General features: G+C 67.3%; 50 protein-coding genes and 1 riboswitch (1 of these 51 only partly in view). Of the genes, 25 read left to right on the forward strand and 25 right to left on the reverse strand.

What is annotated here, in order from left to right; translation table 11 throughout:
• Positions 1-61: 61 nt before the first annotated feature.
• Entirely contained in the window at positions 62-799 is a 738-nt protein-coding gene (locus VG566_RS16675; protein WP_032959098.1) for a 16S rRNA (uracil(1498)-N(3))-methyltransferase, read from the reverse strand.
• The gene (bioA, locus tag VG566_RS16680) at positions 790-2,181 is read right to left on the reverse strand and encodes an adenosylmethionine--8-amino-7-oxononanoate transaminase (protein WP_032959099.1); all 1,392 of its coding nucleotides are present in this window, start codon (positions 2,179-2,181) and stop codon (positions 790-792) included. The genes VG566_RS16675 and bioA overlap by 10 nt, the downstream gene beginning before the upstream one ends.
• A 77-nt stretch (positions 2,182-2,258) precedes the next feature.
• Here bioA and nudE point away from each other — a divergent pair, with 77 nt between their 5' ends.
• From nudE to VG566_RS16720, 8 genes are all read left to right on the forward strand, one after another.
• Complete coding sequence (gene nudE / locus VG566_RS16685; RefSeq protein WP_005418435.1) at positions 2,259-2,822, forward strand: ADP compounds hydrolase NudE; 564 nt, start codon at positions 2,259-2,261, stop codon at positions 2,820-2,822.
• Positions 2,819-3,622: a 3'(2'),5'-bisphosphate nucleotidase CysQ gene (gene cysQ, locus VG566_RS16690; protein ID WP_014038179.1), complete on the forward strand. Its 804-nt coding sequence runs from the start codon at positions 2,819-2,821 to the stop codon at positions 3,620-3,622. The genes nudE and cysQ overlap by 4 nt, the downstream gene beginning before the upstream one ends.
• A 13-nt stretch (positions 3,623-3,635) precedes the next feature.
• Positions 3,636-4,475, forward strand: coding sequence for a nucleoside triphosphate pyrophosphohydrolase (mazG, locus tag VG566_RS16695; RefSeq protein ID WP_014648086.1), 840 nt, complete (start codon positions 3,636-3,638; stop codon positions 4,473-4,475).
• A complete protein-coding gene (locus VG566_RS16700) occupies positions 4,472-4,801 on the forward strand; it encodes a YnfA family protein (RefSeq protein ID WP_014648085.1) in 330 nt (109 codons plus the stop codon). Before mazG ends, VG566_RS16700 begins: the two co-directional genes overlap by 4 nt.
• 218 nt (positions 4,802-5,019) lie before the next feature.
• Complete coding sequence (locus VG566_RS16705; RefSeq protein ID WP_014648084.1) at positions 5,020-5,322, forward strand: DUF962 domain-containing protein; 303 nt, start codon at positions 5,020-5,022, stop codon at positions 5,320-5,322.
• Between the two features lie 157 nt (positions 5,323-5,479).
• On the forward strand, positions 5,480-6,592 hold the full coding sequence (gcvT, locus tag VG566_RS16710) for a glycine cleavage system aminomethyltransferase GcvT (protein WP_032959101.1): 1,113 nt from the start codon (positions 5,480-5,482) through the stop codon (positions 6,590-6,592).
• A 93-nt stretch (positions 6,593-6,685) separates the two neighbouring features.
• Positions 6,686-7,081: a glycine cleavage system protein GcvH gene (gene gcvH / locus VG566_RS16715; protein ID WP_014648082.1), complete on the forward strand. Its 396-nt coding sequence runs from the start codon at positions 6,686-6,688 to the stop codon at positions 7,079-7,081.
• Between the two features lie 775 nt (positions 7,082-7,856).
• Positions 7,857-8,363: a hypothetical protein gene (locus tag VG566_RS16720; RefSeq protein WP_049405613.1), complete on the forward strand. Its 507-nt coding sequence runs from the start codon at positions 7,857-7,859 to the stop codon at positions 8,361-8,363.
• Between the two features lie 124 nt (positions 8,364-8,487).
• Here VG566_RS16720 and VG566_RS16725 read toward each other — a convergent pair whose 3' ends face one another.
• Positions 8,488-9,381: a LysR family transcriptional regulator gene (locus tag VG566_RS16725; RefSeq protein WP_069116273.1), complete on the reverse strand. Its 894-nt coding sequence runs from the start codon at positions 9,379-9,381 to the stop codon at positions 8,488-8,490.
• Positions 9,382-9,495: 114 nt separating this feature from the next.
• Between VG566_RS16725 and VG566_RS16730 the strand changes: the two genes are divergently transcribed.
• Positions 9,496-10,254: an SDR family oxidoreductase gene (locus VG566_RS16730; protein WP_241884288.1), complete on the forward strand. Its 759-nt coding sequence runs from the start codon at positions 9,496-9,498 to the stop codon at positions 10,252-10,254.
• 102 nt (positions 10,255-10,356) lie between these two features.
• On the opposite strand, the gene VG566_RS16735 is transcribed toward VG566_RS16730, so the two are convergent.
• Complete coding sequence (locus VG566_RS16735) at positions 10,357-11,757, reverse strand: serine hydrolase domain-containing protein (protein WP_032960851.1); 1,401 nt, start codon at positions 11,755-11,757, stop codon at positions 10,357-10,359.
• A 284-nt stretch (positions 11,758-12,041) separates the two neighbouring features.
• On the opposite strand from VG566_RS16735, the gene VG566_RS16740 reads away from it, so the two are divergent.
• From VG566_RS16740 to VG566_RS16750, 3 genes are all read left to right on the forward strand, one after another.
• Positions 12,042-13,370, forward strand: a complete 1,329-nt coding sequence (locus VG566_RS16740; protein WP_032960854.1) for an NTP/NDP exchange transporter — start codon at positions 12,042-12,044, stop codon at positions 13,368-13,370.
• A gap of 76 nt (positions 13,371-13,446) precedes the next feature.
• A complete protein-coding gene (locus tag VG566_RS16745; RefSeq protein WP_014648076.1) occupies positions 13,447-13,797 on the forward strand; it encodes a DUF1304 domain-containing protein in 351 nt (116 codons plus the stop codon).
• Between the two features lie 687 nt (positions 13,798-14,484).
• Complete coding sequence (locus VG566_RS16750) at positions 14,485-15,399, forward strand: IS110-like element ISStma6 family transposase (protein WP_005407612.1); 915 nt, start codon at positions 14,485-14,487, stop codon at positions 15,397-15,399.
• A gap of 11 nt (positions 15,400-15,410) precedes the next feature.
• Here VG566_RS16750 and VG566_RS16755 read toward each other — a convergent pair whose 3' ends face one another.
• The 3 genes from VG566_RS16755 to VG566_RS16765 form a co-directional block, all read right to left on the reverse strand.
• Entirely contained in the window at positions 15,411-15,878 is a 468-nt protein-coding gene (locus tag VG566_RS16755; protein ID WP_241884289.1) for a hotdog fold domain-containing protein, read from the reverse strand.
• Positions 15,879-15,953: 75 nt separating this feature from the next.
• Entirely contained in the window at positions 15,954-18,431 is a 2,478-nt protein-coding gene (locus tag VG566_RS16760; protein ID WP_049408155.1) for an acyl-CoA dehydrogenase, read from the reverse strand.
• Positions 18,428-19,345, reverse strand: coding sequence for an alpha/beta fold hydrolase (locus tag VG566_RS16765; protein WP_014648073.1), 918 nt, complete (start codon positions 19,343-19,345; stop codon positions 18,428-18,430). The genes VG566_RS16760 and VG566_RS16765 overlap by 4 nt, the downstream gene beginning before the upstream one ends.
• 153 nt (positions 19,346-19,498) lie before the next feature.
• Between VG566_RS16765 and VG566_RS16770 the strand changes: the two genes are divergently transcribed.
• Positions 19,499-20,101, forward strand: a complete 603-nt coding sequence (locus VG566_RS16770) for a TetR/AcrR family transcriptional regulator (RefSeq protein WP_005418411.1) — start codon at positions 19,499-19,501, stop codon at positions 20,099-20,101.
• Positions 20,102-20,241: 140 nt separating this feature from the next.
• Here VG566_RS16770 and VG566_RS16775 read toward each other — a convergent pair whose 3' ends face one another.
• From VG566_RS16775 to VG566_RS16785, 3 genes are all read right to left on the reverse strand, one after another.
• Positions 20,242-23,118 (reverse strand): TonB-dependent receptor plug domain-containing protein, encoded by a 2,877-nt coding sequence (locus tag VG566_RS16775; RefSeq protein ID WP_014648072.1) that lies wholly within the window; start codon positions 23,116-23,118, stop codon positions 20,242-20,244.
• Between the two features lie 383 nt (positions 23,119-23,501).
• The gene (locus VG566_RS16780; RefSeq protein ID WP_014648071.1) at positions 23,502-24,350 is read right to left on the reverse strand and encodes a hypothetical protein; all 849 of its coding nucleotides are present in this window, start codon (positions 24,348-24,350) and stop codon (positions 23,502-23,504) included.
• 116 nt (positions 24,351-24,466) lie between these two features.
• Positions 24,467-25,360 (reverse strand): Hsp33 family molecular chaperone HslO, encoded by an 894-nt coding sequence (locus VG566_RS16785; RefSeq protein ID WP_014648070.1) that lies wholly within the window; start codon positions 25,358-25,360, stop codon positions 24,467-24,469.
• Between the two features lie 77 nt (positions 25,361-25,437).
• On the opposite strand from VG566_RS16785, the gene mtgA reads away from it, so the two are divergent.
• The 3 genes from mtgA (at position 25,438) to VG566_RS16800 (ending at position 27,662) form a co-directional block, all read left to right on the forward strand.
• Positions 25,438-26,187, forward strand: a complete 750-nt coding sequence (gene mtgA / locus VG566_RS16790) for a monofunctional biosynthetic peptidoglycan transglycosylase (RefSeq protein WP_049441304.1) — start codon at positions 25,438-25,440, stop codon at positions 26,185-26,187.
• Between the two features lie 64 nt (positions 26,188-26,251).
• Positions 26,252-27,271: a glycosyltransferase family 2 protein gene (locus VG566_RS16795; RefSeq protein WP_014648068.1), complete on the forward strand. Its 1,020-nt coding sequence runs from the start codon at positions 26,252-26,254 to the stop codon at positions 27,269-27,271.
• Complete coding sequence (locus VG566_RS16800) at positions 27,231-27,662, forward strand: CBS domain-containing protein (RefSeq protein WP_012511858.1); 432 nt, start codon at positions 27,231-27,233, stop codon at positions 27,660-27,662. The genes VG566_RS16795 and VG566_RS16800 overlap by 41 nt, the downstream gene beginning before the upstream one ends.
• A 171-nt stretch (positions 27,663-27,833) precedes the next feature.
• Here the strand turns inward: VG566_RS16800 and VG566_RS16805 are convergent, their stop codons facing one another.
• The 4 genes from VG566_RS16805 to VG566_RS16820 form a co-directional block, all read right to left on the reverse strand.
• Positions 27,834-29,807, reverse strand: a complete 1,974-nt coding sequence (locus VG566_RS16805) for an AsmA family protein (protein ID WP_241884291.1) — start codon at positions 29,805-29,807, stop codon at positions 27,834-27,836.
• A gap of 83 nt (positions 29,808-29,890) precedes the next feature.
• Positions 29,891-30,529, reverse strand: coding sequence for a PAQR family membrane homeostasis protein TrhA (gene trhA / locus VG566_RS16810; protein ID WP_005410682.1), 639 nt, complete (start codon positions 30,527-30,529; stop codon positions 29,891-29,893).
• 160 nt (positions 30,530-30,689) lie between these two features.
• On the reverse strand, positions 30,690-32,294 hold the full coding sequence (locus VG566_RS16815; protein ID WP_014648065.1) for a peptide chain release factor 3: 1,605 nt from the start codon (positions 32,292-32,294) through the stop codon (positions 30,690-30,692).
• A gap of 66 nt (positions 32,295-32,360) precedes the next feature.
• On the reverse strand, positions 32,361-33,245 hold the full coding sequence (locus tag VG566_RS16820) for a M23 family metallopeptidase (protein ID WP_046432023.1): 885 nt from the start codon (positions 33,243-33,245) through the stop codon (positions 32,361-32,363).
• A 148-nt stretch (positions 33,246-33,393) separates the two neighbouring features.
• A riboswitch (SAM riboswitch) is annotated at positions 33,394-33,512 on the forward strand.
• Between the two features lie 77 nt (positions 33,513-33,589).
• On the opposite strand from VG566_RS16820, the gene metX reads away from it, so the two are divergent.
• Genes metX through VG566_RS16835 form a run of 3 tightly spaced genes read left to right on the forward strand, consistent with a single transcriptional unit; the run spans position 33,590 to position 36,917 of the window.
• A complete protein-coding gene (metX, locus tag VG566_RS16825) occupies positions 33,590-34,621 on the forward strand; it encodes a homoserine O-succinyltransferase MetX (protein ID WP_100450473.1) in 1,032 nt (343 codons plus the stop codon).
• A complete protein-coding gene (locus VG566_RS16830; RefSeq protein WP_046432019.1) occupies positions 34,618-35,853 on the forward strand; it encodes an O-succinylhomoserine (thiol)-lyase in 1,236 nt (411 codons plus the stop codon). Before metX ends, VG566_RS16830 begins: the two co-directional genes overlap by 4 nt.
• Positions 35,850-36,917, forward strand: coding sequence for a homoserine dehydrogenase (locus VG566_RS16835; protein WP_014648061.1), 1,068 nt, complete (start codon positions 35,850-35,852; stop codon positions 36,915-36,917). Before VG566_RS16830 ends, VG566_RS16835 begins: the two co-directional genes overlap by 4 nt.
• Before the next feature lie 110 nt (positions 36,918-37,027).
• Here VG566_RS16835 and VG566_RS16840 read toward each other — a convergent pair whose 3' ends face one another.
• The gene (locus tag VG566_RS16840) at positions 37,028-38,023 is read right to left on the reverse strand and encodes an alpha/beta fold hydrolase (protein WP_032957057.1); all 996 of its coding nucleotides are present in this window, start codon (positions 38,021-38,023) and stop codon (positions 37,028-37,030) included.
• A gap of 203 nt (positions 38,024-38,226) precedes the next feature.
• Positions 38,227-39,609: an L-serine ammonia-lyase gene (locus VG566_RS16845; protein WP_006464040.1), complete on the reverse strand. Its 1,383-nt coding sequence runs from the start codon at positions 39,607-39,609 to the stop codon at positions 38,227-38,229.
• A 99-nt stretch (positions 39,610-39,708) separates the two neighbouring features.
• Between VG566_RS16845 and VG566_RS16850 the strand changes: the two genes are divergently transcribed.
• On the forward strand, positions 39,709-39,939 hold the full coding sequence (locus VG566_RS16850; RefSeq protein ID WP_014648059.1) for a glutaredoxin family protein: 231 nt from the start codon (positions 39,709-39,711) through the stop codon (positions 39,937-39,939).
• 119 nt (positions 39,940-40,058) lie between these two features.
• Here VG566_RS16850 and VG566_RS16855 read toward each other — a convergent pair whose 3' ends face one another.
• From VG566_RS16855 to VG566_RS16865, 3 genes are read right to left on the reverse strand one after another with little or no spacing between them, the layout of a single operon-like run.
• Positions 40,059-40,631 carry a YceI family protein gene (locus tag VG566_RS16855; RefSeq protein WP_014648058.1) on the reverse strand — a complete coding sequence of 191 codons (573 nt, stop codon included), beginning with the start codon at positions 40,629-40,631 and terminating at the stop codon, positions 40,059-40,061.
• A 3-nt stretch (positions 40,632-40,634) separates the two neighbouring features.
• The gene (locus VG566_RS16860; protein WP_032957065.1) at positions 40,635-41,207 is read right to left on the reverse strand and encodes a cytochrome b; all 573 of its coding nucleotides are present in this window, start codon (positions 41,205-41,207) and stop codon (positions 40,635-40,637) included.
• Positions 41,204-41,848, reverse strand: coding sequence for a YceI family protein (locus VG566_RS16865; protein ID WP_197562085.1), 645 nt, complete (start codon positions 41,846-41,848; stop codon positions 41,204-41,206). The genes VG566_RS16860 and VG566_RS16865 overlap by 4 nt, the downstream gene beginning before the upstream one ends.
• Before the next feature lie 164 nt (positions 41,849-42,012).
• Between VG566_RS16865 and VG566_RS16870 the strand changes: the two genes are divergently transcribed.
• Both VG566_RS16870 and VG566_RS16875 read left to right on the forward strand, forming a co-directional pair.
• Entirely contained in the window at positions 42,013-45,555 is a 3,543-nt protein-coding gene (locus VG566_RS16870; RefSeq protein ID WP_241884292.1) for an ATP-binding protein, read from the forward strand.
• Between the two features lie 96 nt (positions 45,556-45,651).
• Positions 45,652-49,179, forward strand: a complete 3,528-nt coding sequence (locus VG566_RS16875; RefSeq protein WP_099475815.1) for a hybrid sensor histidine kinase/response regulator — start codon at positions 45,652-45,654, stop codon at positions 49,177-49,179.
• A gap of 508 nt (positions 49,180-49,687) precedes the next feature.
• On the opposite strand, the gene mdtD is transcribed toward VG566_RS16875, so the two are convergent.
• The 5 genes from mdtD to VG566_RS16900 form a co-directional block, all read right to left on the reverse strand.
• Positions 49,688-51,097, reverse strand: coding sequence for a multidrug transporter subunit MdtD (mdtD, locus tag VG566_RS16880; protein WP_014648053.1), 1,410 nt, complete (start codon positions 51,095-51,097; stop codon positions 49,688-49,690).
• Positions 51,098-51,189: 92 nt separating this feature from the next.
• Positions 51,190-52,272 (reverse strand): uroporphyrinogen decarboxylase, encoded by a 1,083-nt coding sequence (gene hemE / locus VG566_RS16885; RefSeq protein ID WP_032957071.1) that lies wholly within the window; start codon positions 52,270-52,272, stop codon positions 51,190-51,192.
• A gap of 25 nt (positions 52,273-52,297) precedes the next feature.
• Positions 52,298-52,537 carry a WGR domain-containing protein gene (locus VG566_RS16890; RefSeq protein ID WP_014648051.1) on the reverse strand — a complete coding sequence of 80 codons (240 nt, stop codon included), beginning with the start codon at positions 52,535-52,537 and terminating at the stop codon, positions 52,298-52,300.
• A gap of 156 nt (positions 52,538-52,693) precedes the next feature.
• Positions 52,694-53,806, reverse strand: coding sequence for a 3-dehydroquinate synthase (gene aroB, locus VG566_RS16895; RefSeq protein ID WP_032957074.1), 1,113 nt, complete (start codon positions 53,804-53,806; stop codon positions 52,694-52,696).
• Positions 53,803-54,345 (reverse strand): shikimate kinase, encoded by a 543-nt coding sequence (locus VG566_RS16900; protein WP_197562195.1) that lies wholly within the window; start codon positions 54,343-54,345, stop codon positions 53,803-53,805. Before VG566_RS16900 ends, aroB begins: the two co-directional genes overlap by 4 nt.
• Before the next feature lie 98 nt (positions 54,346-54,443).
• On the opposite strand from VG566_RS16900, the gene VG566_RS16905 reads away from it, so the two are divergent.
• On the forward strand, positions 54,444-54,647 hold the full coding sequence (locus tag VG566_RS16905; protein WP_005410663.1) for a dodecin family protein: 204 nt from the start codon (positions 54,444-54,446) through the stop codon (positions 54,645-54,647).
• 8 nt (positions 54,648-54,655) lie between these two features.
• Here VG566_RS16905 and VG566_RS16910 read toward each other — a convergent pair whose 3' ends face one another.
• On the reverse strand, positions 54,656-55,483 hold the full coding sequence (locus tag VG566_RS16910) for a kinase (protein WP_241884294.1): 828 nt from the start codon (positions 55,481-55,483) through the stop codon (positions 54,656-54,658).
• Positions 55,484-55,523: 40 nt separating this feature from the next.
• On the opposite strand from VG566_RS16910, the gene pdxH reads away from it, so the two are divergent.
• Together pdxH and VG566_RS16920 are read left to right on the forward strand one after the other, a co-directional pair.
• Entirely contained in the window at positions 55,524-56,123 is a 600-nt protein-coding gene (pdxH, locus tag VG566_RS16915; RefSeq protein ID WP_053495218.1) for a pyridoxamine 5'-phosphate oxidase, read from the forward strand.
• A 187-nt stretch (positions 56,124-56,310) separates the two neighbouring features.
• Positions 56,311-56,319 carry the 5' portion of a DoxX family protein gene (locus VG566_RS16920; RefSeq protein WP_197562062.1) on the forward strand. 444 nt of this gene lie beyond the right edge of the window, so 9 of the gene's 453 nt are visible here — the first part of the coding sequence; its start codon is at positions 56,311-56,313; the stop codon falls past the right edge of the window.

Below are 56,319 nucleotides of genomic sequence, written 5' to 3' on the forward strand. Positions count from 1 at the left end.
GGCCGGCAGCCCCATGATCCCGTGGATGCCGGCCAGCGGCCGGCACTACCACGAATCAGCCTTACCCCAGATCGCCCAAGCGCGCCTGCAACGCCGCGATCGCGGCCAGTCCGGCCGTTTCCGTGCGCAGGATCCGCGGCCCCAGTTGCAGCCCCTGGAATCCTGCTGCGGCCAGTTGATCGCGGTCGCGTGGCGACCAGCCGCCTTCCGGGCCGATTGCAATCACGATGCCGCCAGCGGGAGCGGCTTCCAGCGTCGACAGGCGATGTGCTCCCTGCGGATCCAGGGTCAGCCGCAGCGAATCGGCTGGCAGCGCCGCCGCAGCCTGCGCCAGCGACAGCGGCGAACCTACCGGCGGAATGCGCGCGCGCCCGGACTGGCCGCAGGCCGAGGTCACCACGTTGTTCCAGTGCGCCACGCGCTTCTCGGCCCGTGCCGCGTCCAGCTTCACCTCGGTGCGCTCGGCGTTGACCGGAATGATCGCGGCCACGCCCAGCTCGGTGGCCTTCTGCAGGATCAGGTCCATCTTCTCGCCACGGGCGATGCCCTGCAGCAGGGTGATCGCCAGCGGGGACTCATTGTCGATGGCCTGCACGGCGTCGATGCGGACCTGCACCTCGCGCTTGCCGGCCACGGTCAGCGTCGCGCTGTAGTCGTGGCCATCGCCGTTGAACAGCACGCAGGTATCGCCTTCGCGCAGGCGCATCACCCGCACCAGGTGGTTGGCGGTCTCTTCCGGCAGGGTCACGGTCTGGCCGCTGTGCAGCGCCAGGTCGATGGGGCAGCGGGTCACGCGCATGCAATCGCCTCGTCGATGGCCGCAAGCGTGGTGTGCGCCAGCAGCTCCAGTTGTTCGTCGTCCACGCAGTAGGGTGGCATCCAGTACAGCACGTCGCCCAGCGGGCGCAGCACCACGCCGCGCTTGAGGGCGGCCTTGTAGGCCTGCAGGCCCAGCCGCAGACCCGGGTCGAACGGCGTGCGCTTGTTGCCGTCGCGCGACAGCTCGAACGCCACCACCATGCCGGCCTGGCGCACGTCGGCCACGTGCGGGTGGTCGGCAAACGGTGCCGCCAGCGTGCCCATCACCGAGGCGATGCCCCGGTTGCGCGCGATCACATCGTCGTCGCGGAAGATGTCCAGCGTCGCCAGCGCCGCGGCGCAGGCCAGCGGGTTGCCGGTGTAACTGTGCGAATGCAGGAAGGCGCGCTCGCGCGAGTCGTCGAGGAAGGCGTCATACAGCGCCTGCGTCGCCAGTACGGCGGCCAGTGGCAGGAAGCCGCCGGTCAGGCCCTTGGACAGGCACATCAGGTCCGGCATCACCCCGGCCTGCTCGCAGGCGAACAGGGTGCCGGTGCGGCCGAAGCCGGTGGCGATCTCGTCGGCGATCATGAACGCGCCATGGGCATCGCACAGTTCGCGCACGCGCTGCAGGTAGACCGGGTCATGCATGCGCATGCCGCCGGCACACTGCAGGCGCGGTTCCAGGATCACCGCGCAGACCTCGCCCGGGTGCTGGTCGAACAGCGTGGCCAGGCCATCGGCCGCCTGCCGTGCGCGATCGGCCGCGCTCTGGCCCGGTTCGGCCAGGTAGGCATCGGGCGACGGCGCGAACAGGCCCTCGGCCAGCAGCGGCGCATAGACGCGGCGGTACAGCGGAATGTCACCCAGCGCCAGCGCGCCCAGGGTTTCGCCGTGGTAGCCGTTCTCGAGCGCGATGAAGCGCGTGCGCCGGGGCTCTCCGCGGTTCTGGAAGTACTGGAAGGCCATCTTCAGCGCCACTTCCACGCCGGCGGATCCGTTGTCGGCGTAGAACACCTTGGCCAGCGGTTCGCGGCCGGCCTGGCGTGGCGCCAGTGCCAGCAGGCGTTCGGCCAGGGTGATCGCCGGCTCGTGGCCGAAACCGGCGAGCATCACCTGTTCCAGCTGCCCGGCCTGGGCAGCGATGGCACCACCGATGCGCGGTTCGGCATGACCGAACAGATTGGTCCACCAGCTGCTGACCGCGTCCAGATAGCGGTTGCCGTCGTGGTCGATCAGCCATGCGCCTTCGCCACGGGCAATCGGTACCAGCGGCAGGGTGTCCGGATGCTCACGCATCTGCGTGCACGGGTGCCACAGCACCTGCAGGTCGCGCTGCCGCCAGTGGCGGGCCAGCGGGGAGGGGGTTGGGTCTGCTAGCATTTCGGGCTCATGAACATGTTGCTGCCTGCACATTCTATCGGCCCCGGCGCAGCCGCCGGTCGCCGCGGAGATTCCGCATGAACGATGACCGTGCCGGCCGTCGCTTGCCGATCATCCATCGGATCACCGATGAGGAGAACGGCCCCTTCCAGCGCCAGCACCTGGACCTGGAGTTCTCCAACGGCGAACGCCGCCGCTTCGAGCGCCTGGTCAGCCGTGGGCACGGTGCGGTGGTGGTGGTGCCGATGCTCGACGACGAAACCGTGCTGCTGGTACGTGAATACGCCGCTGGCATGCACCGTTACGAACTGGGGCTGGTGAAGGGCCGGATCGATGCCGGCGAGACGCCCGAGCAGGCGGCCGACCGCGAACTGAAGGAAGAGGCCGGTTATGGTGCGCGCCGGGTCGACGTGCTGCGCGCGATGACCCTGGCCCCGACCTACATGAGCCACCAGTCGTGGCTGGTGGTGGCGCGCGACCTGTACCCGGAAAAACTGGCCGGCGACGAGCCGGAGGAGCTGGAAGTGGTGCCGTGGAAGCTGGCCGAACTGGACCAGCTGATGCTGCGCGAGGACTTCTCAGAGGGACGCTCGCTGGCGGCGCTGTTCATTGCCCGCCAGTGGCTGCAGGGAACGCGATGATCAAGCTGACGACGGACCTGCGCGAGACCGCCATCGCCATCGCCCAGGAAGCCGGACAGGCCATCATGCAGGTGTATGCCGATGGCTTCGACGTGCAGATCAAGGACGACAACAGCCCGGTCACCGCAGCTGACCTGGCCGCCAACCAGGTCATTGAACTGGGCCTGCGCCAGCTGACCCCGGACCTGCCGATCCTGTCCGAGGAATCGGCGCAGGTGGGCTGGGAGCAGCGCCGCCACTGGGGCGCCTACTGGCTGGTGGACCCGCTCGACGGCACCCGCGAGTTCGTCAAGCGCAACGGTGAGTTCAGCGTCAACATTGCCTTGATCTACCAGGGCGCACCGGCATTCGGCGTGGTGCTGGCGCCGGTCACCGGCATTGTCTGGCATGCCATGCGCGGGGAACTGGCCTATCGGCGGCAGGGTCTGCACGACACCGTGCTGCGCACCCGCACGCCGGCCACTGCTCCGCTGCGCGTCGCCGCCAGCCGATCGCACCGTTCGCCGGAAACCGAGGCGCTGCTGGCGCGCATGGGCCGCATCGAGACCATCGCGCAGGGATCGTCGCTGAAATTCTGCCGGATCGCCGAAGGCGGCCTGGATGTCTATCCGCGGCTCGGCCCGACCTCTGAATGGGATACCGCCGCCGGCCAGTGCGTGCTGCATGCGGCGGGTGGCGCGGTGCTGTCGGCCGCGACCGGCAAGCCGTTCCGTTACAACCGCCGCGAAACGCTGTTGAACGGCGATTTCATTGCCCTTGGTGATACCAGCCTGCCGTGGCGCGACTGGTTGTCCGACTGAACCTGGAGGCCGCATGAGCGCGCACGACACCCCTGCCACCGGCAGCGAGGCAAGCCATCAACTGGAACGCCTGCTGGTCATCATGGCGCGCCTGCGCGACCCGCAGGGAGGTTGCCCATGGGACCTGGAGCAGGACTTCTCGACCATTGCCCCGTACACCATCGAGGAAGCCTACGAGGTGGCCGATGCGATCGACCGCGGCGACCTCGACGATCTCTGCGACGAGCTCGGCGACCTGCTGCTGCAGGTGGTGTTCCACGCACGCATGGCCGAGGAGCAGGGGGCATTTGCCTTCGCCGATGTCGCACGTGCGATCAGCGACAAGATGCAGCGCCGTCACCCGCATGTGTTTGCCGATGTCAGCGTCGACGATGCCGACGGAGTGATGCGCAACTGGGACGCGATCAAGCGCGCCGAGCGTGCCGCCAAGGGCGAGCAGGACACCTCCGCACTGGCCGGTATCTCGCGTGGCCTGCCGGAATGGCAGCGCGCCGTGAAGCTCCAGTCGCGCGCGGCCAGGGTCGGTTTCGACTGGCCGGGCCCGCTGCCTGTGCTGGACAAGGCGGCCGAGGAGCTGCAGGAGCTGCGCGAGGAATTCGAGCGCGGCGATATCGCGGGCAACAAGGCGCGCCTGCAGGAAGAACTGGGCGACCTGCTGTTCGTCTGCGCCAACCTGGCCCGGCACGCCGATATCGATCTGGGCGCCGCACTGCGCGGGGCCAACCACAAGTTCGAGCGGCGCTTCCGCGCGATGGAAGCGCAGGCCGAGGCGCAGGGGGAGGCGTTGGCGGCACTGGACCTGGATGCGCAGGAAGCGCTGTGGCAGCACGCCAAGGCAGCAGAAAAAGCGTGAAGACGCTTGGCCTGTTCCTGCTGACCGCGCTAGCCGAGATCGTCGGCTGTTACCTGCCATGGTTGTGGCTGCGCAAGGGAGGCAGCGTCTGGTTGCTGCTGCCGGCCGCGGCCAGCCTGGCCCTGTTCGCCTGGCTGCTGACTCTGCACCCGACTGCCAGTGGACGGGTCTATGCCGCCTACGGTGGCGTGTACATCGGCACCGCGCTGTTCTGGTTGTGGCTGGTCGACGGCATCCGCCCCAGCCGCTGGGACCTGTTCGGTGCAGCCCTGTGCCTGGCCGGCATGGCGGTGATCATGTTCGGTCCGCGCACACCCCCGGTGTAGCGTCGAGCCAGGCTCGACCGCGCCCACCCTTTTGTAGAGCCGAGCCATGCTCGGCTGCCTTGGCCTTTGTAGCGCCAAGCTTGCTCGACTGCTCCCCGGAGAAGCAGCCGAGCATGGCTCGGCTCTACAACGGCCGCCGGGCCATGCCCCGCAAGCGCGCAGCGCTGCATCCCGGTAAGGCGCATGATGGCAGTGACCACGACCCCCGGAGCACGCGCATGTCCCGCTTCGCCAGCTTCCGCGAGTTCTATCCGTTCTATCTCAGCGAGCACCGCCACCCGGTCTCGCGGCGCCTGCATTTCATCGGCAGCTGCGGGGTGCTGCTGCTGGCTGCGGCTGCCGTGTTGCGCGGCCAGCCGACGCTCCTGCTGGCCGCGCTGTTCTGCGGTTATGGATTCGCCTGGGTCGGCCACTTCTTCTTCGAGAAGAATCGCCCGGCCACCTTCCGGCATCCGCTGTATTCATTCATGGGTGACTGGGTGATGTTCGTCGACATCCTGCGTGGGCGGGTGCGCCTGTAACAGGCGGTTGCGGGGAGCGCAGCCATTGCCTTGCCCGAAAGGGAAAGGGCAAGGCGGGCCGCGCTTCCGCTTCCACGAACCGCTGCGCTGCGGCACGCCTGCGGGCGACCGATCTGGGATAATGGGAATTCCTGTTTCCTCTGCTGCCGGACCGGTCATGACCCAGAAGACGCTGCTCAACGATACCCACCGCGCCCTTGGCGCCAAGATGGTCGATTTCGGGGGTTGGGACATGCCCATCCACTACGGCTCGCAGCTGGACGAACACCACCTGGTGCGTCGCGAAGCCGGCGTGTTCGACGTCAGTCACATGACCGTGGTCGACCTGCGCGGTGACCAGGTCAAGCCGTTCCTGCGCCGCCTGCTGGCCAATTCGATCGACAAACTGAAGGTGACCGGCAAGGCCCTGTACTCGTGCATGCTGAATCCGCGCGGCGGCGTCATCGACGACCTGATCGTCTACTACCTGGGCGACGATTTCTTCCGCATGGTGGTCAATGCCTCCACCCGCGAAAAGGACCTGGCCTGGCTGCGTGAGCAGGCGGCACCGTTCGGTGTTTCCGTCGAGCAGCGCCCGGACCTGGCCATCCTCGCCGTGCAGGGCCCGCAGGCGCGCGACATCGTGATCGGCCTGGCCCGCGAAGCCGACCGTGCAGCACTGACCAAGCTGGGCCGCTTCGCCGCCCTGCAGGCGCAGTCCGACGACAGCGTCGAGTTGTTTGTCGCCCGCACCGGCTACACCGGTGAAGACGGTTTCGAGATCCTGCTGCCGCAGGATGCCGTGGTCGCCTTCTGGAACCGCCTGCTGGCGGCAGGCGTGAAGCCGGCCGGCCTCGGTGCGCGCGACACCCTGCGCCTGGAGGCCGGCATGAACCTGTACGGCCAGGACATGGACGAAGAGATCAGCCCGTATGAAGCGGCACTGGCCTGGACCGTGTCGCTGGACGAAGGCCGCGACTTCATCGGCCGCGACGTGCTGGAGGCGCAGAAGGCCGCCGGCACCGCGCGCCAGATGATCGGCCTGGTGATGGACGAGAAGGGCGTGCTGCGCCACGGCCAGGCGGTGACCACCGCTGGCGGCCAGGGCGAGATCCTGTCCGGCACCTTCTCGCCGACCCTGGCCAAGGGCATCGCCTTCGCCCGCGTGCCGGCCGGTGAACTCGGCGAGGTCACCGTCGACATCCGCGGCCGGCAGGTGCCGGTGCGCGTGGTCAAGTTCCCGTTCGTGCGCGAAGGCCAGGCCCAGCCCGGCGTGCTCGCCGACGCCTGATCCGAACGTGCCGGTCGTCACTGACAGCAGTGGCGGCCGGTTGGTTACACTAGCCCCGTTTTTTCCACCCCTGCATATCTCTGGAGCAGTCCCATGAGCGAGATCCCCGGCGACCTCAAGTTCCTCAAGTCCCATGAGTGGGCCCGTGTCGAAGGCAATGGCCGCGTCACCGTCGGTATTTCCGACCACGCCCAGGGCCTGCTGGGTGACCTGGTCTACGTCGAACTGCCGGAAGTCGGCGCCGACGCCAAGGCCGGCGAACAGATCGCCGTCGTCGAGTCGGTGAAGGCCGCCTCGGACGTCTACAGCCCGATCAGCGGCAAGGTCGTCGAGGTCAACTCGGCCCTGTCCGACAAGCCGGAAACCATCAACGAAGATGCCTACGGCGAAGGCTGGATGTTCGTGATCGAACTGACCAACGCCGAAGAGGTCAACGAGCTGCTGGACCCGGACGCGTACGCCGAAGCCCTGGAGAACGACGACCACTGAGTCGTCGTTTCCGGATTCTGGAACGGCCACCTTCGGGTGGCCGTTTTTGTTTTGGCGACCGCGTCGGACTCATGACGCGGGGTTCGCTGTGCACCCTCGGCGTGGCATCAGCCGACAGGCGAACGGTGCCGATGGGCGTGCGCAGTTTTGCGCAAATCCGCGTTTCAGCCCCGCGCCGAAGCGTTCGAATGTGAAAACTTTTCGGCCCCCGTTGCGGCGCCGTTGTGCTGGCGTTGGCGGCGGTGCCGGTGACCACCGACGATGCGCGTACGCCGTTGTGCCTTGCCTGCGCCTGTCTACGCGGAGTGCTTATTTCAAGTGTTTTTTGATCAACGCCTGCATTGGCATCGATGCAGGCAACGTGCGTGCGCGCCGCTTCCACCGTCGTTGCAGGCCGTGCAGAGTGGTGGCGCCGGCGGCGCCCGGGAAGGCGCGGATGTGAAAATTTTTCGCGGGGGTTGTTGACAGTAAAAAAAACCGTGATTAGGTTTCGCCTCAGCAGACCTTGCCTGCCCAACCGAGTGCGCAGAATCAATCGTCCGATGCGAAGCAGCCCCTTCAAGACCACCGCGACCCTGATGACGGTGGACATGGCCCCGCTTCCCCCGGAGAAATGCAAGGCAACTCCCGTTCCGATGCCCGCTCCGCCGATCGAGGCGGGCATTGCCGCATCCGTAACGGCGCGCCTGACGCGCCGGCGGTCCCCGCACGCAGCATCCGCGGGTTTGATCCAACTGGGCGTTTCAACTCCCTATCACTGACGAGGAGCCATCCCATGGCAACCAAGAAAGCTGCGAAGAAGAAGCCCGCCGCCAAGAAAGCGGTGAAGAAGGTCGCGAAGAAGGCCGCTGCCAAGAAGGCAGTGAAGAAGGTCGCGAAGAAGGCAACCGCCAAGAAGGCAGTGAAGAAGGCTGCGAAGAAGGTCGCCAAGAAGACCACTGCGAAGAAGGCAGTGAAGAAGGCGGCGAAGAAGGTAGCCAAGAAGTCCGCTGCCAAGAAGGTAGCCAAGAAGGCCACCAAGAAGGTTGCCAAGAAGGCCACCAAGAAGACTGCCAAGAAGGCCGCGGCCCGCAAGCCGGCCAAGAAGGTCGCGAAGAAGGCCACTGCCAAGAAGGCCGTCAAGAAGACCGCCAAGAAGGCAGTGAAGAAGACCGCGAAGAAGGCCACCAAGAAGGCTGCCCCGAAGAAGGCAGCGAAGAAGGTTGCCAAGCGCAAGCCGGCCGCCCGCAAGAAGAAGGCCGCTCCGGTCGCTCTGCCGGCAACCCCGGCGCCGCTGATCTAAGTACTTCCCGATAGCCGCATCCTGAAACCCCCTTCCCTGGCTGCCCAGCGGGGAGGGGGTTTTTTTATGGGCCACTTGTAGCGTCGAGTCGAGCCAGGCTCGACCGCTTTCCTGACGGTCGGCGCTAGCCGTGCGGCGCCGCTGGAAAGCGCTCCATCAGGAAGTCGAGGAAGCTGCGCAGGCGGGTGGAGTGGTAACGGTCGTGCGCATAGACCACGTGCATCGGCCGACCGGCCTGACCGTATTCCGGGAACAGCTGCACCAGACGCCCCGCCTCGACATCGGCGGCCAGCAGCAGCGTCGATTGCAGGACGATGCCAAGGCCATGCAGCGCCGCCGAACGCAGCGCTTCGCCATTGTTGATCTGCAGTCGGCCGTCGGGCACGTGGTCGAGCTCGCCAGCGTCGTCCTGCAGCCACTGCGCAAGCGCACTCGGTTCGAACGACAGGCATTGATGGCCGGCAAGTGCGTGCACGCTGCGTGGCGTGCCATGCGTGGCCAGATACGCCGGCGAGGCGCACATCATCAAGCGATAGGGGGCCAGTGCTCGTGCCACCAGCACGCTGCTGTCGGCCAGCGTGCCGATGCGCAGTGCCGCCTCGAAGCCCTCTTCGGCCAGGTCGACCACACGATCGGTCAGCGTGGCTTCGACCCGGACATCCGGATGACGGGCCATGTACTCGGCCAGCGCCGGTACCAGCGCGTGTGTACCGAAGATCACCGGTGCGCTGATGCGCAGCGTGCCCGCCGGTGAGAGCTGCTGGTGCTGCGCCTGCGCGTCGGTTTCCTCCACCAGGCGCAGGATCTCCTTGCAGCGCGCGTAGTAGTCCTCGCCGAACGGTGTCATGTGCTGGCGCCGGGTGGTACGGCTCAACAGCTGCATGCCCAGCCGGGCTTCCAATGCGCGCAGGTGCTTGCCGGCCATCGTTGCCGAGATATCCATCGCCGCGGCTGCCGCACTGAGGCTGCCCTTGTCCACGATCAGCACGTAGACCTGCATGCTCTCCAGCAGGTTCATCTGACACCCCGGGTGTTGAATGCTGAAACCTGCGTGGAGTTTATCAATCAGGGGTGATCAAACAGCATGTCGTGCACGGACCGGATTCGCCGGCCACGCTGACAGGAGAACACCATGGACTTGAACCTTGCTGGCCGTACCGCGTTGGTGACGGGCGCGGCCAGCGGCATCGGTGCCGCCGTCGCCAGGCAGCTGGCGGCTCAGGGCGTGCGCATTGCCATCACGTCGCGGCAGCGGGCACCGCTGCAGGCGCTGGCGGCGCGGATCGAAGCCGAAGGCGGCGCCGCACCGGTCATCGTGGCCGGCGATGTCACAGTTGCCGGCGACCTCCGGTACATCGCGGACGCATCCCGTGAGGCATTGCAGCGTGTCGACATCCTGGTCAATGCCGCAGGCGGTTCCCGGCCGACGACGGTCGATGCCGATGACGATATCTGGGAGGAAGCGATCGCCCTGAACTTCTCCGCCGCACGACGGCTGACCCAGGCGCTGTTGCCCGGCATGCAGGCGCAGGCATGGGGACGGGTGATCAACTTCAGCGGTTCGATGGAACCGCGCGCGGTGAACGCGGCCACCGCGGCGAAGGTGGCATTGCACCTGTGGAGCAAGGGCCTGTCGTCGGAGGTGGCGGGGCAGGGCATCACGGTGAACGCGATTGCACCGGGGCGCATCAACAGCGCGCAGATCCTGGACCGCCTGCACCCCACCGAGGAAAGCAGACGCGCGTTCATTGCCCGCAACATCCCGATCGGACGCTTTGGTGAACCGGAGGAAGTGGCGCCGCTGGTGGCGTTCCTGGCCTCGCCGCTGGCGGGTTACATCACCGGTGCGGTGATTCCAGTGGACGGCGGCATGCACTACTTCGCGCACTAGCGCTGCGGAACTGCAGAGCCGAGCATGGGCTCGACGCTGCAACGGCCAACAAAAAGGGCGACCGATGGGCCGCCCTTCGCACACACGGTCGAGCCCGCCTGGTCAGCGCGGCGAAGCCACCGCGCGGTTGCCCGAGGCGCCCTTGCCCTTGCGCTTGTCCTGCTGCGCCGGGCTTGCGCCCTCGGCCATCAGGTTGTCGCTGCCGAAGTCGGTGTCCACGTCCAGCCAGCGCTGCGCCGGCAGGCCAAGAGCCGAGTCGAGCACGGTCGGCAGCAGGCCGCTGGGCAGGCCGCTTTCGCCATTCCAGAGGATGGCGATGCCGAGGTCACGTTCCGGCACCAGCGCGACCAGGCCGCGATAGCCCTGCACGGCACCTGCATGGAACACCACGTCGTGGCCGGCGTAGTCGAAGGTACGCCAACCCAATGCGTAGCCCGCCGAGTGCAGGCGCTCACGGCGCCAGCCCGAACGCATCTCGCCCGGCGTGTTGATCAGGCTTGAATGCAGGGTGGCCAGCAGCGGTGCCGGCAGCACGTCGGGGCGATGTCCGGTGTGGGCCAGCAGCCACTGTGCCATGTCGCTGGCGCTGGCGTTGACGCCAGCCGCCGGAGCGACGCGGTAATAGGTGGGCTTGGGCGTCAGCGAGACCCAGCCGTTGCGGCTGCGCACGTGCGGACGCGCCCAGCGCGAGCTGGCCTGGATGCCGGCCAGACCGAGGCTGGCATCATTCATGCCCAGCGGCTTGAAGATGCGGCGCTCGACCGACTGCTCGTAGAAGCTGCCCGAGGCCGCATAGACAACGTCGCCGATCAGGCTGAAGGCCACATTCTGGTAGGCGTAGCAGTCGCCCGGCAGGCATTTCAGGCTGGTGTTGGCCAGCTTCTGGGTCAGCGCGTAGTACTCGGCGTTGCCTTCGATGTCGCGGTCGTAGGCGTTGTACGGCAGGCCGACGCGATGGCTGAGCACGTCGGCCACGGTCAGGCGGTCGGTGGCTTCGGGCGAATTGAGGCGGAAGCCCGGCACGTAGTCGGTGACCTTGCTGTCCCAGCGCAGCGTGCCGTCGTTGACCAGCAGGCCGGCCATGGTGCCGGCGAACGCCTTGGACAGCGAGGCCAGGCGGAACACGGTGTGCGCATCGACCGGCAGCGGGTTGTTGACGTCGGTGACGCCATAGCCACGCGCGCTGAGAATGCGGCCGCCCTGCACGATCGCCACCGCCATGCCTGGCACGCGCTCGCCATAGGTCAGCTGCTGCGCCATCGATTCGATGTTGGCGACGTTGAAGCCAGCCGCCGGCGCCTGGACGCGCGGCACCAGACCGGTGCGGTAGGCCGCAGGCTGGGTGTGGGCGACGGTGGCAGCCGTCGCGGATTCGATGTTGGTCGGCATCGGCGGCAACGCCGGCGGTGTCTGCGCGGTGGTGGACAAGGCAACGGGCATCAACATGCCCAGCAAACCGGTGGCCGCCGAACGGATCGGACGACGCAGGCTGTTCTTTTTCATCGGTTGGACCCGTGCGCGACTGCTGATGGCGATTCTAGCGCCGCTTTTCCCCTGTGCACAAACAAAGCGAAGATGAATGCGCATCTTGTTGAAAAAGTTGGAATTTTGACGCCCCGAAAGTGTGTATCGGAACGTGTCGTCCAGGCCGGTCGTCGCGTCCGTCCGCAGGCGCGAGGGCGCGTCACGCTGGCGATGTTGCAGTGCATTGGCTAACGTACGCGCTTCACCGCCCCGGAGCCTGCCATGCTGCTGTCCAACCGCCGTCTGTGGGCGAGGGGCGCTGCATGAGCGCTGCATCGGGCAAGGGGCCGCTGCAGGGCCTGGCGGCGGCGCTGCGCGAGTCGCCGGCGCTGTGGTGGTCGTTCCTGTACTTCTTCTGCCTGCTCAGCGGCTACTACGTGCTGCGCCCGGTGCGTGAGGCCATGGCCGCCTCGGCGGACCTGGAAACGGTGTTCCCGCCCGTGCTGATCACCTGGTTCGCCAGCCATGGCATCGCGTTGAAGGACTTCGTCCTGCAGTTCCTGTTCTCCTGCGTGTTCGTGATCATGCTGGTGCTGCAGCCGGTGTACGGCTGGCTGGTCAGCCGCTTCCCGCGCCGTGTGTTCCTTCCCATGGTGTACGGCTTCTTCATCGTCACCCTGCTGGGGTTCTACGCACTGTTCGACAGTCACGTGCCAGGGCGGGGCATGGCCTTTTTCCTCTGGGTGATGGTCTTCAACCTGTTCGCGGTGGCGGTGTTCTGGAGCTTCATGGCCGACGTGTTCTCCAACGCACAGGCGCGTGCCTACTACGGCTACATCGGTGCGGCCGGCACCGTTGGCGCGTTCCTCGGCCCGTTGATCACCAGCGCGCTGGCCCAGCGCGTGGGCATCGCCAACCTGATGCTGGTCTCGGCAGCATTCCTGGTCGTGTGCCTGTTGTGCATCTGGCGGCTGCGGCATTGGGCGGTGCTGCGCGAACGCGAGCAGCAACTGGTGTCCGGCGAGCAACCGATGGGCGGCAGCGTGCTGGACGGCCTGAAACTGATCGTGCGCGAGCCGCTGCTGCGCTGGTTGGCGGTGATGGTGGTGTTCGGCGTGGGCGTCGGCACGCTGCTGTACAACCAGCAGGCCAGCATCGTGCGCGCGGCGTTTACCGACCCGGCGGCCAGTACCGCGTTCTTCTCGCGCATCGACCTGGCGGTGAACGCGCTGGCGCTGCTGATGCAGGTGGGCCTGACCCGCTGGCTGCTGTCGCGCCACGGCATCGCGCCGGCGCTGCTGATTCCCGGTTTCGCGATCCTGATCGGCTTCTCGGTGCTGGCAGCCTCGCCGATGCCGTTGATGGTCGCGGTGGTGCAGGTGATGACCCGCGCCAGCGAATTCGCACTGGCCAAGCCGGCGCGCGAGACCATCTACACGCGCGTGGACCGGCAGTGGCGCTACAAGGCCGGCGCGGCGATCGACACCGTGGTGTACCGCGGCGCGGACCTGGGGTTCACCTGGATCCACAAGGCACTGACCCTGTTCGGTTCGCACGTGGTGTTCATCGGCGGCGTGCTTGTGGCCGGCTTCATGACCCTGGCTGCGTTCGGCGTGCTGCGCGAAGAAAAGAAGCTGCCGCGCGACCGTTGATTTGCCGGGGTCAGGGCCCTTTCCCGCGGGGAAAGGGCGCTGACCCCATTCTCCTTCCCTGTCCAAGGAACCGCACATGTACTGGATCGCACTCGCCCTGACCTTGCTGGTCGCACTGCTGCACGTCTATTTCCTGGTGCTGGAGATGTTCCTGTGGACCCGCCCGCTGGGCCTGAAGACCTTCCGCAACACGCCGGAGAAGGCCGGGGCCACGCGCGTGCTGGCGGCCAACCAGGGCCTGTACAACGGCTTCCTGGCGGCAGGCATCGTGGTGGGGCTGGTGATCGATCAGCCGGTGCTGGTGACGTTCTCGCTGGCCTGCGTGGTGGTGGCGGGGTGCTACGGCGCGTACAGCGTGAGCCGCCGTATTTTCATGATCCAGGCGGTGCCGGCGATCCTGGCGTTGGTGTTTCGCGCGCTGGCGTAGTTTCCAGCCAACGGCGCTGCCCCTCGTGGGTTGGTCGCGTGGAGCGGGTCATGTGTTGGGGGTGGCGGGTGGGCCGTGCAGGGGACGCTGCAAGTACGTCCATGTAAGCTCGATGGCGCCATCCATGGCGCCAACGCCCCTGAACGGCCCACCCGCCACACCCCTGACAGTTTCAGGGCGCGGCCAGCCACGGAGAAGAAAAAGAAGTTCAAGAGCAACAGCAACAGCAAAAAGCGGCCGGTGGGCCGCTTTTGCTTTTGCTTCTGCCCTTCTTTTTTCTCTTGCGTGGGTGGACGCCGCAGAGATGCGTCCGAGGCTGGGGGCGGTGGGTTCGCGGGGGTGTCCGCGGCATGGATGCCGCGGCCAAGTCCCCAGGGATGGGTTCACGGCGTCCCCCGCGAACCCACCGTCCCCAGCCTAACCAGGGCTTTCCGCGATCAACCGTCCACCCACGAGGGGCTGCGCCGTTCGCGGGGACCTTATCTCTTGCCAATCTGGCACCTTGGGTGCCGAGAGCCCGGCGTGGGCGACCGTGTGGATCCAGGTCTTGCGACCGAGAAGTAGCTTGGGTCCCCACGCCGGATTCTCCCTGAACCGCCCGAACAGTTGGTTGAGTTGGCGCTCGAACTGATAAGACTGGGCAAGCGGGGAGAGCTCTCGACCCTGTCAGCCTAGCGGAGTTCTGCCATGTTTGGGATCGGGATCGATGTGAGCAAAGCCACGCTGGATGTGGCCGTCCATGGAGAGCAGTTTCGCCAATTCAGCAACGACAAGCGCGGCTTTGTGCGCTTGATTCGGTGGCTGAAGACGTGGCCGATCAAGCAGGTCGTTCTTGAGGCAAGCGGGGGTTACGAGCGTGCTGCTCTGGATGTATTGCACGCCGCTGGCCTGCCGATGGTACGAATCAATCCGGCGCGTGCACGGCGATTTGCCCAAGGCACGGGCCGTGCCGCCAAGACCGATCGGCTCGATGCGACAGTGCTGGCACAGATGGCCCATTTGTTGCCGCTGACCCGCTACGTACCGCCTGCTCCTTGGCAGCAGCGTCTGGCTGAATTTGCGCAATGCCGCAGGCAACTGGTGCAGATGCGGGTCAGTGAGATGCAGCGCTTGCGGCGATTGGTCGATCCGGATCTGATTGCGATGAAGCAACGCCATATAGCTCAGCTATCTGACGACCTGAAGCAGTTGGATAAAGCTATTGCCGAGCAGCTTGAGGGGCAGCCTGGCTGGAAGAATATCGGCGCGCTCAAAGGCGTCGGCCCCATCCTGATCAGCACACTGGCCTGCGAGTTGCCCGAACTGGGCAGCTTGGGAAGCAAAGCCATAGCATCGCTGGTGGGGTTGGCCCCGATGAACCGCGAAAGTGGCACCTGGCAGGGCCAACGGCGGATCAGTGGTGGGCGCGCGGTGGTACGCGAAGCCCTTTACATGGCGGCCCTGACGGCCATCCGGTACGAGCCAAGGCTGCGCGCGTTTTACGCTGGCCTGAAGGCCAAGGGCAAAGCGAGCAAGGTGGCGCTCGTGGCGGTCATGCGCAAAATGCTGGTGATCCTCAACGCCCGTAAGCGAGACGCCGAGGTGGCCCTCGGCTGCCCCTGACAAGACAGTTGCTACTTCGCCGGCGACAACCACATGTCGATCACCGCGCTGAACACCTCCGTGCCCGCACGGTCGCGCACGCTCACCGTCACCGGCAGCGCATAGCCCTCGGCCGCGACGACAATCGGCTGTGCCGGCAACGCCACCGCCTGCAGCGTGCCACGTGCCTTGGCCAGGTACTGCACCTGCATCCCCTTCGGGATCCAGCGCATGCCCTTCGGCAGCGATGCATCGACCATCAACCCGGCGGTCAGTTCGGCCAGGTTGCACATCGCGATCGCGTGCACCGTGCTGATGTGGTTGCGCACCCTGCGGCGGTCGGCCAGCGTGGCTTCGCAGCGGCCGTGTTCCAGGCGGGTGATGCGTGGCGCGATGCTGGCGAAGTAGGGCGCCTTGAAGCACACCGCGCGCGAGAACAGCCAGGTGCCGGCGGGCCAGCGCTGCAGCCGGTGGTAAAGCGAGAGCAGGGGCGTGGACATGGTGGGTATTCCGGTCGGCGGATAAAGCGACGGCGGGCCGAGGCCCGCCGTCGAAGCAACGCGTGTCGCGGGCGATCAGGCTGCCTGCGAATGCGGGTCCTTGTGCTGGCGGTCGTAGTAGCTGGCCGCGCGCAGTTCGTGGGTGTCGAAGTCGTCCACGGTGATGGTGTCCAGGGTCAGCGTGCGCAGCTCTTCCAGCAGGCTGCGCTCATCCTGGGTGATCACGCCCTCGGCCACGGCTTCGTCCAGCTGCGCCTTGAAGTCCAGCGCCTCGATGCCCTTGCTCTTCAGCGCCTTCAGGAACTTGCGCTCCACCGGCTCGGCCATGATCGCCTTGCTCAGGTAGCTGTTGATACGGCCGCCCGGGTTGTTCTCGCACGGGGTCAGGAACACGCCACTGGCCAGACGGTCGCGGGCTTCATTCGGCGCCATCAGCAGGGCGGCGACACGACGGCTCAGGCGATCGCCCGGAGCCTCGGCACGACGGCCCAGCGGGAAGATCAGTGCCCACATCAGCCAGCCGATCGGACGGATCGGGAAGTTGCGCAGTGCGGCCGACAGCGACTCTTCGATCTTGTGCACGCTGTCATGGAAGGCCCAGGCCAGCAGCGGCTGGTCGGCCTGCGGTGCGCCTTCGTCGTGGTAGCGCTTGAGCATGGCGCTGGTCATGTAGACGTGGCTCAGCACATCGCCCAGGCGGCCGGACAGCGATTCCTTGAACTTCAGCTTGCCGCCGAGGGTCATCATCGAGATGTCGGCCATCAGCGCCAGGTTGGCCGAGTAGCGGTCCAGCTTGCGGAAGTAGCGGCGGGTATAGGCGTCGCCCGGGGCGGCACCGAAGCGCGCGCCGGTCAGGCCGAACCAGAACGAACGCACGGCATTGGAGATGCCGAAGCGGATGTGGCCGAACAGGCTGCGGTCGAAGTCCTGCAGGCCGGCGCGGGTATCCGGATCCTGCGCGGCCTTCATTTCCTTCAGCACCCACGGGTGGCAGAGGATCGCACCCTGGCCGAAGATCAGCAGGCTGCGGGTCATGATGTTGGCGCCTTCCACGGTGATCGCGATCGGCGCGGCCTGCCAGCTGCGGCCAGCGAAGTTGCGCGGCCCCAGGATGATGCCCTTGCCGCCGATCACGTCCATCATGTCCGAGATCACTTCGCGGCTCATGGTGGTGCAGTGGTACTTGGCGATCGCCGACGGCACCGACGGCACGTCGCCACGGTCAACCGCGGCGGCGGTGGCCTGCGACAGCGCACTGATCTTGTACGCCTTGCCGCCGATGCGGGCCAGCGCTTCTTCCACGCCCTCGAAGCGGCCGACCGACAGGCCGAACTGCTTGCGGATGCGCGCATAGGCGCCGGTCACCGCGGCACCGGCCTTGGCACCACCACTGGCGGTGGACGGCAAGGTGATCGAGCGGCCCACGGCCAGGCACTCGTTGAGCATGTTCCAGCCCTTGCCGGCCATGGCCGCGCCACCGATCAGCTGGGTCAGCGGAATGAACACGTCCTTGCCGCGGATGGGGCCGTTCTGGAACGTCGAGTTCAGCGGGAAGTGGCGACGGCCGATTTCAACGCCGGCGGTGTCGCGCGGCAGCAGGCCCAGGGTGATGCCGATGTCGCGGGTATCGCCGATCAGGCCATCCGGGTCGTACATGCGGAACGCCAGGCCGATCAGCGAAGCGACAGGGGCCAGGGTGATGTAGCGCTTGTCGAAGGTGAGCTTGACGCCGAGCACCTGCTCGCCGTTCCACTCGCCCTTGCAGACGATGCCGTAGTCCGGGATCGAGGTGGCGTCGGAGCCGGCGAACGGACCGGTCAGGCCGAAGCAGGGCACTTCGCGGCCATCGGCCAGGCGCGGCAGGTACTGGTCCTTCTGTTCCTGGGTGCCGTAATGCACCAGCAGTTCACCCGGGCCCAGCGAGTTGGGCACGCCGACGGTGGAGCTGACCACCGAAGACACCGACGCCAGCTTCTGGATCACCTTGTGGTGGGCCAGTGCGGAGAAGCCCAGGCCGCCATATTCCTTCGGGATGATCATGCCGAAGAACTTGTTCTTCTTGATGAAGGCCCACAGTTCCGGCGGCAGGTCCGCATGGACGTGGGTGATTTCCCAGTCGTTGACCATCGCGCACAGCTCTTCCACCGGGCCATCGAGGAAGGCCTGTTCCTCGGCGGTCAGCTGCGGCTTGGGATAGTTGAGCAGGATGTTCCAGTCCGGATCACCGGTGAACAGTTCGCCCTCGAAACCGACCGAACCGGTTTCCAGTGCGATGCGCTCGGTCTGCGACAGCGGCGGCAGCACCTTGCGGAACACCTTCATCATCGGACCGGTCAGCAGCGGCTTGCGGATGAACGGCAGCAGCAGCGGCACGGCGATGACGGCCAACACGGCGGCCGCGACGATCGTGGCGGTCTGGTTGACGTAGGGAATGAACCAGCAGGCAGCCAGCAGGGCCACGCTGATCAGCGTCCAGGTAACCAGCCGCATGCGGTGGTAGGCGACGAACGCGCCTGCCAGCAGCAGGGCGAGGAAGGGAAGAACGATGCTCATGAGCGTGCTCCGGTGACGTGCTCGTTTGTGGCGGACGAAGCCGCAGCGTCCGCTGCGGGCAACACGTCCAGATAGTCCAACACAGTAGCGGTAAAGGCGTCGTTGTCATCGCCGGCGACCATATGGGTGGCCTGCGGCAGCTGCACATGGCGCGCATGCGGCGCCAACGCCAGGAACTCGGCCACGGTCTGCGGCGTGACCAGGTCGCTGCGTCCGCCGCTGACCAGCAGCAGCGGGCACTTCACCTGGCGCGCGGCCTCGGCCAGTGCGTCCTGGTGCTGTTCGCTGTCGCGGGCCAGTTCGGCCACCAGGCGCGGATCCCAGTGCCAGCGCCAGCGGCCGCGGCCGTCCTCGCGCAGCAGCGCACGCAGCGACTGCTCGGATTTGCGCGGACGGTGCGGCATGTACGCCGAGATCACGTCGGCGGCCTGGGCCAGCGAAGCGAAGCCGTCGGGATGGGCGGTCATGAAGGCGAGGATGCGCTCGACGCCGGCGGTATCCCAGCGCGGGGTGATGTCGACCAGCACCATCGCCGAGAACAGGCCGGGCCAGCGCGACTCGGCCAGCAGGCCGAACAGCCCGCCCATCGATGCGGCAACCAGTACCGGCGGGCGCGGCTGCTCGCCGGCCAGCACGATCAGGTCATCGGCGAACTGTTCGCCGTGATAGGGCAGGTTGGCGGCATTCCAGTCCGAATCGCCGTGGCCGCGGGCGTCGTAGGCCAGCGTCTGCAGGCCGGCGGCATTCAGTGCGCGGGCAGTGGCATTCCAGGCGTGGCGGGTCTGGCCGAAGCCATGCGCGAACAGCACCCGGCCGCGCCGGCCATGGTCGCTGGCGGTGGCGGCCAGGCGAGCGCCATGGGCGGCGTCCAGGCGCAGGTCATGGAACGCAGCGGGAGGTGGGGACGTAACCATACTTGCTAGTATGGATCGGTTCGGGGGGAAGTCAATACTGCACGGTATGGTGCGCTGCGGAAGTCCCCTGAATGGACCTCGCCTGGGAGGCTGCGACGGTTTCGACCGCAACCGCGTACTGCAACGAACCCCGGCGTATGGTTAAATCAGCCCATGAATCAACCTGACGCTTCCGCCGGCGAACCGCGCGCCGGCCGCAACAGCCGCCTGAGTGCCGAAGACTGGGCCCAGGCGGCCCTCGATCTGATTGCTGAACAAGGTGTCGGCGCCGTCGCGGTGGAACCGCTGGCACGGCGGCTCGGCGTCACCAAGGGCAGTTTCTACTGGCATTTCCCTTCGCGCGATGCATTGCTGCAAGCGGCGCTGGAGCGCTGGGAACTGTTCGAACAGGAACAGGTGTTCGGCAGCCTGGAAGACGTGCCGGATCCGCGCGTGCGCCTGCGCCAGCTGTTCCAGATGGTGGCGCATGAAGTGCAGCCGCACATCATCTACAGCGAGCTGCTGAAGGCACTGGATCATCCGATGGTGCGGCCGGTGATCGACCGCGTCTCGCAGCGCCGCCTCGATTATCTGGTCGCGTCGTTCCGCCAGGCCGGCCTCAGCTCGACCGATGCACGCCATCGCGCGCGCCTGGCCTATGCCGCCTATGTCGGCTTCCTGCAGTTGTCGCTGCAGCTGCAGCAGCCCAAGCAGGCACGCGAGGATTTCGAAGCGTACGTCGAGCATCTGATCGAGACGCTGATTCCGAACGGATGAGCGCCCGGGAATGATGTCGAAGGAAGGCCGCGGCGACACCGCGGCCTTTTTTGTTGTGTGCTGGCCAGCTGTTTCCATGCGCCACAAAGAACAACGGCCCCTTGCGGGGCCGTTGCTGCATCAGCTGATCAGAGTGCCGATCAGAACTTCTGCTTGTACTGCATGTACATGAAGCGACCGATGTCGTAGCCACCGTAGTAGGAGAACTGCGAGTTCGGTGCCGAGTACATCTGCGGGCCGTAGTGGTCGAACACGTTACGTGCGCCGACGGCGATGGTCGCATTCCACGGTGCGTTCCAGGAAACCTGGACGTCGTGGAACATGGTCGAACCACGCTTGTTCATCGGCTGGTCGCGCACCGGATCCGGCGAACCGAAGTCCGGCAGGCTGCACTCGTCGCTGTAGTAGCAACGCTCCTTGACGCTGGAGAAGTAACGGGTGCCCCAGGTCACGCCCCAGTCGCCACGCTCCCAGCCCAGCACCAGGTTCGAACGCAGGCGGAAGTTGCTGCCGAAGCCGTTGAGGATCGACACCGGCACCTGCTGCGCATTGGTGGTCTTCAGCACGTTCTTGGTGACGTAGCTGTTCTGCAGGTTGGCGTTGAAGGTACCCCAGCTGTCGGTCTCGAAGCGGTACGCCACGTCGAAGTCGAAGCCTTCGGTTTCCTGGTAACCGGCGTTACGCGGTGCGTAGGTCAGGTTGATCACGTTGTGACGGTTCGGATCACGGGTGAACGAGTTGCAGCGCTCGGCGATGCCAAGCACGTAGCAGTCGTTCAGCTGGTCATCCGGGCTGTCGGTGACGATCGTGTTGGTGATCTTGATGTTCCACCAGTCCAGGCTCATGTTCAGGCCCTGGGCGAAGGTCGGGCTCCACACCAGGCCAACGGTCTTGGACTTGGACTTTTCCGGAGTCAGGTTCGGGTTGGAGACGGCGTTGAACGGGTCCGGCGTCTGCTCATCCGGACCGCTGGCCGGCACGTAGCCCTGGCGCAGCTGGCGGAAGGTGCTGGCGGTCGGGCCGATGGCCGCGGCGCAACGGGCAGCGACGCCCGGCTGGCCGGTCGAACCGAAGTCGGTATCGCACGGATCGGTGAAGTATGCGAAGGTCTGCGAGCTGCCACCGTACAGATTGTCGATGGTCGGCGCACGGAAGCCTTCGGCGTAGGTCGCACGCACCAGCAGCTGGTCGATCGGCTTCCACTTCAGGCCGAACTTGTTGTTGGTGGTGTTGCCGAAGGTGCTGTACTTCGAGTAGCGCGTCGCGGCGTTGAAGCTCAGTTCCTTGGCACCCGGCAGGTCGGCCAGGATCGGAACATTCAGCTCCAGATAGACTTCGTTGACGTCGTAACCACCACCGGTCGGGCCGGCGGCCAGGTCGGTCGAGTAGCCGGTCTGCGACAGGGCGTCCGGATTGTACGAACCCTTGTCCTCGCGGTACTCGTAACCCAGCGCGAAGCCCAGGTCGCCGGCGGGCAGGGTGAACAGGCTGCCGGCGATGTTCGCGTAGTAGGTCTTGGTGGTGACTTCACCGGTGTTCTTGGTGGTCGGGAACAGGAACTGCTGCAGATCCGGGTTGCCGGTCAGGCCACCGTCACCGGTACGGCCGTACGGAATGGCCGGGTTCCACGGCAGGCAGCCGCCGGCGCCCGGGCCATAGATCGGGTTGGAGCCATCGACCAGGCCTGCTGCCGTGCCGCACTCGACGCGGCCGGTGGCCGGGTTGTAGAACGACGGGCCGGTGGCGGCATTGACCGCCAGCACGTTGTAGTTGCCGGTCTGGCTCTGCTGGTTTTCCGAGTTCTGGTAGATGTAGCCGGCTTCCCAGTCGAAGTACTTGTCATTGAACTGGAAGCTGCCCTGCAGGGCGCCGGTGAAGCGGAAGGTGGTCAGCTTGTTGGTCGACAGGCGCGGCACTTCCCAGCCACGGCGCATGAAGCCCATGTCCTTGCCGAAGGGGTTGTAGTAGCTGTCGGCATCCCACTTGGCACCCAGGCGCTCATACGACGCAGACTGCAACGGATAGCCTGCGACCTGGGCCTGCGACTCACGACGGGTGTACAGCAGGTCGGAGACGAAGCGGATGTTGTCGGTCAGGTCGTACTGGACGTTGGCGAACACCGAGCGACGCTTGGTCGGCGTCAGCAGGTGCATCTGCGTATTGGAGTTGCTGGTGTCACCGGTGATGCCGGCGAAGTCCTGGTCGTGGTACTGGTTGACGTCGCGGTAGTCGCCACCGCGGTTCAGCACCAGCCAGTCATCGGTATCCGGATCGATGATGGTGCCCCACTGGCTGACCGGGCTCCAGTTCTGGGCCGGGTGGAAGGTGGTGCGCGGATAACGGCTGAACCAGCGATCCTTGGCCCACACTTCCTTTTCTTCGGCGTACTCGGCGCCGATGGTGATCGAACCGCGGTCACCGGTGAAGCCGGCCACGAAGTCGTAGCTGGTCTTCTGGCCGTCGCCTTCGCCGTACTGGCCGACGTAGGCGTTGGCTTCCAGGCCCTGGAAGTTCTTGCGGGTGATGATGTTGATCACACCGGCGATCGCGTCGGAGCCGTAGATCGACGACGCGCCGTCCTTCAGGACGTCGATGCGCTCGACGATGGCCGACGGAATCTGCGACACGTCCTGCAGGCCGCTGACGCTGGCGCCGAGGCGCTTGCCGTCGACCAGCACCAGGGTGCGTTCGGCGCCGAGGTTGCGCAGGTCGATGTAGAAGCCACCGACGGCTTCACCGGAAGACAGCGGCTCGGAACGGCTGATGGCCGGGCTGCCGGCTGCGGCGATGTTCTGCAGGACGTCGGCGACCGTCTTGAAACCGCTCTTCTCGATCGAAGCGCGGCTGATGCTCAGAACGGGCTGGGCGGTTTCGGTATCGACCTGACGGATGCGCGAACCGGTGACCTCGATGCGGTCGAGGTTGGTGGCTTCCTGGGCGTGGGCCGTCGCGGTGGTGGCACCGGCGACAAGCGCGATCACAACTGCGTCACGCAGCTGGCTGGACTTGAGTTTCATTGGCTCTCTCTCTCCAAGAAATCTTGGCTGGGGTTAATGCCCGGCGGGGGAGCGAAAAAGCGCTCCCAAATCGCGAGGCTGACCCGATAGTAACGGGCGTTCGCCAAGAATTAAAGCTGTGTTAATCAAGCCTGTGATTTTGGTAAAGATGCGCTTTTCCCATGCCACTCAATAGTTTACCGGCATGGTCAAGGCGCTCTGCCTCGTTTGTTAACGCAGAATGATGAAAAAAGTTTCGATTGAAATGTATCTCACTATGTCGGTGCGCAGCGTTTCATTGCCCAGCGGCGATACCGGTTACGCAAGTGCGCGGCAGGCTTGCACATGCAAAAGGCGCCTTTCGGCGCCTTTGGGAATATCGTTGCTGAGCATGTTTACCGGGATCAGAGATCCTGTTCGTAACGCACATACGGCACGGTGCCGTCGTCGTTGCTTTCGTTGCGCGGGGAGAACGGATTCTTGCCGCGGCTGATCACATTCTCGGCGCCGACGGTGAGCTGGCCGGACCACGGGGTACGCCAGGTCAGGCCGATGCCCAGGCCTTCCCACTTGCCGGGCTTGCCCGGGACGTCGACCACGCGGCCGATGATGCTGCCGGTGAAGTTGCCGTAACCGGCGCCGATGCTCAGGCTCTTGCTGTCCCAGCGATCGACGATGGCCGGCGAGGCGTCGGCCAGCGGAACCAGGCGCGCCTTGGCGTAGGTACCGGCGATGGAGACGAAGCCTTCGCGACCGATGTTCTTCTGCGCGAACACGGTCAGATCGTTCTGCTCGGCACGCAGCGAGGGCGTCTTGTTCGGGCCCGACAACCAGGCGGGCAGGGTTTCACGGCCAGTGCCGGCGGTGATGCCCAGGCGGCTGTTGCCGCGGTTCAGCGCGGCGGTACCGCTGAAACGACGGCTGTTCAGATCATCCTCGTCGCCCAGGCTGGCCAGCATGCAATGGCTGGCCAGACCGCTGATGCTGGTGCCGCTGCTGCTGTTGCAGAGCAGGCCCAGCGAATCGCCGGAGGACAGGCCAAAGGCCGCGTCCAGCGAGTTGCGGCCGAAATGCCAGCGGGCGCCGGCCGCCTGTTCGCCGGTAGGCTCAAGGTACAGCAGCGCCTCGACCTTGCCGCTGCCCTTGTTCCAGACCGGCAGCACGGTGCGGGTGTCCTTGCTCTGCGCATGCACGCCCGTGATCGCGCCAAGGGCGATCAGCAGGGCCAGCGGTAGACGCAGGAAGGTACGCATCGGACCAGTTCAGACAGGGACAGACAACGGAAGTTCCCGTGGGGACGGGAACTCGATCCTAGGGTGTTTATGAATTCTTAACAAGCCTTGATCCTCCCCAGGTACAAGACTGCCGTTCACTGAAGTCGTTCAGGCGCCGGTACAGCCCCCTGGGCGCCGTGGAACAGTATGCCGAACTCCGTCAATGGAAAGTGATACTCGCGTCCGCAGAATTCGCAACGCACCTCGACGGCGCCAGTGTCCTCGGCGGCCGCACGGGCCTCCTCTTCCCCCAGCGACTGCAGCATGCCGGCCACCCGCTCGCGCGAGCAGGAGCAGGCGAAAGAGAGCGGCTTTTCACCCAGCAGCTCCGGCCGCTCCTCGTGGAACAGGCGGTGCAGCAGCTGCTCGGCCGGGGTCGCCAGCAGTTCGGCCTTGCCCAGGGTCTCGAACAGGGCGCTGGCGCGCGCCCAGCCATCTTCGTCGCCTTCGTCGCCCGGCAGTTTCTGCAGCAGCAGGCCGGCGGCACCGTTGCGGTCGGCCGCCAGCAGCAGGCGGGTGGGCAGCTGCTCCGACTGGCGGAAGTAGTCCTCGAAGGCCTCGTCCAGTTCCGGCGCGGTCAGCGCGACCAGGCTCTGGTAGCGCTGCGGCTCGCGCGGGTCCAGGCCGGGGTTCTCGATGGTGATGGCGAGGATGGCGTCATCGCCGAGGCTGGACAGGTCACGCGGCGCGTCGGCGCCTTCGCTGAGCTGGGCGATGCCACGCAGGGTGCCGCCCGCGGTGCATTCGGCGAACAGGGTGCGCAGGGCAGTGCTGCTGCGCAGCTGCACTGACAGGCGGCCGTCGATCTTGGTGTGGCCGGTGAACAGGGCCGAGGCGACACAGGCCTCGCCGAGCAGCTCGGCAGCGGCGTCCGGGTACACGGCGTGGGACAGGATTTCCTGCCAGGTGGCCTGCAGGTGCACATGCACGCCGCGGACGCCGGCGTCGGGGAGCAGGAAACGGATCAGGGAATCGGAGTTGGCGGTCATCGGCTCACATCGCGCGTAAACGGGGGCGGTTGCCGGATAATGCGCCGACAACCAGACAGAAGAAGGATGCACCAGTAATGGGGGCAGCGGGAGAGCAGCACAAGGTAGTGGCGGAGGTGGCCGCGCCGCGCCGGCGGCGCTGGCGCTGGAGGCGGCTGCTGTGGCTGCCGGTGCTGCTGGCTGCTTTCAGCTGCCTGCAGGTGCTGGTGCTGCGCTTCATCGACCCGCCGGTGTCCACGGTGATGCTGTGGCGCTACGGCGAGGCGCTGGGCGAGGCGGACTGGTCCTATCGGCTGCATTACCAGTGGCGCGACCTCGACCAGATGGCGCCGAGCCTGCCGATCTCGCTGGTGGCGGCCGAGGACCAGCGCTTCCCCGACCACAATGGCTTCGATCTGCAGGCCATCGAAAAGGCCCGCGACCATAACGCCAGGGGAGGGCGCCTGCGTGGCGCCAGCACGATCAGCCAGCAGGTGGCCAAGAACCTGTTCCTGTGGCAGGGCCGCAGCTGGATCCGCAAGGGCCTGGAAGTCTGGTACACGGTGCTGATCGAGGCGCTGTGGCCGAAGGAGCGCATCCTGGAGATGTACGCCAACATCGCCGAGTTCGGTGATGGTGTGTACGGTGCGCAGGCGGCAGCCCAGAAATACTGGGGCAAGGACGCGGCCCGGTTGAGCCCGGCCGAGAGTGCGCGACTGGCGGCGGTACTGCCGGCACCGCGACGCTACAACGCGGCCGCACCGGGGCCGTATGTGCAGCGGCGCGCCGCATGGATCCAGCGCCAGGCGCGCCAGCTGGGAGGCGCGTCATACTTGTCGGAGGACTGAGGCAGGCGTGGCGTGAGCGGCGGGCGACGGGTCGTGCGCCTGGCCGGCAATGTACAATCCGGGCATGACCCGCGAACGGCTCACTTTTGTCATCGCCGCCTACAACGAGGCCCTGGCATTACCGCTGCTGCATCCACGGCTGTGCGCGGTGCTGGACGGCATGCCCGACATCGACGGCCACATCCTCTATGTGGATGACGGCAGTCATGACCGCACATGGGAGGTGATCGCGGGGTTGGCCCAGGCTGATGCGCGCGTCTCGGCGCTGAAGCTGTCGCGCAACTTCGGCAAGGAGGCGGCGCTGACCGCGGGCCTGGATCTGGTGCACGAGGGGGCAGCGATGATCCTCGATGCCGACGGCCAGGACCCGCCGGAGCTGGTGCCGCAATTCGTCGCGCGCTGGCGCGAGGGCCATGACAACGTCTACGGCACGCGCATGGCCCGCGATGGCGAGTCCTGGATCAAGCGCGCCACGGCAGCGATGTTCTACCGGGTGATGGGTCGCCTGTCGCGTACGCCGATTCCGGCCGATACCGGAGATTTCCGCCTGCTGTCCCCGCGCGCGCTGAGCGCCCTGCGCGGGATGCGTGAGCGCCACCGTTTCATGAAGGGGCTTTTCAGCTGGGTAGGCTTCAAGCGGATTGCCGTGCCCTATCACCGCCACGCGCGCGTGGCCGGCACCAGCAAATTCAGCCTGTGGCGGCTGTGGAATTTCGCCCTCGAAGGCATCACCGGCTTCTCGACTGTGCCGCTGCGGGCTGCCACCTACCTGGGACTGGCAACCGCCGCAGTCGCGTTCGTGTTCGGCCTGTGGGTGATCGTGAAGGCGGCGCTGTATGGCGACCGGGTGGCGGGTTGGCCGACGATGATGGCGGTGATCCTGTTCCTGGGGGGAGTGCAGTTGATCGCGCTGGGGCTGGTGGGAGAGTACCTGGGGCGGCTGTACGAAGAGTCCAAGCAGCGGCCGTTGTACCTGGTTGACGCGTGGCTAGCATCCGCCGTGGCAGACTCGGCCCTGCAACCCACCCTCGGAGGGCAGGCAGATGACGACGGTACGGCAACTGTTGGATGGCAAGTCTCCTGAAGTACATGCGGTCGCGCCGGACGCGGCGGTGATCGATGCGATCCGGTTGATGGCGGAAAAGGGCATCGGTGCGGTACTGGTGATGGACGGGCCGCGGCTGGTCGGGATCCTGTCCGAGCGTGACTACGCGCGCAAGATCGTGCTGCGTGATCGTTCATCGCGCGATACCGCGGTGGCGGAGATCATGACGGCGCAGGTGGTGACGGTGTCGCCCGGTGAGCAGGTGGAGCATTGCCTGCAACTGGTGACCGACTACCGCATCCGCCATCTGCCGGTGGTGGAGGGCGCGCAGGTGCTGGGGGTGATCTCCATCGGTGACCTGGTGAAGTCGGTGATTGATGCGCAGCGGCGCGAGCTGGACCAGCTGCAGCAGTACATCGTGGCGGGGTGAGGTGTTCACCGGCGGGCCTGAGGCCCGCCGGCCCGCCAACAGCAAGTGCAGAAGCAGAAGCGGCGCCTTCCTGATACGTCGGAGAGGCGGAGGGCATGGGCGTGTCCTGCCTGCGTCACCCGTCCCCCTCAAGCCACCATCAATGCAGGCGCCGCGAACAACGCTGTAACCCTACTTCGCATACTGCCCACCGCAGTCGGCATCCTTGCCCGGCCCCAGTTCGATGGTTGCCAGCAATGCCGCCGGCGGGGCGATGCTGCCCAGTGCCAGGGCCACCGCGCCGCGGATGCCCAGGGCCTTGAAGTCCGGGCGGAACGACGGGTCCTTGAAAGTGCCGGCGATGTGCAGTGGCGAGCGCAGCACCAGGATGCTCTTGTCCTTCGGGCGTGGCTTCAACAGCAGGTCCAGGCTCTCGTCGCGCAGGCTGACCGTGCCTTCGCCGATGAGGATCGTGTCGGTGGTATCCACCGCCAACGCCTGGCTGGTCATCAGGCCGTCGCGCACGCCGAAGTCGGCGAAGGCGCAACGCAGGGGGATCTGCTTGTCGCCGGTCACCAGGAATTTCAGCGACTCGGCGATGTCCAGGCCGGCCAGTTCCATCACCAGGTTGCCGACATGGCCACGGCCCATCGCCAGGCCGACCTTGCCGCTGCTGCTGCCGAGCATCGCGGCGATCGAATTGCCGCGGCCACTCAGGTCCACCTCGCCGCCGATGCCGCCCTTGGCCTGTTCGGCCAGCTTGGCGTCGGGGAACAACTGGCCAAGCTGCACGCCGCGCACACTGGCCTTCAGCGCGGTACTGATCTGCGGCTGGCGCGCGTCCATGCGGATCGTGCTGCGGATGTCGCCGCCGGCGACGCCGAAGTTCAGTGGGTCCAGCCGCAGCACACCGTCATCCAGCAACAGGTGTGCATCCATGTCGTCCAATGGCAATGACGGCGCGTTGATGCGGTGGGCTTTCCAACGCACGTCGGCATCCATCGCACGCAGCTTGCCGAGGTTGTAGGGCGTGTCCGGCAACACACGCGCTCGCGCGGCGAGCCGTGCGGCCTCGGCCTTCTGCTCTGCATTGGCGGTTTCGCCGCCGCCGGTCTTCGGTGGCGCACCGACGAAGCCGGCCAGGTCATCGAAGTCCAGGCGTCTGGATTCCAGCGTGGCGGTCAGTCGCGGGCGCGCGCCTCCCACTTCGAACTGCAGGTTGCCACCGAGGTCGCTGTCGCCGACCTTGCCGGTGAACTGCTCGTAACGCCAGAGGTCGTGGTCACGCTTGAGCCGACCATTCAACGCGTAGGGCGGGGACGGCGGAATGGCGATGCCGAGCAAGGGGTAGAGGTCGGCCAGGTCCTGGCCGCTGAGCGCGAACTGCAGGTCGAACACGCGCAGCTGGAAGGGATTGGTCAATGTGCCGCTGGCGACGGCGTGGGTGGCGCCAGCGCGACCGTCGAGGTGGATGCGGAACGGGTGGCCGCTGTCGGTCAGCTCCAGCGGTGATTCAGTACCACCGCGCAGGGTGAACGGATTGCCCTGCCAGCGTCCCTTGCCCTGCACCAGCAGCGGTGGCGCCGCGTCGGCCTGTTTCGGCTGGCCGCTGCGCACGTCCACGCGGATATCGGTGCGGCCGAGCGCATCGAGGAACTGCAGGCGACCGTCATCGACGCGCAGCCGTTTGAGCTGGGGGCTGGTCCCGCCGGCGCTGTCACCGAGGAAATCCCAGTTGCCCGGTTCGCCTTTGCGCGGGGCGGTTTCCAGCAGCACGTCCGGCCGGGTCAGGCGCACTTCGGGCAGCTGCACGCTGCCGCGCAGCAGGGGCCAGACCCGCACGTCGATCTCGACGCGGTCGGCGCTGGCCATATCGGGTTGTTTCGCCCAGCTGGCATTGGCGAAGGTGACCGCATCGGCGCGGATCGTGCTGGTGCGGCCGAGGTCGACATCAAGGTTCCCGATGTGCAGCACCCGGCCGGTGCGTGCCTGCACCGCGCGCTCCACCGGCCCCTTGAACCAGTTCCAGTCCCACAACGCGATCAGTACCAGGATCGCCGCCAGCAGGAAGATCAGGATCGTGAGCCAGCGCCGGCCTCGTGGGCCGGGGCGGCGGAGGCGCCAGCGGGGCGTGCGCTTTGCGGCAGGGGAGGCGGCAGCATTCACGCTGCCATGGTTGCCCCCTCTTCGTGGACAGGGCGCGAAGCGACCATGTGCATGGTGTGCACGCGCTGCCGTCGAGCGGCCGTTTACAGCACCTGCATGGTGACCGCGACGAAGTGGCAGACGCTGCCGCCGATCACGAACAGGTGCCAGATGGCATGCGAGTACGGGATCGATTCACGGTGGTAGAAATAGGTCCCCAGCGTGTACGACAGGCCGCCGGCGAACAGCCAGGTGAGGGTGCCGCCATCGATCGAGGCCCACATCGGCTTGATCGCCACGACCACCAGCCAGCCCATGGCGATGTAGATCACCGTTGAGAGCACCTTGAAGCGGCCGGTGTAGAACAGCTTGAACACCACGCCGCCCAGCGCCAGCGCCCAGATCGCGGTGAACAGGCCCCAGCCCCATGGACCGCGCAGGCCGATCAGGGTGAACGGGGTATAGGTGCCCGCGATCAGCACATAGATCGCGCAATGGTCGAACACCTTCAACCGGCCCTTGGCGACCGGATGCTGGATGGCGTGGTACAGCGTGGAGGCGGTGTACAGCAGCAACAGCGCGATACCGAATACGATCGCGCTGGCCAGCTGCCAGCCGTCGCCGTAGATAGCCGCCAGGGTGATCAACACCGCGCTGGCTGCCAGGGCGAATACCGCGCCCAGGCCATGGGTCAGGGCGCTGGCGATTTCTTCACGGATCGAAGCAATGGACGTCGTGGACATGGCGTAGGCATTGTTCGCGGGGAGGGGGACCCGCACCCCCCTATCATCGCCGCGATGGGCGATGCGTGCACGCCTGTCACCGTATGATGGGTGAATGCCTGCCTTGCCTTGGCTGGGGTCAGAGCCCTTTCCTGCCGGAAAGGGATCCGACCCCGTGGCATCAGCCTGCCGAAACGGTATGCGCCGCTTCGCGGGTGGCCGAGAAGCGCACGTCCGGCGAGCGTTCCTGGGCCAGCTGCAGGTTGACCCGGGTCGGCGCCAGGTAGACCAGGTGCCCGGCGGCATCCAGCGCCAGGTTCAGCGCGTTCTTCTCGCGGAACTCTTCCAGCTTCTTCTCGTTGCTGCAGTGGACCCAGCGCGCAGTGGTCACGCTCACCGGCTCGAAGGTGGCTTCCACGCCGTACTCGTCCTTCAGGCGGTAGGCGGCCACGTCGAACTGCAACACGCCGACGGCACCCAGGATCAGGTCGTTGCTGGTGAGCGGGCGGAAGAACTGGGTCGCGCCTTCCTCGGACAGCTGGGCCAGGCCCTTCTGCAGCTGCTTGAGCTTGAGCGGATCGCGCAGGCGGGCGCGGCGGAACAGTTCCGGGGCGAAGTTGGGGATCCCGGTGAAGGTGACCGCTTCGCCTTCGGTGAAGGTATCGCCAATGGAGATGGTGCCGTGGTTGTGGATGCCGATCACATCGCCCGGCCAGGCTTCGGCGGCGATCTCACGGTCGCTGGCCATGAAGGTCAGCGCGTTGGCCAGCTTCATTTCCTTGCCGGTACGCACGTGGAAGGTCTTCATGCCGGCGCTGAAGCGGCCCGAGCAGACCCGCATGAAGGCCACGCGGTCGCGGTGCTGCGGGTCCATGTTGGCCTGGATCTTGAACACGAAGCCGGTCAGCTTGTTTTCTTCCGGGGCGATCTCGCGGCCGGTGGTGGAGCGCGCCTGCGGTGCGGGTGCGTGTTCGACGAAGAAGTCCAGCAGCGGCTGCACGCCGAAGTTGTTGACGCCCGAGCCGAAGAACACCGGCGTCTGCTTGCCCTCGCGGTAGGCCTGCAGGTCGAACGGGTGGCTGGCGCCCTGCACCAGTTCCAGCTCGTCGCGCAGGTCGGCCAGCATCTGTGCACCGATCTTCTCGGCCAGGCCGGGAGCATCGATGGACGGGAAAATGGTCGAGTCCTGGCGGGTGAAGTTGCGGCCCGGTTCGTACAGGTGCACTTCGCCGGTCAGCAGGTGGACCACGCCCTTCAGGCGCTGGCCCATGCCGATCGGCCAGGTGACCGGCGCGCACTGGATGCCGAGCACGGTTTCCACTTCATCCAGCAGCTCGATCGGGTCCTTGCCCTCGCGGTCGAGCTTGTTGATGAAGGTCATGATCGGGGTGTCGCGCAGGCGGCACACTTCCATCAGCTTGATGGTGCGCTCTTCCACGCCCTTGGCCACGTCGATCACCATCAGCGCCGAGTCCACCGCGGTCAGCACGCGGTAGGTGTCTTCGCCGAAGTCGGCGTGGCCGGGGGTGTCGAGCAGGTTGACGATCTTGCCTTCGTACGGGAACTGCATCACCGAGGAGGTGACGGAGATGCCGCGCTCCTTTTCCAGCGCCATCCAGTCGGAGGTGGCGTGGCGGGCAGCCTTGCGGCCCTTGACCGAACCGGCCATCTGGATCGCGCCCCCGAACAGCAGCAGCTTTTCGGTCAGCGTGGTCTTGCCGGCGTCAGGGTGGGAAATGATGGCGAAGGTGCGGCGACGCGACGCTTCGTTGGCGACTTCGGACATGGCAGTGGCGCCCGCCCGGGGCGCTTTTCAAAGAGATAAGCGCCCGATTATACCGGCCGGGGGCGGTCAGCGCCCGGTACCGCCTTCGGCCTCGCCCTGGCGGGCGAACTGCAGCTGGCCCTGCTCGGCGAAGATGCGCACCGGCACCGAGCGCAGGCCCATGCCGCGGTTGACCTGCACCACGAAGTGCAGGTGCGGCGCACTGCTGTAGCCGCTGTTGCCAGACAGGCCGATCGGCTGGCCGGCCCCTATCGCCTGGCCACGACGCACGCGCATGCCGCCGGCCTGCAGGTGGCCGTACAGCGCCATGCTGCCGTCGCTGTGCAGCACGCGGATGAAGTTGGCGCGGGCACCATCGCGTTCGCGGTCCTGGCCGTTGCCACGGAAGCCATCCTGGATCTGCATCACCGTACCCTCGCGCGCGGCCAGCACCAGGGTGCCCTCCGGCAGTGCGAAGTCGACCGCGTCGCGGTTCTCCTCGTCGTCATGGCTGAATCGTCCCTGCGGCGCCTGGTCCACGCGCAGGCGCGCCGCATCGAATGGCAGGCGGTAGGCGACATCTTCGGCCTGTGCGGCCGGGTTGCCCGGCACCGACTGCAGGCGCAGATCCAGCATGCGGCCATCGATCGGGGCGGGCAGGTGGCCGACTACCAGGCTGCTGTCGCCCTGGATCAGCGACTCGACCGGGAGGCCTTCGACCGGGTGCCCGGGTGCGGCGCGCAGCTGGATCTGCAGCGGCCCTGCCAGCCCGTTGTCGATCCGGGCCTGCCATTGCGTACCGACCGGCTGCAGGCGCAATTGGGCCATGGGGGCGGCGCCCTCGGCACTGCCTGCGCGGGTGGCCGGGGCGGAAGGGGGAGCCAGTCCCCAGCCCTGGCGCCAGTCGCCGGCGTGTGCGGTCGCGCTCGCCAGCAGAGGCAGCAGCAGGCAGGACAGGGGCAGGCGCGACATCGGCGTTTCCAGCGGAATGGACCGCCCGGACTGTACCCGATCCTGAACAGGGCGACCGGGACGGCCTTCGCATAGCCGTCCCAAGAATATTCATCGCTTTATCCGCATGAAGGGATTGACAGTGCCGGAAAGGGCTGGCATCGTGGCCCCACCATCGAGACCGGCAGAGGGACAGGCCCTTTGAAGCCGGGGCAGCCCGCAGGCGCGCAAGCGTCTGCGTAGGTGCCAAATCCTGCGGGGACCGTGGCGTCCACCGAAAGATGGTTCGAACCATGCACCACACGTGCATCTCGAACGCGGGCCCCGCGAAGGCTCGATGGCCGATTCCCCAACCGGATCCCGCCATGAGCTTCGCCGCCAGTACCGCCATTCGCCCCGAACCCTTTGTCCCCGTCAGCGTGCCGGTCGAAGACCGCGTGCATGCCGAGCGCGGTGAGTTCGCCGCGGTGCTGTCGATGCGCCACGCCGGCCCCAGCCCGGTGCGCCTGCGCTATGAGTGGGTCGGTCCGGCCAATGCACCGGTGGTGGTGCTGGCCGGCGGCATTTCCGCCCATCGCCACGTGGCGTCCAACACGCAGTTCAGCGAGAAGGGCTGGGCCGAAGACCTGGTGGGCAGCGGCCGCGCGCTGGATCCGCAGCAGCTGCGCGTGCTGGCCTTCGACTTCATCGGCGCCGACGGTGCACTGGATGTGCCGATCGATACCGCCGACCAGGCCGATGCCTTGGCGCTGCTGCTGGACCATCTCGGCATCCGCACGCTGAAGGCCTTCGTCGGCTATTCGTATGGCGCGCTGGTCGGCCAGCAGTTCGCGATCCGTCATCGTGCCCGCGTGCGCCAGCTGGTGCTGGCCAGCGGTGCGCACCGACCGCATCCGTATGCCGCCGCCTGGCGCGCATTGCAGCGCCGCGCGGTCGCGCTGGGCCAGCTGCAGTGCGGCGAAGACCATGGCCTGGCCCTGGCCCGGCAGTTCGCCATGCTCAGCTACCGCACCCCGGAAGAGTTCGGCGAGCGCTTTGATGCTGCGCCGGAGGTCATCAATGGCCGCGTGCGCGTGGCTGCCGAAGACTATCTCGACGCGGCCGGTGCGCAGTACGTCGCGCGCACGCCGGTGACCGCTTACCTGCGCCTGTCCGAATCAATCGACCTGCACCGCGTCGATCCCACCGCGATCCTGCCGCCGACCGTGGTGGTGGCCGTGGAGGGCGACCGCCTGGTGCCGCTGGCCGACCTGGTCGGCCTGGTCGAAGGGCTGGGCCCGCGCGGCAGCCTGCGCGTGCTGCGCTCGCCCTATGGCCACGATGCCTTCCTCAAAGAAACCGATCGCATCGATGCGATCCTCGCCACCGCCTTCCGCACTTCTGGAGAGTCCGCATGAGCCTGCACGCCAACGAGCCGTCCTGTAGTCGTACCACTGCCGCCGTCCGTGCCGGCATCGATCGGGACACCGCGCATGGCGCGGTCACGCCGCCGATCGTGCTGTCGTCGAACTTCAGTTTTGAAGGCTTCGGCAACAAGCGCCAGTACGATTACACGCGCAGTGGCAACCCGACCCGCGACCTGCTGGGTGAAGCGCTGGCCGAACTGGAAGGCGGCGCCGGCGGCGTCATCACCGCGACCGGCATGGGCGCGATCAACCTGGTGCTGAACGCGCTGCTGCAGCCGGGCGACACCCTGGTGGTGCCGCACGATGCCTACGGCGGCAGCTGGCGGCTGTTCAACGCGTTGGCGAAGAAGGGCCACTTCGAACTGGTCACCGCCGACCTGACCGATCCGCGAGCGCTGGCGCAGGCGCTGGCCACGCAGCCAAAGCTGGTGCTGGTGGAAACCCCGTCCAACCCGCTGCTGCGCATCACCGACCTGCGCTTCGTCATCGATGCCGCGCACAAGGCCGGTGCCCTCGTGGTGGTCGACAACACCTTCCTGTCACCGGCGCTGCAGCAGCCGCTGTCGTTTGGTGCGGACCTGGTGCTGCATTCCACCACCAAGTACATCAATGGCCACAGCGATGTGGTGGGTGGGGCGGTGGTCGCGCGCGATCCGGCGCTGCACGAGCAGCTGGTGTGGTGGGGCAACGCGCTGGGCCTGACCGGTTCGCCGTTCGATGCCTTCCTGACCCTGCGCGGCCTGCGCACGCTGGATGCGCGCCTGCGCGTGCACCAGGAAAACACGGCGTCGATCGTTGCCCTGCTGGACCAGCATCCGGCGGTCGGCGCGGTGTACTACCCGGGCCTGGCCGATCACCCGGGCCACGCCATCGCCGCGCGCCAGCAGAATGGCTTCGGCGCGATGCTGTCGTTCGAACTGGCGCACTGCGCCGGTGATGATCCGCATGCGGCGGTGCGTGCATTTGTGGACGGGCTACGCTGTTTCACCCTGGCCGAATCGCTGGGCGGCGTCGAAAGCCTGATCGCACATCCGGCCACGATGACTCATGCGGCGATGACCGCCGAAGCGCGTGCAGCCGCCGGCATCAGCGAAGGGCTGCTGCGCCTGTCGGTCGGCATCGAGGCCGAGCGTGACCTGCTGGCCGATCTCGGCGCCGCGCTGCAGCGCGCCGAAGCGGTGATCGATGCGGCCGCCCGCCGCAAACAGGTGGTGGACGCATGAGCGCACTCGCCGCTGACATTCCTGCGCTGGGGGCGGGACGCCTGGCGCTGCTCGGTACGGGCACGGTCGGTTCGGCCTTCGTACAGCGCTACCAGGCGCTGCAGGCACGCGGGTTGGAACTGCCCAGCGTGCAATGGCTGGCCAACTCGCGCACCGCGCTGGAGATCGATCGCGACCTGGCGCTGCCCTTGGAACTGGCACGTCGAGCCCCCCGCGATGGCCACAGTTCGCCACCATGGGCGAGCGCCGAAGGGCTGGAGCGTGGCGACGTGGTGGTCGATGCCACGGCCAGTGAAGACGTGGCCGCCCGTCACGTGCAATGGCTGGCGCGCGGCGTGCATGTGGTGACCGCCAACAAGCTGGGCCGGGGCGCGCAGCTCGCCCGCGCGCAGGCCATTGCCGAAAGCTGTGCCGACAGTGGCGCGCGTTATGGCGACAGTGCCACCGTTGGTGCCGGGCTGCCGCTGTTGAGCAGCCTGCGCGCGCTGGTGGCCGGTGGCGATCACATCCATGCCATCGAGGGCGTGCTGTCCGGCTCGCTGGCGTGGCTGTTCCATCGCTATGACGGCCAGTCGCCGTTCTCGGCGGCGGTGCGCGAGGCGCTGGCGGCCGGTTATACCGAGCCAGACCCACGCCTGGACCTGTCCGGCGAGGACGTGCGCCGCAAGCTGCTGATCCTGGCGCGCAGCAGCGGGCTGGCGCTGGATGCGTCGCAGGTACAGGTGGATTCACTGGTGCCTGAAGCGCTGGCAGCGTTGCCGCTGGAGGATGCCGTGGCTGCCTTGGAGCAGCTGGATGCGCCGCTGCAGGCGCGTTGGCAGCAGGCACGTGACAACGGCCGCGTGCTGCGTTTCGTTGGCCGTGTTGACAGCGAAGGTGCGCAGGTGGGCCTGCGCGAACTGCCGGCCGATCATCCGCTGGCGCAGGGTGCCGGCACCGACAACCGCGTGGCCATCCACAGCGATCGCTACCGCCACCAACCCTTGTTGATCCAGGGACCGGGTGCCGGCGCGGAAGTCACTGCGGCTGCGTTGCTGGATGACGTGCTGCGGATCGTGGGTTGATCGCATTGTTCCTGTAGCGCCGAGCCCACGCTCGGCTGCTCCTGACAGAACCCCGGTCCTGCCGCATGAGCCGAGCGTGGGCTCGGCTCTACAGAGGGCACGCCTGCCGGTCAGCGGGACTTCAGGGCCTTCAACAACGCGCTGTTGAACTGCTTGGGGTCCTGCACCTGCGGCGAATGGCCCAGTTCGGCGAACTCGACCAGCGTCGCGCCGGGAATCGCTGCGGCCGCTGCTTTGCCCAGCACCGGATAATTGCCCAGCGTCGCCTTCACCGCAGGCGGCGCCAGGTCGCGCCCGATCGCGGTGCGGTCCTTCTGGCCGATGAACAGCGTGGTCGGCACCTGCAGGTGCTTCAGTTCGTAGACCACCGGCTGGTTGAACACCATGTCCGAGGCCAGCGCCTGGCTCCATGCAACGGCCTGCTTGCCCGGGCCTTCGTACATGCCCGACTGCATCCGCGCCCACGGTTCGTAGGCCGGTTTCCATTTGCCGTCGTAGTACACCTCCAGCTGGTAGCGGCGGATGCTGTCATAGCTGATGTTCATTTCGCCGGCGTACCACGCGTCGACGCTGCGCCAGGGGACGCCCAGCGCCTTCCAGTCTTCCAGCCCGATCGGATTGACCAGCGACAGGCTGCGCAGGTCCTGCGGGAACATCAGCGCGTAGCGCACCGCCAGCATGCCGCCCATCGAATGACCGACCAGGTGCACCGGGACGTCACCCAGCTGCAGCTGTTGCAGCAGGGCATGGGTGTTGGCGGCCAGCTGCGCGAACGAATACTGGTAACGCTCGGGCTTGCTGGATTTGCAGAAGCCCACCTGGTCCGGGGCGATCACCCGATAGCCGGCGGCGACCAGTGGCTTGATCGATTCCTTCCAGGTGGCGGCACAGAAGTTCTTGCCGTGCAGCAGCACCACCACGCCGATGGGTGCCTTCTTCGGCGCGATGTCCAGGTAGGCCATTTCCAGCGGCTGCCGCTGCGATTCCAGCGCGAAGGTCTTCACCGGATAGCCGTAGTCGAAACCCTCCAGCCGAGGCCCGTAGGTGGGGGCGGCCAGGGCGGCCAGCGGAAGGCAGGCAAGCAGGGCGGCAGCGATCACGCGCATGGGGCAATCCGGGGTGGGGAAGCCCCGAGCCTAACCGGAACGCGGTGACGGTGTCGCCCGTACGGGCAAGGGTGACCGGGTAGAGTCGACTGTTGGTCGACTGCTCTTCCCTCAGGCCGCGGAAATCCCGCGCTGCGCGCGATGGTCGACTGACAGTCGACTCTACCTGTGGCCCGTCGACATCGCGCCGGAGCCGGTCGCCCTCAGCACTCGATGACGTTCACCGCCAGGCCACCGCGGCTGGTTTCCTTGTACTTGTCCTGCATGTCGCGGCCGGTATCGCGCATGGTCTTGATCACCTTGTCCAGCGACACCTTGTGCTTGCCGTCGCCACGCATCGCCATGCGCGAGGCATTGATCGCCTTCACCGCGCCCATTGCATTGCGCTCGATGCAGGGAATCTGCACCAGGCCGCCGATCGGGTCGCAGGTCAGGCCCAGGTTGTGTTCCATGCCGATTTCCGCGGCGTTCTCGATCTGGCTCGGGTTGCCCCCCAGCGCCGCGACCAGGCCACCGGCCGCCATCGAGCAGGCCACGCCCACTTCGCCCTGGCAGCCCACTTCGGCACCGGAAATCGAAGCGTTTTCCTTGTACAGGATGCCGATCGCCGCCGAGGTCAGCAGGAAATCGAACACGCGCTGTTCGTTGGCGCCGGGGCAGAAGCGGTCGAAGTAATGCAGCACCGCCGGCAGTACGCCGGCCGCACCGTTGGTCGGTGCGGTCACCACGCGGCCACCGGCAGCGTTCTCTTCGTTCACTGCCAGTGCGTACAGGTTGACCCAGTCCAGCGTCGTCAGCGGATCGCGCATCGCCGCTTCCGGCTTCGACGACAGCTCGCGGTACAGCGCCGGTGCACGACGGCCGACCTTCAGGCCACCCGGCAGCACGCCCTCCTCGCGGATGCCGCGGGTGACGCACGACTGCATCGCGCTCCAGATCTCGCGCAGCTGGGCGCGGATCTCGTCTTCGCTGCGCCAGCACTTTTCGTTCTCGAACATCAGCTGGGCGATGCTCAGGCCGCTGCGTGCGGTCTGTGCCAGCAGCTCGTCGCCGCTCTTGAACGGGTAGGGCAGCGGGGTTTCATCGGGCACGATGCGGTCATCGGCCGCGTCGTCCTGGTTGACCACGAAGCCACCACCGACCGAGTAGTAATCGCGGGTCGCGATCACTTCGTCGTCGGCGTTGTACGCGGTGAAGCGCATGCCGTTGGTGTGGTAGGGCAGCTTCTGGCGCTTGTTCATGCCGAGATCGCGCTTCTCGTCGAAGGCGATCTCGTGCTGGCCCATCAGCTGGATGCGCTTGCTGCTGCGGATGCGCTCCAGGGTGGCCGGAATGATGTCCGGGTCGATCAGGTTAGGCCGTTGGCCTTCCAGGCCCAGCAGGATCGCCTTGTCGGTGCCATGGCCGCGGCCGGTCAAGGCCAGCGAGCCGTAGACATCGGCGCGGATGCGCGCGACCTCGTGCAGGCGGCCCGGGTCGAGCAGCCAGCGATGGATGAATCGCTCGGCGGCCTTCATCGGTCCGACGGTGTGCGAGGAGCTCGGGCCAATGCCGATCTTGAAAACGTCGAACGTGCTGACAGCCATGGATGCCAAACTGCGGGTACCGGACAAGCGGCTATTCTAGCGGCTTGCCGGGCCATCCGATGGCTGCGGCGCAGCATTTCCGCCACGGGAGCCTGACTGGTGCTGACCCTGATCCAGCGTGACGATTGCCACCTGTGCGACCTGGCCCTGGCCGAGCTGGCCAAGGCGCGGGCGCCGGAGTTCGAATCGGTGTTTCTGGATGACCAGCCGGCGCTGGAAGCGCGCTATGGCACGCGCGTGCCGGTGTTGCGCGACGAGCGCGGCGAACGCGAGCTGGACTGGCCGTTCGATGCGGCCACGGTGCAGGCCTGGTTGGCCGTCGATCAGTAGTGCCGGCCGCTGGCCGGCAACCCCTCTGTTCCCGGTGATGCCGGCCAGCGGCCGCCACTACCGGATGCGTTGCGATGCCCGGTGATGCCGGCCGCGGGCACGGCATCACCGGATGCGTCTTATTTCGCGTCGAACTTCACGATCGTGCTGATCGCGGTGTCGTCCGGAATGGTCTTGGTATCGGCCCAGTCACCGCCGCCGACGCCGAAGTCCAGGCGCTTGACCGTGGCCTTGCCGGTCAGCACCGGCTGGGTGCCCGGCTTCCAGGTGAAGGTCAGGGTGACCGGCTTGCTGACGCCGCGCAGTTCCAGGGTGCCATCGGCGGCGAACTGGTCGTTGCCCACGGCGCGGAAGCCCTTGGCGGTGTAACGCGCGGTGGCGAACTTGCCGACATTGAAGAAGTCGGCGCCCTGCAGGGTCGAGTCACGGTCGCTGTTGCCGCTCCTGGCGCCTGCCAGCGGAATCACTACATCCAGCGAACCGGCGGCCGGGTTGGCCGGGTCGAAGCTGAGCTTGGTGGCGAAGCCCGGGAAGCTGCCGGTGAACACTTCGCCGTCGTACTTGCTGGCGAACACCAGGATCGAGCCGGCACCGGGGGCCTGCGCATACTCCGCAGCGAGCGCCGGGGCGGTGGCCAGCATGCCGGCCAGGGCGGCAGCCACGGCGGCCGGAGTGGTCAGTTTCAGGTTCATCGGTCAGTCCTTCTGAGGGGAGGCGAGCCAGCCGCGCGGCAACATGCGGGACAGCGTTGCATCGCGCTGGAACAGGTGGTGGTAGAAGGCAGCGCCGGCATGGGCCAGCACCACCGCGATCAACAGCCAGAAGCCGTATTCGTGGAGGGCATGGGACACCGCGACGACCTGCGGGTCGGGGCCGCTCAGCTTGGGCACGTCGACCAGGCCGAACCAACGGAACGGGCGCAGGCCACTGGCCGAATCGTACAGCCAGCCCGACAGCGGAATGGCAAACATCAGCACGTACAGCAGCACGTGGGTGGCACTGGCGATGCGTTCCTGCCAGCTGGGCACGCCCGGCACCGGCTTCGGCGCACCGGCATACAGGCGCCAGCCGAGACGGAACAGCACCAGCGCCAGCACGGTGATGCCGATCGACTTGTGCGCGGTGTAGACCCAGAAGTACTTGGGCGTCTTGGGCAGTTCGCCCATGGTCAGGCCGACCACGCCCAGGGCGAGGATCAGCAGTGCGATCAACCAGTGCAGGAGCTGGCTGACACTTCCCCACGCGGCGGGGGTGTTCTTGGCGGTCATGAAGGGTCCTTGGGGGCCGTCGTCTGGTCGGAGTGTGGAACGGGAGCGGGAGTTCCCGGGGCGTCGCTGCGGTCGAGGGTGGCTTCGGCCTCGATCCGCACCTGTACCGCATCACCGATGACCCCCGGCCAGGCGGTGATGCCGAACGCGCGCCGGCTCAGCGTCGTGCTGGCGGAAAACCCGGCGGTGCGTCGGAATGGAGGGAGCGGGTAGCGCTTGAGCGCGTTGAGGGTCACGTCCAGGGTGACTTCCTGGCTGACCCCGCGCAGGGTCAGCGTGCCGATCACATGCGCACGCTTGGCGTCGATCGGTTCGACCCGGCTGGAGACGAAGCGTGCGCTGGGGAATCGCTCGCCATCGAGCAGGCTGCGGGCCAGCGTGGCCTGGTTCCACTTGGCGTCGCCAAGGTCCAGACGCGACACTGGAATGTCCACTTCCAGGGTGGCGTCGCGCCAGTTGTCGGGATCGAACAGCACGCGGCCCTCGCTGCCGGACACGGTGCCCATGGCCTGCGAGTAGCCCGCGTGATCGATGGAGAACAGCACCCGCGTGTGCACCGGATCGAGGCGATAGGTGTCGGCGGCCGCCCAGGCAGGGGCGGTGGCGAGCAGCATCGGCAGCAGGGCCAGGCAGGGACGCATCGATGGCGGGCTCCGGAAGGTGACGCTGTGATCATACGCACAGCCCCCTGCCAACGTTGCGTGCATGGCTGCAACAGTTCGTGGTGGTGCCGCCGCTGGAAACAGCCTGTTGCAGCCATGAACCCGGCCCTGTGTGACAATCGGCCCAGGACAGGGGGTTCAGGATGACGAGCGGCTGGCGCCGGTGGTGCCGTGGCATCGCAGGTATGGGACTGCTGCTGATGGCGATGGCCACGGCGGCTGCGACCCTGGACATGGCAGAAACACCGCGCCTGCGCCGCTTCGGTGCCGCCGAAGGCTTGCCGTCACGCATGGTGGTGGCGCTGGCCGAGGATCGCCAGGGCCACATCTGGGCCGCCACCGATGGTGGACTCGCCCGTTATGACGGCAACAGCCTGCGGGTCTGGGAGCACGATCCGGAACAGCCGGGCTCGCTGCCCGGCAACGAGATCGAGACCCTGCTGATCGATCCGCTGGACCGGGTCTGGGTGGGCATCAACGGCAAGGGCGTGGCCCGCCTGGATGCCGACCGCGAGCGCTTCCGCACCTTCGACACGGTCAATTCCACCTGCCAGGGGCAGTTCTGGGCGCTGGCCTATGTCGACGACGCCTTGTGGATCGGGACCAACAACCATGGCGTCTGCCGGCTTGGCGAGGACGGCAGCGTGCGCCTCTACACCCATGACCCGGCGCAGCCGGGGGGCCTGCCCAGCAACAGCATCTTCACCAGCCTGGTCGATGCGCAGGGCCGCCTGTGGCTGGGCACCGAAGCGGGCGTGGCGCGTTGGAACGGCAGCGGATTCGAGCCGGTGGCCGCGCGGGAACTGGGCACGCTGAGCGTGCTCCGGTTGAGCCGGGATGCGGAGGGTTCGATCTGGGTCGGCAGCCAGAACGATGGCCTGTACCGCATCGATGGGCAGGACCGGGTCAGTCGTCCGCGATGGGCCGACAGCGCCCAGCTGCGCTCGGCCCTGGTCCTGGCCGATCGCCAGGGGGGCTACTGGGCTGGCACCTCCGATGGCCTGTTGCGGGGGGATGCGGCGGCGCTGCGCCGGCTGGAGGGCGACCGCGGCAGCGGCTTCCTGACCGCGCACAGCGGTGTGCTCGATCTGCTGCAGGACCACGAGGGCGGATTGTGGGTGGCGCTGCTGACCCAGGGCCTGGCCTATCTGCCACCGGACTGGCGGCGCTTCTCGATCTGGAACCAGCTCGACGGCAAGCCGCTGGACAGCCAGTACCTGTTGAGCGCGGCCAGCGATGGGAAGAACTACTACGTCGGCTCGGCGCGAGGGGTGTACCAGCTCGATGCGCAGGGCACCCTGCGCCTGCTGGCCAGCGACCGGCAGCTCGGCAGCGGCGTGGTGTGGTCGGTGCTGCCGCGCCCGGATGGGCGCCTGTGGCTGGGACGCGGCGGCCGCATCACCGTCTACGATCCGGCTACCGGCGCGCTGCGCGATCTGCGGATCGATGGCAGTGCCGACCTGCGCCAGCGCATCGACCTGATGCGGCAGGCGCCTGATGGCACGGTGTGGGTGTCGGTGATGGGCCTGGACCTGCAGCAGCGCGATGCAGAGGGCCGGCTGCTGCACCGCCATCCGCTGGAGCATTTCCGCGGGACCGCCGATGCGCCGATCGAGCAGATCCGCTTCGACGCCCATGGCCGGCCCTGGGTGATGGGTGACATGGGCATCTGGCGCGAGCAGGCTGGACGCTTCGAGGCAGTACCGGGCGTTTCGCGCGGGCCCATCTACGACCTGGTGTGGATCGATCCGCAACAGTTGTGGCTGGCGCGCCAAGGCGCGTTCGAGCGCTACCAGTGGGATGGCCTGAGCCTGCGCCTGATCCAGCGCATCGACGGCAGTGCAGGCGTGCCGCCGGTCACCATGGGCGGGCTGGCGCTGGCCGGCAACGGCCAGCTGTGGGCGACGACGCCGCGCGGCCTGCTGCGTTGGGACCCGAAAACGCGGCGCCTGCAGCAGTTCAACGAGCGCGATGGACTGTCCGATGCGGAGTTCACCGGCCGGCCACCGGCAGTGAATGCAGATGGTCGCGTGCTGGCCGTCACCCAGACCGGGTTGGTTGCCTTCGATGTGAATGCCGACGACACGGTGCTGCCTTCTTCATCGCTGGTGATCGCCGAAGTGCGCGTACGCCGCGACGACGCGCGCGGCTGGCAACCGTTGCCGCTCACCGGCACCCTGTTGCTGGGACCGGATGACCGCGATCTGCAGATCGATGCGCGGCTGCTGTCCTATGCCAGCCCGCAGGGCAACCGTTACCGCTTCCGCGTGCAGGGCTATGACCAGGACTGGGTGGAGCAGGGGGGCGATGGCCAGCGCACCCTGTCGCGGCTGCCGACCGGCAGCTACGTCATCGAGGTGCAGGCAGCGACCGCCCGGGGCGCGTGGACGCCTTCGCAGCAGTTGCAGGTGAAGGTGCTGCCGCCGTGGTGGCGCAGCGGCATGGCGATCTTCGGCTACATCCTGCTGGGGTCGCTGCTGCTGGTGGTCCTGGTCTGGTCGGTCCGCGCGCGGCTGCGCCGTCGCCAGCAATGGCAGCTGACGGTGCACAAGCAGCAGCTGGCCGAGCAGGCCTCGCAGGCCAAGAGCCGTTTCCTGGCCACGCTGGGCCACGAAGTACGCACGCCGATGACCGGCGTGCTGGGCATGAGCGAACTGCTGCTGGCGACTCCGCTGGATCCGGTGCAGCGTGGCTACGCGGGGTCGATCCAGCAGGCCGGCAGCCATCTGCTGCGGCTGGTCAACGATGCGCTGGACCTGGCCCGCATCGAAGCCGGGCGGCTTGAGCTGGATCTGCGTCCGTTCGACCTGGAGGAACTGCTTGACCAGGTGCAGGGCCTGATGCAGCCGATGGCGCAGCAGCGCCAGCTGGAATTCCGGCGCGGTGAAAACCCGGCAGGGCCGGTCAGTGTCAGCGGCGACGAGATGCGCGTGCGCCAGATCCTGCTGAACCTGCTCGGCAACGCCATCAAGTTCACCGAGCGCGGCCACGTCGGCCTGGCCGTGCGCCTGGAAGAGAAGGGCGGCCTGTGTTTCGAAGTGCATGACAGTGGCCCGGGCATCAATGCCGAGCAGCAGCAGCGCCTGTTCCATCGTTTTGAACAGGCCGACGGTCCGCGCACCGCGTCGCGCTACGGCGGCAGTGGCCTGGGACTGGCGATCTGCCAGGAACTGGCGGTGGCGATGGGGGGGCGTATCGAAGTGGACAGCCAGCCTGGCAAGGGTGCGCGGTTCCGCGTGCGCCTGCCCCTGCCCTGGACGCGCCAGGCCGCCGGCACCGCGGGCGAGGTGGCGGCCCTGCCGGAACTGCCGCCGCTGCGCATCCTGCTGGTCGAGGACGACGCCACGGTGGCCGAGGTCATCGCCGGCCTGCTGCGGGTGCGCGGGCATGAGGTGGTCCACGTGCTGCATGGCCTGGGTGCGCTGTCGGAGATCGCCACCGATGGTTTCGACGTCGGCCTGCTCGATCTCGATCTGCCCGCGCTGGACGGTACGGCCATCGCCCGCCAGCTGCGCACCATGGGCTATGAACTGCCGCTGGTGGCAGTGACCGCCCGTTCCGATGCCTACGCCGAAACCCAGGTGCTGGCCGCCGGCTTCGATGGCTTCCTGCGCAAGCCGGTGACCGGCGACCTGCTGGTGGCGGCCATCGCCCAGGCGCGTGCGAAACGGCAGGCGACTGCGTGACTGTGCCGGCGCCGGGCGTGAACGGCGCGACTTTCGGTTTACCATGCCGACGCCCGCAGCGCGGGAATCATCAGGACCAGCGTGAGGAGGCAATCGGTGGTGTATCTGCGGGCGGCGATGCTGCTGCTGGTCCTCCTGTGCGGCGCGTTGCCCGCTGCGGCACAGCCGGTGCCTCCGAGCCCGCGGCAGGTGACGGTGTTCGATGGCCTGCCGTCCAATACCGTCAACCGCATGGCCGAGGACCGGTACGGCTACCTGTGGATCGCCACCAACGATGGCCTGGCCCGCTATGACGGCCGCACTTACCGCGTGTGGCGTTCCGAGGATGGACTGCGTGACAACCGCATCTGGACGGTGCTGGTCGATGCCCGCAACCAGTTGTGGATAGGCACCGAGAACGCTGGCCTGGTGCGCATGTCGGCCGACCGCCGGCAGCTGCACTTCTACGACCGCAGCAGCCAGCCGTTGATGGGCACCAACACGGTCTGGAGCCTGGCCAGCACGCCTGATGGCTCGATCTGGTTCGGTACCCACGAAGGCGGCCTGTACCGCCTGGACAGCCAGGACCGCCTGCAGCGCTTCCTGCCCGAGCCGAACAATCCGCGCAGCCTGCCTTCGTCGTCGGTGCCCTACCTGGCCACGCTGGCCGATGGCAGCCTGTGGATCGGCACCAAGCATGGCGTGGCGCGCTGGACCGGGACCGACTTCGAACGTGTCGGTACGGACATCATTCCCAGCCTGCTGATCAACGGGTTGACCGCCGAGCCCGATGGCAGCCTGTGGATCAGCACGATGGCCGGGGCCACCGTGCGCCGCCCGGATGGCCGCTTCGAGGCACCACCGTGGAAGCTGCCGCCAGGCGAGCAGGTGCTGGGCATGATGCTGCGCGACGAGCAGGGCGGACATTGGCTGGATACGCGCACCGGGCTGGGACGTGCGGTCGACGGCCAGTACCAGACCGTGCCGCTGTACAGCGCGATCGCACGCGGTCCGGTGCGGCCGAACTGGACCGGTGCCTATGAGGACCGCGAAGGTGGCATCTGGCTGGCCAGCACCAATGCCGGGTTGTGGCACCTGCTGCCACGCTGGTGGCAGTTCTCGGTGCTGTCGCGGCTGGAGGACGACCCCAGCTCGCTGCGCAATGCGCTCGTGCTGGGCACCAGCCCGTCCAGCAATGGCGGTGTCTGGACCGTGGGCAGCCATGGCGCGCTGGACCGCTTCGATCCGAAGACCGGCAGGATCGAGCAGCACCGCACCTGGGTCAACGGCATGCACTGGCTGACCTCGGTGCGCGAGGACCGGCGTGGCCAGGTCTGGATCGGATCGACCGATGCACTGGTGCGCTACGACCCGCAACGGCGCGAGCTGCGTCGTTGGGGCCGTGATGCCGGTGCCGATGCGGCGATGGAAGGGGTCATCGAAGCGATGATGACCTGCGACGGCGACAGCCTCTGGTTGATGCTTCCCGCGGGCCTGCAGCAACGTGATCTCGACGGACGCCTGCGGCGCCAGCTGGACAATGGCCAGCGCGGCCTGCAGCAGGGCCAGCTCAACCTCGATGTGGAATGCGGTCCGCAGGACCATATCTGGCTGGCCAGCAGCCGTGGCCTGCTGCAGTGGCTGCCGGAAAGCGAACGCTTCCAGCCGGTGCCGGGTGCGCCGGCAACGGCCATCCATGCGTTGCATGTGGGCCGTGACGGCCAGGTCTGGTTGTCCGAGGACGGGCGCCTGTCGCGATACCGCTGGAGCCAGGGGCGGCTGGAACGGCAGGCGGTGGTCGGTGCCGAACAGGGCTATCCGGCGATCTCCGCCTCTGGCCTGGTGGTGGATGCGCAGGGCGTGGCCTGGGCGACCAGCGCACGCGGCCTGGTACGTGTCAGTGCCGATGGGCAGAGCGTGCGCCTGTACGGCGTGCACGACGGCCTGCCAAGCCAGGAATTCCGCGAGCACACCCTGATCGCAGCGGCCGATGGCCACCTGGTGGCCGGAACGGCGGCAGGCGCGGTGGTGTTCGACCCGGAGCAGGTACGGCCTTCGGTACGTCGCGCGCCACTGGTGATCGAGCGGGTGGAAGTGCGCCGCAACGAACAGGTGCTGGACATGACCCACGATGCGCCGTTGCAGATCGCCGATGGCGATCGCGACCTGCGCATCGTCGCGCGATTGCTGTCCTTTGCCGACTCGGCGTCCAATACCTACCGTTATCGCCTGGCCGGCTACGACCCGGATTGGGTTGAGGTCGGTCCGGCGGGTGAACGCCTGTTCTCGCGCCTGGCGCCGGGCAGCTACCGGCTGGAGGTGCAGGCACGCTCGGCCGACCATGTGTGGTCGCGGGTGCAGAGCCTGGAGTTCCGCGTGCAGCCGCCGTGGTGGCGCAGCCTGTCCGGCCTGCTGGTGCTGGCGTCGGTCGGGTTGCTGCTGACCAGCTGGTTCGCCTGGTTGTACCGACGCCGCCTGCAGCGGCGCCACGCCTACCAGCTGGCGCTGCACAAGCAGGAACTGGCCGAGCAGGCCTCGGCGGCCAAGACCCGCTTCCTGGCCAACCTTGGCCATGAGATCCGTACGCCGATGACCGGCGTGCTGGGCATGAGCGAGCTGCTGCTGGCTTCGCCACTGGACCCGCAGCAGCGCGGCTACACGCAGTCGATCCGGCATGCGGGCGAGCACCTGCTTCATCTGGTCAACGATGCGCTGGACCTGGCGCGGATCGAGTCCGGGCGCCTGGAGCTGCAGTCGCAGTCGTTTGCGTTGAATGGCCTGCTGCAGGATCTGGCGGCGCTGATGGGCCCGCTGGCTGCACAGAAGGGCCTGCGCTTCGTCCTGGACAACCAGCTGCCGCCGGGCCTGCAGGCGACCGGTGATGCCATGCGCGTGCGGCAGATCCTGCTGAACCTGCTGTCGAACGCAGTGAAATTCACCAGCCGCGGCACCATCACCCTGCATGCACGTTGCGATGGCGAGCTGCGCGCGCTGCATTTCGAGGTACGTGATACCGGCCCGGGCATCAGCCAGGAACAGCAGCAGCGCCTGTTCCGACGCTTCGAGCAGGCCGATGGTGCACGTACGGCAGCGCAGTACGGTGGCAGCGGCCTGGGCCTGGCGATCTGCCGCGAGCTGGCACAAGCGATGCAGGGGCGGATCCAGGTGGAGAGCCAGCTGGGCCGGGGCACCTGCTTCGGCGTCACCCTGCCGTTGCCACTGGTGGTGGACGGTGACGCCGAGGTGTCCGCCGAGGGGCATCGCGACGATGCGGCGAACATGCCACCGCTGCGGGTGCTGCTGGTCGAGGACGATGCCACCGTGGCCGATGTGGTGCGGGGGTTGTTGAGCGCACGCGGCCACGAGGTGGTGCATGCCGGCCATGCGCTGGCGGCGCTGCGCGAGATCAGTGCCGGCGATTTCGACGTCGGCCTGCTGGATCTGGACCTGCCCGGCCTGAGCGGCTTCGAACTGGCCCAGCACCTGCGTAACCAGGGCTACATGCTGCCGCTGCTGGCGGTGACCGCGCGGACTGATCCGGACCTTCAGCAGCAGGTGGAAGCGGCCGGCATCGGCGGCTTCCTGCGCAAGCCGGTGACCGGTGAACTGCTGGTGGAAGCGATCGCCAGGGCGATGGGCAGGTAGGGTTTATTGCAGGGCTTGCAGTCCTGCACCTGCAGAATCAACGTCAACGTCAAAAGCCCGCCTTCGACAGTTTTCCGCGATCTGTCGGAGCTCGGGGTCGGATCCCGTTGCTGCGCAACGGGCTCTGACCCCAATCTGGAATTCGATATCTGACAGATGTGTCGACCAAGGTCGACACCTACCAACAACCGCGCGTTCCAACAGTCGCCGTTATCCACAGCCGCGTGAACCTGTCAGAGGTGGGGCGGTGTGGGCTTGCAGGACCGTTGGCGCCATGGATGGCGCCATCGAGCCCCCATGGGTGAGGGCGCTTTGCTTGCGAAGCACTGCTTCGCAAGCGCCCGAACGCGCAGCCGCCGGCGGCTGGGCCGGACCGCGGAGCGGGATTTACGGCGTGTCCTGCAAGCCCGCACCGCCCCGCCAACCCACGGAATGCTCGCTGTTGCTGTTGCCGGCCAGCGGCCGGCACTACCGCAGGTGCAGGGCCGCAGGCCCTGCCGAACCCCCTTCACTCCGCGACGTGCTCGACCTGCCGCGGTTCGGGCTTGGTGTCGGGCAGCTGCCAGAAGATCATCGTCGAGGTCAGCGTGATCGCGCCCACGCACAGGAACGTGGCATGCAGCGCGGCGGTGGCGCTGTTGCTGTCCAGGTGGTTGCCGAACGCGGCCAGCAGGCTGCCGGCCGCAGCAGCACCAAAGCCGGCGGCCAGCATCATCACCATCGACAGCAGGCTGTTGCCGGAACTGGCGAACTCACGGTCCAGATCGCGCAGGGTCACGGTGTTCATCACGGTGAACTGCAGCGAATTGACCGCGCCGAAGAACGCCAGCTGCAGCAGGCGCCAGGCCAGGTGCTGGCCGGGTGTCATCAGGATGAAGCTGGCCATCGCCAGGCCGACCAGCACGGTGTTGACCATCAGCACGCGGCGGTAACCGAAGCGCTCGACCAGCCTCACCGCCAGCTGCTTGGAGACCATGCCGGCGGCCGCTACCGGCACCATCATCAGGCCGGCATGCATCGGGCCCAGGCCGAGGCCGACCTGCAGCAGCAGCGGGATCAGCATCGGCATCGCGCTGCTGCCGATGCGCGAGAACAGGTTGCCGAGAATGCCGATGCGGTAGCTGGGCACGCGGAACAGGGCCAGCGAGAACAACGGTGCGGTCGAGTTGGCGGCGTGCAGCCAGTAGCCCACCAGCGCGGCCAGGCCAGCCACGGTCATCAGCATCACCAGTGCGTGTGGCGTACCCAGGCCGGAGATGCCGTCCAGTGCCAGCGACAGCACCACCATCGCGAAGGCCAGCATGACGTAGCCGCGCAGGTCGAAGCGGGTGCGGTGGCTGGCGTAATGGTCGGGCATGATCTTCATCGCGGCGATGAAACCGATCACGCCGATCGGCAGGTTGATCAGGAACACCCAGTGCCATGAGGCGATCTCGACCAGCCAGCCGCCCAGCGTGGGGCCGATCAGCGGGCCGACCAGCGCGGGGATGGCGATGAAGCTCATCGCGCGCAGGAAATCCTCGCGGGGCACCGAGCGCATCACCGCCAGCCGGCCGACCGGCAGCAGCATCGCACCGCCGATGCCCTGCAGCACGCGCGCACCGACCAGCTGGTGCAGGTGCTGGGCCAGCGCGCAGGCCAGCGAGCCGAGGGTGAACAGGATGATCGCCACCAGGAAGGTGCGCCGGGTGCCGTAGCGGTCGGCGATCCAGCCCGAGGCGGGAATGAAGGTGGCTACCGCCAGCGCATAGCTGAACACCACTGACTGCATCTGCAGCGGGCTCTCGCCCAGGCTGGCCGCCATCGCCGGCAACGCCGTGTTGACGATGGTCGAGTCCAGCATCTGCATGAAGATCGCCAGGGACACCAGCCACAGCAGGGGACGCTGGCGGTTGTAGGTCGATGGCGATGTGGACATGGGGTGCGGCCGGTGCAGCGTGGGGGCCGCCATGATCGCGCACTGCGGGTCACGGCGCGATCAAGGTCGCGCCGTACCTGCATGCGGAATGCTCAGCGTTGGCTGTGCGCGTGCACTGCGTCGACCAGCACCTGTACATGCGCCGGGTCCATGTCCGGCGACATGCCATGGCCGAGGTTGAACACATGGCCTTCGCGCGAGCCGCCGTTGCCGGCGGCATAGGTGTCGAGCACGCGCGCGGCGGCCGCGGCGATCGCATCCGGCGAGGCGTACAGCGTGGTCGGGTCGAGGTTGCCCTGCAGGGCGACGCGGCCACCGGTGCGGCGCATCGCCTCGTCCAGGTCCAGCGTCCAGTCCAGGCCCAGTGCATCGGCGCCGGTCTGCGACAGCGCTTCCAGGTGCAGGCCGGTGCCCTTGCCGAACAGGATCAGCGGCGTGCGCTCGCTGCCTTCGCCGCGCTCCAGCCCCTCGGCAATGCGCTGCAGGTAACGCAGCGAGAATTCGCGGTACATCGCCGGCGACAGCACGCCGCCCCAGGTGTCGAACACCTGCAGCGCCTGCGCACCGGCCGCGCGCTGCGCGCCGAGGTAGGCGATCACCGCCTCGGTGGTGACCTCCAGCAGGCGGTGCAGCGCCTGCGGATGGTTCAGCGCCATGGCCTTGATGCGCGCAAAGTCCTTGCTGCCACCGCCTTCCACCATGTAGCAGGCCAGTGTCCACGGGCTGCCGGAGAAGCCGATCAGCGGCACCTGGCCGTCCAGTTCGCGGCGGATCAGCCGTACCGCATCCATCACGTAGCCCAGGTCCTGTTCCATGTCCGGCACCGCCAGCCGGGCGATGGCGGCTTCGTCACGCACCGGGTGCCGGAACTTCGGGCCTTCGCCTTCGACGAAGTACAGCTCCAGGCCCATCGCATCGGGAATGGTGAGGATGTCCGAGAACAGGATGGCCGCGTCCAGCGGGAACCGGCGCAGCGGCTGCAGGGTGACTTCGCAGGCGATCTCCGGGGTCTTGGCCATGGCCAGGAAGCTGCCGGCCTTGGCCCGGGTCGCGCGGTATTCCGGCAGGTAGCGGCCGGCCTGGCGCATCAGCCAGACGGGGGTGCAGTCCACCGGTTCGCGGCGCAGGGCGCGCAGCAGGCGATCGTTGCGGAGAGGGCTGGTCACGATGGGCATTCCTTGGACGGGAGGAGCAGCGGCGTCAGTCGCCGTGCGAAAGGATCTGGAAGCCGCGATGCAGTTCGGCATCACGGGCCTTCTCGAAGGCGTGGCGGGCGTCGTCGGCCTGCAGGAACAGCTCGCGCCGCAGCTGCGAGCGGCTGCCGACACGGCCGCTCTCGCGCAGCAGCTCCCAGCCGCCGAACAGGTCCGGCAGCAGGCTCAGGCGCAGGAAGCGCGGTGCCTGCGCGCCGGCATCGGGATGTTGCAGGTAGACGTGCATGGCGCCGATTGTAGCGGGGCCAGGGTGACCCCGGCCGCAACGCCGGCGTGCCGGTCGCTGGCCGGCAATCCTGCCGCGCAGCCCGGTAGTGCCGGCCGCTGGCCGGCCTCCTCGTTGCTGACGTTGCCGGCCAGCGGCCGGCACCGGCGCCCGCCACTACCGGACCGACAGCACCTTCAGCACCGCCGCCTCATCCACGTCCGGCACCACTTCGGCACGGCCCATCCCGCGCCACAACACCAGGCGCAGGCGGCCGGCCACGTTCTTCTTGTCCAGGCGCATGCGGCCGAGCAGGGCCTGCGGCTCCAGCCCGGCCGGGATCGCCACCGGCAGGCCGAGGCGTTCCAGCAGGGCCTGCAGGCGCGCGCGGTCGGCATCGTCGGCCAGGCCCAGGTCGGTGGACAGCTTCGCCGCCAGCACCATGCCCACCGCCACCGCCTCGCCGTGGTTCAGCGCATCGCGGCCCGGGGCCGAATAGCCCTGTTCGGTCTCGATGGCGTGGCCGAAGGTGTGGCCGAGGTTGAGCAGGGCACGCTCGCCCTTTTCGAACGGGTCGCGCTCGACGATGGCGGCCTTGTGCCGGCAGCTGCGCGCGATGGCCTCGGCCAGCACCGCATCCTCGCCGGCCAGCAGCGCATCGGCATGCTGCTGCAGCCACTCGAAGAACACGGCATCACCCAGCGCGCCGTACTTCACCACTTCGGCCAGGCCGGCACGCAGCTCGCGTGGCGGCAGGGTGGCCAGCACGCGGGTATCGGCGATGACCGCACGCGGTGGATGGAAGGCACCGACCAGGTTCTTGCCGGCCGGAATGTCGACTGCGGTCTTGCCGCCCACCGACGAATCGACCATTGCCAGCAGGGTGGTCGGCAGCTGCACGCAGTCCACGCCGCGCATCCAGCAGGCGGCAGCGAAACCGGCGAGATCACCGACCACGCCGCCGCCGAGGGCGAAGACGCAGGCGTCGCGGGTGGCGCCGAGCGCGGCCAGCGCTTCGATCGCGCGGCCGAACTCGGCCAGCGTCTTGGAGGCTTCGCCCGCGGCCAGCACGTGCTCGCCGATGACCAGGTCGGGGCGAGCGGCCAGCAGCGTCTGCTTCACCGGCGCCAGATAGCGCGGGGCGACTTCACTGTCGCTGAGCAGCAGCACATGACGGCCGCGCACGTGCGAGGCCAGCGCGGTGCCATCGGCCTGGGCACCGGCGCCGATGGTGATGGAGTAGGGGCGGTCGCCGCCAACGGCGACCTGCAGCAGGGCGGGGGAGGTCATGCGGTCAGGTCCTGGCGCTGCCATTGCGTGGCCAGCTTGACCACCAGTTGGGCGGTCGCATCGGCAGCGGTATACGGGTCGGTGTCGAGGGTGAGGTCGGCCAGTTCGCGGTACAGCGGGTCGCGGTGTGCGGCCAGATCGTGCAGCACCTGCTCGCGGTCCGGGCGCTGCAGCAGCGGCCGGCCCTTGTCGCGGGCCAGGCGCTCGAGCTGTTCGGCCACGCTGACCCGCAGATAGACCACGAAGCCGCGCCGGGCGATCAGTGCACGATTGTCCGGATCCAGCACGGCGCCGCCACCGGTGGAGACCAGCTGGCCACGGCCTTCCAGTACCCGCGCAAGCGCCTGGCGTTCATGGCTGCGGAAGCCGGCTTCGCCGGAGTGCTCGAAGATGGTCGGAATGCTGGCGCCGGCGGCATCGACGATGGTCTGGTCGACATCGACGAAGTCCAGCGTGAAACGCTCGGCCAGGCGGCGGCCGATGCAGGTTTTGCCGGCGCCCATCGGGCCGATCAGGATCAGGTTCGGAGCAGGATTCATGCCTTCTGATGCTAACACCTCCGTGCCCTGGCCTTTACGTTCTTCACGTCAGGGTGGGCGTTCCTGCGGGGTCTCCCGCGCCAGACGGAGTACAGGCCATGACGGTCGCCAAGGTCATCGAAATCACTGCGTCCTCGCCGAAAAGCGTGGAAGACGCCGTGCGCAGCGGGCTGAAGAAGGTCTCCGAGACGGTCAAGGGCATCCAGGGCGCCTGGGTGAACGAGACCAAGGTGGTCACCAATGGCAGCGGCGAGATCACCGAATGGCGGGTCAACCTGCGGGTGACTTTCCTGGTGGAATAGGGGCGCGTTCAGCGCACGTCCTGCACCTGTCGCTGGCCGTCCAGCACCACCACGTGGTCGGCCAGGGCGGGCAGGGAATGCAGCGCCTGGCGGCTGACCCGCTCGTAGTACTGCACGAAGCGCTCCAGCTGTGGCCGGCTCATGCCGTGCCGGCCCGGCTGCGCGGCCTGCAGGTTCTGCTCCTGCTGCCAGCGCCAGCGTGGTACCACCGAGAAATCCGGCGGCTGCAGGAACCACAGGCGGTCGCAGCGCTGCCACAACGCCGGGTAGTCACGGGCCAGCGCCTGGTTGCACCAGCGCCGCCAGCGGCCATCGGCGTCGGCTTCGCGTTCCAGTGCGTTCAACGGGCTGTCCAGCGCGTCGTCATCCTGCGCGGGCGTGCCCAGGAACCAGCCTTCGAATACCAGCAGGTCCAGCGGTTGCTGCAGCTGCGGCCAGTGTGCTTCGGGCAGGCGCTCGTCGGCCAGCTTGTCGAAGCGCGGCATTGCGAAGGGCTGGCGTGCGGCCACGGCGTTCAATACCGCATGGGCCAGCGGCAGGTCGTGGGTGCCGGGCGGGCCGCGGGTGATCAGCAGTGGGTGCACCTGGCGGGCCAGCCGTTGGCGCTGTGCGCGGGTCAGGTAGACATCATCGATCGACAGCGTGGCGGCGTTCAGGCCGCGTGCCTGGGCACGGGCCACCACCTGCGCCGCCAGCGTCGATTTGCCGCTCCCCTGCAGGCCGCTGATCGCCAATACTGGAACCGCTGCGCCGCTGCCCAGCGCATCATCCAGCGCCTGTTCGGCCAATGTTTCGGGGAATCCTTTCACCTGGGGCATATACGCAGCAGCGGCCATGCAGCCACAATAGCCCAATCCGTGTGAGAAGAACGCAATCATGAGCGACCTGTACGCCGAAGCCCTGTCCACGTTTGCCGGCCTGTTCGACGAGGCCAAACAGAGCCGCGAGGTCGAGCCGAACGCGATGACCGTGGCCACCGCCGATACGCAGGGTCGTCCCTCGGCGCGCACCGTGCTGCTGAAGGCGTTCGATGAGCGTGGCTTCGTGTTCTACACCCATCTGGACAGCCACAAGGGCCGGGAGCTGCAGGCCAATCCGCAGGCTGCACTGCTGTTCCTGTGGCGCAGCCTGCGCGAGGCCGGCATCCAGGTGCGCATCGAGGGTCGCGTCGAGCAGGTTGCCGCTGCCGAGGCCGACGCCTATTTCGCCAGCCGTCCACGCATGAGCCAGATCGGTGCCTGGGCTTCGCAGCAGTCGAAGACGCTGGCAACGCGCGAGGAATTCGATGCGCGCGTGGCCGAGGTCGAAGCCCGCTTCGAGGGCAAGGACGTGCCGCGCCCGGAGGGCTGGAGCGGCCTGCGCGTGGTGCCTGACCGCATCGAGTTCTGGTATGGCGCGCAGTTCCGCCTGCACGAGCGCTGGTGCTATGAAGCCGGCGCCGAAGGGCGCTGGAGCAAGCGCCTGCTGTACCCGTAAGGCGGGGTGGTGCCGGGGCTGCTGTAGAGCCGAGCCCATGCTCGGCTGATGTTCTCGCAGGAGCAGCCGAGCATGGGCTCGGCTCTACAGCAACCTGCGTTTGTCGCGAACGGACTGGTCCGCTTCATGCACGAGCAGGTCGGCGACGGGCACACTCGCTGCGATGCCCTCGATCTGCGGAGTTGCCATGCCCTCC

Source organism: Stenotrophomonas sp. CASM114 (assembly GCF_049384325.1).
In the GTDB taxonomy this organism is placed as follows: Bacteria; Pseudomonadota; Gammaproteobacteria; order Xanthomonadales; family Xanthomonadaceae; genus Stenotrophomonas; species Stenotrophomonas muris.

Excerpts from the sequence above, each read along its gene's own strand:
- VG566_RS16675 (WP_032959098.1), bottom strand. The coding sequence starts at position 799 with ATGCGCGTGACCCGCTGCCCCATCGACCTGGCGCTGCACAGCGGCCAG.
- bioA (WP_032959099.1), bottom strand. The coding sequence starts at position 2,181 with ATGCTAGCAGACCCAACCCCCTCCCCGCTGGCCCGCCACTGGCGGCAG.
- nudE (WP_005418435.1), top strand. The coding sequence starts at position 2,259 with ATGAACGATGACCGTGCCGGCCGTCGCTTGCCGATCATCCATCGGATC.
- cysQ (WP_014038179.1), top strand. The coding sequence starts at position 2,819 with ATGATCAAGCTGACGACGGACCTGCGCGAGACCGCCATCGCCATCGCC.
- mazG (WP_014648086.1), top strand. The coding sequence starts at position 3,636 with ATGAGCGCGCACGACACCCCTGCCACCGGCAGCGAGGCAAGCCATCAA.
- VG566_RS16705 (WP_014648084.1), top strand. The coding sequence starts at position 5,020 with ATGTCCCGCTTCGCCAGCTTCCGCGAGTTCTATCCGTTCTATCTCAGC.
- gcvT (WP_032959101.1), top strand. The coding sequence starts at position 5,480 with ATGACCCAGAAGACGCTGCTCAACGATACCCACCGCGCCCTTGGCGCC.
- gcvH (WP_014648082.1), top strand. The coding sequence starts at position 6,686 with ATGAGCGAGATCCCCGGCGACCTCAAGTTCCTCAAGTCCCATGAGTGG.
- VG566_RS16720 (WP_049405613.1), top strand. The coding sequence starts at position 7,857 with ATGGCAACCAAGAAAGCTGCGAAGAAGAAGCCCGCCGCCAAGAAAGCG.
- VG566_RS16725 (WP_069116273.1), bottom strand. The coding sequence starts at position 9,381 with ATGAACCTGCTGGAGAGCATGCAGGTCTACGTGCTGATCGTGGACAAG.
- VG566_RS16730 (WP_241884288.1), top strand. The coding sequence starts at position 9,496 with ATGGACTTGAACCTTGCTGGCCGTACCGCGTTGGTGACGGGCGCGGCC.
- VG566_RS16735 (WP_032960851.1), bottom strand. The coding sequence starts at position 11,757 with ATGAAAAAGAACAGCCTGCGTCGTCCGATCCGTTCGGCGGCCACCGGT.
- VG566_RS16740 (WP_032960854.1), top strand. The coding sequence starts at position 12,042 with ATGAGCGCTGCATCGGGCAAGGGGCCGCTGCAGGGCCTGGCGGCGGCG.
- VG566_RS16745 (WP_014648076.1), top strand. The coding sequence starts at position 13,447 with ATGTACTGGATCGCACTCGCCCTGACCTTGCTGGTCGCACTGCTGCAC.
- VG566_RS16750 (WP_005407612.1), top strand. The coding sequence starts at position 14,485 with ATGTTTGGGATCGGGATCGATGTGAGCAAAGCCACGCTGGATGTGGCC.
- VG566_RS16755 (WP_241884289.1), bottom strand. The coding sequence starts at position 15,878 with ATGTCCACGCCCCTGCTCTCGCTTTACCACCGGCTGCAGCGCTGGCCC.
- VG566_RS16760 (WP_049408155.1), bottom strand. The coding sequence starts at position 18,431 with ATGAGCATCGTTCTTCCCTTCCTCGCCCTGCTGCTGGCAGGCGCGTTC.
- VG566_RS16765 (WP_014648073.1), bottom strand. The coding sequence starts at position 19,345 with ATGGTTACGTCCCCACCTCCCGCTGCGTTCCATGACCTGCGCCTGGAC.
- VG566_RS16770 (WP_005418411.1), top strand. The coding sequence starts at position 19,499 with ATGAATCAACCTGACGCTTCCGCCGGCGAACCGCGCGCCGGCCGCAAC.
- VG566_RS16775 (WP_014648072.1), bottom strand. The coding sequence starts at position 23,118 with ATGAAACTCAAGTCCAGCCAGCTGCGTGACGCAGTTGTGATCGCGCTT.
- VG566_RS16780 (WP_014648071.1), bottom strand. The coding sequence starts at position 24,350 with ATGCGTACCTTCCTGCGTCTACCGCTGGCCCTGCTGATCGCCCTTGGC.
- VG566_RS16785 (WP_014648070.1), bottom strand. The coding sequence starts at position 25,360 with ATGACCGCCAACTCCGATTCCCTGATCCGTTTCCTGCTCCCCGACGCC.
- mtgA (WP_049441304.1), top strand. The coding sequence starts at position 25,438 with ATGGGGGCAGCGGGAGAGCAGCACAAGGTAGTGGCGGAGGTGGCCGCG.
- VG566_RS16795 (WP_014648068.1), top strand. The coding sequence starts at position 26,252 with ATGACCCGCGAACGGCTCACTTTTGTCATCGCCGCCTACAACGAGGCC.
- VG566_RS16800 (WP_012511858.1), top strand. The coding sequence starts at position 27,231 with ATGACGACGGTACGGCAACTGTTGGATGGCAAGTCTCCTGAAGTACAT.
- trhA (WP_005410682.1), bottom strand. The coding sequence starts at position 30,529 with ATGTCCACGACGTCCATTGCTTCGATCCGTGAAGAAATCGCCAGCGCC.
- VG566_RS16815 (WP_014648065.1), bottom strand. The coding sequence starts at position 32,294 with ATGTCCGAAGTCGCCAACGAAGCGTCGCGTCGCCGCACCTTCGCCATC.
- VG566_RS16820 (WP_046432023.1), bottom strand. The coding sequence starts at position 33,245 with ATGTCGCGCCTGCCCCTGTCCTGCCTGCTGCTGCCTCTGCTGGCGAGC.
- metX (WP_100450473.1), top strand. The coding sequence starts at position 33,590 with ATGAGCTTCGCCGCCAGTACCGCCATTCGCCCCGAACCCTTTGTCCCC.
- VG566_RS16830 (WP_046432019.1), top strand. The coding sequence starts at position 34,618 with ATGAGCCTGCACGCCAACGAGCCGTCCTGTAGTCGTACCACTGCCGCC.
- VG566_RS16835 (WP_014648061.1), top strand. The coding sequence starts at position 35,850 with ATGAGCGCACTCGCCGCTGACATTCCTGCGCTGGGGGCGGGACGCCTG.
- VG566_RS16840 (WP_032957057.1), bottom strand. The coding sequence starts at position 38,023 with ATGCGCGTGATCGCTGCCGCCCTGCTTGCCTGCCTTCCGCTGGCCGCC.
- VG566_RS16845 (WP_006464040.1), bottom strand. The coding sequence starts at position 39,609 with ATGGCTGTCAGCACGTTCGACGTTTTCAAGATCGGCATTGGCCCGAGC.
- VG566_RS16855 (WP_014648058.1), bottom strand. The coding sequence starts at position 40,631 with ATGAACCTGAAACTGACCACTCCGGCCGCCGTGGCTGCCGCCCTGGCC.
- VG566_RS16860 (WP_032957065.1), bottom strand. The coding sequence starts at position 41,207 with ATGACCGCCAAGAACACCCCCGCCGCGTGGGGAAGTGTCAGCCAGCTC.
- VG566_RS16865 (WP_197562085.1), bottom strand. The coding sequence starts at position 41,848 with ATGCGTCCCTGCCTGGCCCTGCTGCCGATGCTGCTCGCCACCGCCCCT.
- VG566_RS16870 (WP_241884292.1), top strand. The coding sequence starts at position 42,013 with ATGACGAGCGGCTGGCGCCGGTGGTGCCGTGGCATCGCAGGTATGGGA.
- mdtD (WP_014648053.1), bottom strand. The coding sequence starts at position 51,097 with ATGTCCACATCGCCATCGACCTACAACCGCCAGCGTCCCCTGCTGTGG.
- hemE (WP_032957071.1), bottom strand. The coding sequence starts at position 52,272 with ATGCCCATCGTGACCAGCCCTCTCCGCAACGATCGCCTGCTGCGCGCC.
- VG566_RS16890 (WP_014648051.1), bottom strand. The coding sequence starts at position 52,537 with ATGCACGTCTACCTGCAACATCCCGATGCCGGCGCGCAGGCACCGCGC.
- aroB (WP_032957074.1), bottom strand. The coding sequence starts at position 53,806 with ATGACCTCCCCCGCCCTGCTGCAGGTCGCCGTTGGCGGCGACCGCCCC.
- VG566_RS16900 (WP_197562195.1), bottom strand. The coding sequence starts at position 54,345 with ATGAATCCTGCTCCGAACCTGATCCTGATCGGCCCGATGGGCGCCGGC.
- VG566_RS16905 (WP_005410663.1), top strand. The coding sequence starts at position 54,444 with ATGACGGTCGCCAAGGTCATCGAAATCACTGCGTCCTCGCCGAAAAGC.
- VG566_RS16910 (WP_241884294.1), bottom strand. The coding sequence starts at position 55,483 with ATGGCCGCTGCTGCGTATATGCCCCAGGTGAAAGGATTCCCCGAAACA.
- pdxH (WP_053495218.1), top strand. The coding sequence starts at position 55,524 with ATGAGCGACCTGTACGCCGAAGCCCTGTCCACGTTTGCCGGCCTGTTC.